Origin of the sequence: Mycobacterium sp. 1482292.6, from assembly GCF_001672995.1 — a bacterium.
GTDB lineage: Bacteria > Actinomycetota > Actinomycetes > Mycobacteriales > Mycobacteriaceae > Mycobacterium > Mycobacterium europaeum_A.
In genome coordinates this window covers 1-57671 of the sequence record NZ_LZKV01000011.1, presented here as the reverse complement: position 1 = coordinate 57671, position 57671 = coordinate 1, and the positions used below count along the sequence as shown (strand labels likewise).

Genomic DNA, 57671 nt, shown 5'->3' with positions numbered 1-57671 from the left:
TGACCGCTAGCCGGCTGGCGCGAGGGCGGGAAGACGTCCGATCCTGTCGAATCGCAGCCTGCGTTCGGCGAGTCGTCGCGCGGGGTCGGTGTCTGCGAGTGCCGTGAGTTCGTTCCGGATGGCGGCGCCGACGCGCTGGCAAAAGGGCCGCGGCTCGGTCGCGGCGTCGGGGTATTCGGCGATGACGTAGTCGACGATCCCGTGTGCCAACAGGTCGGTGGACCGGACGCCTTGTTTGGCCGCCATGGTGGGTGCGTGGTCGATGTCGCGGCACAAGATCGCGCTCGCCCCCTCCGGCGGAAGCGGTGAGAGCCACCCGTGCTGAGCGGCGAGGATGCGATCGGCGGGGACCAGCGCAAGCGCTCCGCCCCCGGTGCCTTGGCCGAGAAGTATTGAGACAGTGGGCACTTCAAGTGAGACCAGCTGGGCGATGCACCTAGCGATTTCACCGGCCAGCCCGCCTTCCTCGGCTTCCCTCGACAGCGCTGCGCCGGCGGTGTCGATCACCGTGACCAATGGCAGGTTTAGGTCCGTGGCAAGGCGCATACCGCGACGGGCCTGCCGCAACGCTCCCGGGCCGAGCGGGGCGCCGGGGGTCTGGGCGTAGCGATCCTGCCCGAGGAGCACGCAGGGCATGTCTCCGAAACGGGTCAGCGCCAGCAGCAGTCCAGGATCGTTCTCGCCCTGTCCGGTGCCGTTGAGTGTCAGCACGCCAGTGACGGCATGGTCGAGGAGCTCGCGAACGCCCGGTCGCTCGGGGCGGCGGGAAGCCGTCACCGACTGCCACGCCGGGATGTCGGCCGGCTCTGCATGCACTGCTACCGGCGAGGTGGTGGTACGGCGGCCGCGTGCGATGATAGCCAGCGCTCCATTCACCATCCCGGCGAGTTCTTCCAGTGGCGCAACCGCGTCCACCAGCCCGCAATGGTAAAGGTTTTCGGCGGTTTGGACGCCGGCGGGAAACGGGTGGCCGTAGAGCGTTTCGTAGACACGCGGGCCGAGAAAGCCGATCAGGGCGCCGGGTTCGGCGAAGGTGACGTGCCCCAGTGACGCCCATGACGCGAACACCCCTCCGGTGGTGGGGTCGCGTAGGTAGACCAGGTACGGCAGGTGCGCGGATTTGTGGGCGACGACGGCGGAGGTGATCTTGACCATCTGCACGAACGCGGTGGTTCCTTCCTGCATCCGGGTACCGCCGGATGTCGGGAACGCCAGCAACGGCAGCCGCTCCGCGGTGGCCCGCCGAATCGCGGTCGTGAGGCGATCGCTGGCCGCTACTCCGATCGAGCCGCCGAGAAAACCGAAGTCGCACAACAACATTGCACAACGGCGACCGAGGATTGTTGCGACGCCGGTGATTACGGCCTCATCGAGCCCCGTCTTGGCCCGCGCACGCGCTAAATCTGCGGCGTACTCGGGGTCGGCCGCCACCTCGATGGGCGGCTGGTCCCAGGATTGCCACGATCCCGGATCGGTGACCAGCGCGACGACGTCGTGCGCACCCAGCCGGCTCATCGTTGCTCGCCCGACATCGTCGCGATCAGGCCATTGTCGGCACCCAGCACCGGCGGAGCGGTGTGTTGCCGGCGGGTCCGTTCGGATCCGTCGGTGTCGAAGAACCGCAACGGCGGGCCCGGTAGGGCAATGACTCCCAACGTGGCGTGCTCGACCTCGATGAGCAGCCCCTGGGAGCGGGTTTGCGCCCACTCATAAACCTCTCGGATACTTCGAATCCGACCGGCGGGCACCCCAACTGCCTCCAGCTTGGCCAGCAGTTCGCCGGTCGGGTAGAGCGCGAACGATGCCTGGACCATCTCGTTCACCCGCTTGCTGTTGGCCACCCGCTGCGGGTTCGACGCCATTCCCGGCGCCGCGGGATCGAAGCCGAATCCCGTGCAGAACCTTCGCCACAGTCCCTCGCTGCCGACCGCGATCTGCACGGCGCCGTCGGCGGTCTCAAAGGCTCCGTACGGGCAGATCGACGGATGATGGTTGCCGGTGGGCTGACCGACCTCGCCGCCGACGGTCCACTTGGTGCCCTGAAACGCGTGCACTCCCACCACGGCGGCGAGCAGCGACGAGCGCACCACCTGGCCGCGCCCGGTGCGTTCGCGCTCCAGCAGCGCGGCGAGGATTCCGAAGGCGCCGTACATGCCCGCCAGCAGGTCAGCGATGGGCACGCCGACCCGCTGAAGGTCATCGGGTCCCGAGCCCGTCACCGACATCAACCCCGCCTCGCCCTGGGCGATCTGGTCATAGCCGGGCCGTGCCGCCTCGGGTCCGTCATGGCCGAAACCGGTGATGGACAACACGACCAGCCGCGGATTGATTTCGGCGAGGTGTTGTAGCGAAAAGCCAAGCCGATCAAGGACGCCGGTACGAAAGTTCTCGATCAGCACGTCGGCTCGGCGAAGCAAGGCGCGCAGTGCGGCCTTGCCGGCGGCGTCTTTGAGATCGAGGGTCACCGACCGTTTGTTGCGGTTCGCGCAGAGAAAGTAGGTGGACTCCCGGTCACCGGTGGCCGGTTCCACGAACGGTGGCCCCCAACCGCGGGTGTCGTCACCACCCATCGGGTTCTCCACCTTGATCACGTCGGCGCCGAGGTCGCCCAGCATCATCGCCGCGTGCGGTCCCGCCAGGGCGCGGGTGAGATCGACGACGAGCAGGCCCGCAAGTGGTCCGGGCGGTTCGGATCGCATAGAGGTTGGGATTGTGGATGCCATGACACCGCCTTGGCCTAGTGACCTAGTGGACTATCCAATTATCGAACCAAACCTGACCTGTGGTGTCAAGCGTTTTGCAAGAGGAAGTGGGACCGAGCCCGCTCAGTCGGGCAGGGCGTGCCTGCGGGTCTCGGGCGCCAGCCGCACCATGGCGATACCGAGGACGAAGACAACGGCGGTGAGGCTGATGGGGATCGTCAGCGAGCCGGTGGCATGGATGCCGTAACCGATGAGGAAGGTGCCGATCGCGGCGAACCATCGGGAGAACGTGGTCGCGAAGGCGAACGCGGTGGCCCGCATCCGCGTGGGATATTGCTCGGGAAGCCAAATCGTGAAGACGGCGAAGTTGGCACCGCCCAAGCCCAGGATCGGCAGGAATACGAAGGCGAGCGCGATCGACTGGAGCGGGTAGGCCACCCCGTAGGTGCCCACGGCGCCGATGACCATCAGCCCGAACAACGCTGCCAACGTCCGGCGGCGCCCATACCGGTCGGCCAGGCGGGGGACGATGAAGCAGCCGATGATCGTGAATGCGGCAACCGTCATCGCGGAGATACCGGCAAGGCGTACCGCGGCGTCCTGCCCGTAGCCGGCATGGTGGGCCAGCGTGGTCATGGCCGTGGGGACGTAGGTGGCTCCGGCCCACAGTCCGATCACGCAGACCGCGAGCAGCAGCAGGTTGCCCAGGGTGCGCGCCCGGTAAGGCGGGGTGAGGATCTCGATGACGGGTTGCCAGAACGAGCGCCGATGCGCGTCGTCGGCGGCCTGTTGCCAGCGCTCCGGCTCGGGCGTTGTACGGCGGATGATGAAAACCGCTAGGGCGGGAATCCCGCCGACGAGGAACATGCCCCGCCAGCCGAGTTGCGGTCCGGCCACCAGGTATAGCGCCGACACCACCAGTACACCCACGTACGCCGCCGAGTGCATGGCACCGCCGAACCGAGCGCGCACCCGCTCAGGCAACACCTCGGCCAACAGCGTCCCGGCCATGGCCCATTCACCACCGACGCCAATGGCCGTGAGGAATCGATAGCCATTCCACTCCCATACGTTGCTCGCGGTGCCGGCGAGGGCGGTGAAGATTCCGTACATGAGGATGGAGGTGGTCATGGCCGGCTTTCGTCCGAAGCGGTCCGCAATCGGTCCCCAAATAGCCGCACATCCCCAGCCCAGCAGGAATATGGCGGCGCTGATTTGCCCGTACCAGCCGACGTTGGCGGGCGTGGCCTCGATGCCCGCGCGCGGGAGCAGGGTGGCCATCGTGGGGGCGAGGACAAGGCCGAAGACGGTCCAGTTGAAGCCGTCCATGGCCCAACCGCCGAACGACCCCCAGAAGGCGCGCTGCTGGGCTTTGGTCAACCGGACGGGCTTGACGTTGTGGCCTGCGGTGCCGGCGTCATTGATGTGGGACCGATTTTGGCTGAGCGTCACGGTGGATCTCGATTCCTGGGTCGCGCTCCGGTGATGAAAACCGGCCTGTCCGGTACCGCCGCGGGGTCGCAGCACCTAGTGGCGTATTGGTCTAGTCAGTAAACCAGTGCGCCGCATCACTGTCAAATGCCCCATGTGGCGACAGCCACACCGGCACAGGCGGGCGCTATGGTTGGTGGAGAGAGTAGGTGAGTGAGTGGTTGAGCAACTTCGCCCCGTGACGCGTCCTCGGCTATACGAAGTCATCGTGGAGCAGCTGTGCGCGTACATGGCCGACAAAGACATGACCCCCGGGGACCGCTTGCCCGCCGAGCGGGATCTTGCTGCCAAACTCGGCGTCAGCAGGGCTTCGCTCAGCCAGGCGTTGGTGGCGCTCGAGGTCCAGGGCGTGCTGTCGGTCCGGCACGGCGATGGCGCCATCCTTGTCCGCCGCCCGACCGAAGAGCGCGCCATCGAGGCGCTGCGAGAACACGCCGACCGGCTTCCCGACGTGATCGAGGCCCGAGAGGCTCTCGAGGTAAAGCTCGCTGCCCTGGCCGCCTCCCGGCGTAGCGAGGCGGACATGGCCGCGATCGACGCGGCGGTCGCGCGGATGCAGGCGGAGATCGATGCGGGCGACAGGGGAGTCGTCGGCGACGAAATGTTCCACGAGGCCATCACCGCCGCGGCGCACTCGTCGCTTCTAGCCAAGCTGATGCGCGAAATCGCCGGCTTCATAAAGGAAACCCGCATCGAGTCGCTGTCGCAGGAGAACCGGCCGCGGGTCTCGCTGGAGGGCCATCGTCGGATCGCCGATGCCGTGCGTCGCCAGGATCCACAAGAGGCCTCCCGGGCGATGGCCGAGCATATTCAGTTGGTTTCCGACGTCGCCCTGCTGCGCGGCTGCGAGTGATCTGCGGCTGTATCGAGGCCAAATCTGCTCGCCGTTTCGGTTGCGCAAAGGTACAGCAGTCTAGCCGCGACGCGAAGGCCGACAGCGCCTGGTTGGCTTTAGTGTTGACTGCCATGGGCGGGCTGAACAAATACGTGAAGCGCTGGCGTACAGCCCTTGTGCTTGCCAGGGCTCCCGGCGATCTTGTCATTGATCGTGCCGACTGCATGAACCTATCCGACTCGCACGTGAGGGAGAGCTCAGATGCCCACTCGGCACACCAGACACCTGCGCCTGCTGGGTACCGACGAGAGCTCGCGAGTATGGTGGCGCCAAAACCGAACGATGGCGAGACCACCAGCGCCGCAGGGTCGTTGGCACCCGGAGGTGACGATGGCGCCCGATCCGGCTCTGCTGCAACGCCTGACGACGCCGAGCGCACCATCGTCGTAGCGCGCCCCAAATCGCACGCCGATGAAGAGCGCACTGTTGTGGTGGATAAGATGCCATCGCTTGGGGATCCGGATCGAACCCTTGCGGCAGCCACATCGACGGAGCCACAACGCATTAACGACGCCGCTCACCCAGGCGCAGGGCCCGCGCGGTACACCAGACGGGTCGACTTCCGATGCTCAGGACGAGCAAACCGTCTACCAGCAACCCGCCGTCCCCGCCAAACGTGACCTCGAATAAGTTGGCGCCGCGAATCCTGGCAGCAGTGATCGAATTCGCCTTTGGCGACCTGGAGCGTGAGCAGCGCCGCGTCGGCGAGCCACTTCGAGGCGAGTTGGCCGGCTTGAATTGACCGGTTGGCGCAGCGCCAGGATCGGCGCTGGCGAATCGTCCGGGCCAACCAGCTCAGGCAGAAAGCTCCTGGCTGATTGACCATTCGAACGCGCTCGCGGTCGACCGCGCACCCTGGGAGGCTTTCGAACGGTTCGGCTCGCCGAGCTGCGCCAGGAGCCGCCCTGCGGCGATCACGACGTCGGCGAATACCGCCGGAGTTAGGTATCGGGGTTGCAGCGCAAACAGCAGGTCCTCGGTGGAGGCGTTGCCGCTTGCTCCCGGCGCGAAAGGACAACCCCCCAGACCACCGAGCGCTCCGTCGACCATGGTGGCGCCTGCTCGGATAGCGGCCAGGGTGTTGGCGACTCCCATGCCCCACGTGTCGTGCCCGTGGAAGACGATCCCGTGATACGGCGCAACGTCGCCAACGAGTTCGACGAGCTGCTGCACGTCGTCGGGCGTGGCCTGGCCGAGCGTGTCACACAGCACCACACTTGCGACGGCCGCCGCGCGCTCGTCGGTGACCAGGTCGAGCACGCGCTGCGGATCGACGGCGCCGCTGTACGGGCAGGTGAACGCGGTGGCCAGGGTCAGCTGTAGCTGGCCACCGGCGGCCGTGACAAGGTCGACGGCCTCCGGAAGGGCAGCCATGCTGTCAGCGGTGGTGCGTCCGACATTGGCACGGTTGTGTTCGTCGCTGACCGACACGCAGTATTGGAAATTGCGTGCGCCCGCCTCGATCGCGCGGGCGATGCCTCGCGGCGTAGCCGTCCACACCCAGCACCGTTGCAGCTCCCCGGGAGTCAGTGACGCGATGACGTCGAGGGTGTTTGCCATGGGTGGCACCAAGTCGGGTCGTGCCATCGCGCCGATCTCGATTGCGTCGATGCCCGAGGCCAAGAGGAGTCGTGCCAACTCGACTTTTCGCTCCGTGTCGAGGGGCTTGCCGGTGAGTTGCAGGCCATCGCGCAGGGTGACGTCACGGAGTTGGACTGAGGGGTTCATCTGGCCACCTCCGGGGTGTCGAGTCCGGCGAGGCGCAGATCGGTGTCCAAAACGCCCAGGATCTCCTCGGTGTGTTCGCCCAGATCCGGTCCGAGGCTTTGTATTTCACGCGGGCCGTCGCCGATGCGCGGCACAATGCCCGGGAATGCGACGTCGGGCAGGATCTCGGTGCCGGTGGATACGGGCATGCGCTGGATCATGCCGCGCGCCAGAAACTGTTCGTCGGCGGCGATGTCGGGCGCGGTGTTGATCGGACCGGCGGGAACGTCGGAGGCGTCCAGCGCGGCGAGCACGTGATCGGCGGGCAGTTGCGCCGTCCACCGGCCGATCACGTCGTCGAGTTCGTCGCGCGCCTCCCAGCGCTGCGCGTTGTTGCTCAGCCGCGCGGCGTCGGCCAGGTCGGGGCGGCCGATCAACCTCATCAATCGCCGGAAGATGGCGTCACCGTTGCCGGCGATGACTACCCATCGGCCGTCGCGGCATAGGTAGGCGTTCGACGGAGCTACACCTTCCAAGCGCCCGCCACACCGGGCGCGGGTGACGCGATAAGCCTCGTATTCGGGGACCAACGATTCCATCATCGAAAAGATCGCTTCGGTCAACGCGACGTCCACGGTGCGGTCGGCAAGGGCCGTGGGTCGTCCGGCGATACGGTCTTTTCGGAGTTGCTGCATCGCCACCAACGCGCCGAATGCGGCATAAAGACCCGCGATCGAGTCGCCGATGGATACGCCGACGCGTGATGGCGGGCGATCCGGTTCGCCGGTGAGGGCGCGCAGCCCCGCCGTCGCCTCGGCGACCGCGGCGAATCCCGGTTGCCGGCTTCGTGGTCCGGTCTGGCCGTAGGCCGAGAGGCGCACGATGATCAGTTCCCGGTTCTGCGCACTCAGTTCGGCCGGGCCGATGCCCCACTTCTCCAGGGTCCCCGGCCGGAAGTTTTCGAGGACGATGTCGCAGGAGCGGGCGAGTTCGCGCACCGCCGCTTGCCCGTGCTCGGTCTTGAGGTCCAACACCACAGACTTTTTGTTGCGGTTGATGGTCCGGAACAACATCGAGGTCGTGCCCGAGTAGAGCCGCCAGGTGCGCAGCTCGTCTCCGGTCTCGGGTCGTTCGATCTTGATCACTTCCGCGCCGAAATCGGCCAGGAGCCGTCCGGCGGTCGGTGCGGCGATGTAGTTGCCGAGCTCGAGGACGCGCACGCCGTCCAGTGGTCCGCCATTGAATCTGTCCATGTTTCACACCTCTCTAACCACTTGGTGCATTAAAACTAACCACATCGTGCATTAAAACCTACATGATGGCGCCACAAGTCTTTCCTAAGGTGACCCAATCCACTACAGTCGGGCGATGTAGCCCTAATCACATTGCAAGCAGCGAACCACTTCGTAGGGCGCGAGTTGGTGAGCACTTGACGACGAGAAAGTCGGGAATGACCAAACCACCAGTCATGTCCATGAGCGGCAGCACCGTCGGCGAACTCCTGGACCGCCTGCCGGTAGGCCCGGTGCACCGCAAGATCGTCGTCGTTGTGGGCCTGGGCCTGTTCTTCGAGATGTACGAGATCTTCTTGTCCAGCACCATGAGTACCGCCCTGCGGCACGACTTCGGCGTACGCGGCACGGTGCTCAAGCTGGTGCTGGCCTCGGCCTTCGTCGGAATGTTCCTCGGTGCAGCGTTTTTCGGGCGACTGGCGGACCGGATCGGACGGCGCAAGGCGTTTCTGCTTGGGCTGGGCTGGTTTTCGGCGTTCTCACTGGCCGGTGCTTTCGCGCCGTCCCCGGCGGTGCTGGTGGTCACCCGGTTCCTGGCCGGCGTGGGCGTCGGTGCCGTGTATCCGGTTGCCGACTCCTATCTTGCCGATGTGCTGCCCAAGGCACGCCGCGGCCGACTGGCCGCGTCGGCTTACACGTGCTCTTACCTCGCCGTGCCGTTCGCCGGGTTTTTGTCGGTTTGGCTGACCGGACACTCGCCGCTCGGTGTCGCGGGCTGGCGTTGGCTGCTGGCCATCGGCGCGACGGGCGCCGCGATCGTCTACGCGCTGAACCGGTGGCTGCCCGAGTCCCCCCGCTGGCTTGCCGACGCGGGACGTTTCGACGAGGCGCAGCGAGCGTTGGCCAAGTTCACCGCTGGATCGAATATGACTGGCGTGCAGAGCACTTCGGATAGCCCACGCGGTATCGTGGCACGGCCCGGCCCTCGTCCGTCCGCGACGACGCTCTTGCGGCATGCCCCGTACATCCGTCGACTGGTGATGCTGGCGCTGTTCCACCTGTTCCAGACCTTCGGATACTACGGGTTCGGCACCCTGTCGGCGCTGGTGCTGGTGCATCGCGGCTACCCCATCACCTCCTCGATGCTGTTCAGCGCGCTGTCGTTCATTGGGTATCCGGTCGGATCGGTGATGGCTATCCCGCTCATGGCGAGGTTCGAGCGCAAATTCCTGCTGGTCGGCTCCATCGTGGCGGTCGCCGCGTTCGGTCTGATGTTCGCGACCCAATCGTCGGTGCTGCTGATCATCCTGTTCGGGTTCTTGACCACCGCGACCAGCAATGTCTTCTCCAACGTCTACCACGTGTACCAGGCGGAGATTTTCCCGACGGCGGTGCGCGCCACCGCGGTCGGTTGGACCTATTCATTGTCCCGGTTGTCCAGCGGCGCATCGCCATTCATTCTCATTCCGGTTCTCGACAGCTACGGCGCTGCCGCGATGTTCACCGTCGTCGCGGTCGCCTTGGCCATCGCCATCATCGCGGTGCTCACCCTGGGCCCGCGCACCTCGCGACGCAGCGTCGATGAGATCAACCCGGTACGCATATTGCCGATCGGCCCGACGGGTAACGGCGCGGTGAGGGCGCACGCGAAGACGACGAATCACCGGGGCGCCAACTCGATGACGGGAATCGGCGCCCATCACCGACACCTGGTGAGGAGAATCGATGATTGACTTCGGGGCGTTACCGCCGGAGATCAATTCGAGCCGGATGTATACCGGCGCGGGCTCGGGACCGATGGTGGCCGCAGCCGCGGCCTGGCATGACCTGGCGGCCGAATTGACCTCGAGCGCGTCCGGCTACTCGTCGGTGGCTGCCGAGCTGACCACCTCGCAGTGGCTGGGCAGGGCATCTCAGCTGATGATGGCCGGTGTCGCCCCCTTCGTCGCGTGGTTAAGTGGTGCCGCCGCATTGGCTGACGAGGCGGGCGCGCAGGCCAGCGCTGCCGCGGCGGCCTATGAGGCCGCTTTCGCGATGACGGTCCCGCCGACCGTGATCGCCGCGAACCGCGCGTTGTTGGCGTTGCTTGTCGCGACGAACTTCTTCGGCCAGCACACCGCGGCGATCGCGGCGACCGAGGCCCAATACGCCGAAATGTGGGCCCAAGACGCCGCCGCCATGTACACCTATGCCGGTTCCGCGACGACGGCTTCGCAATTGGCCCCCTTCACCGAGCCGACCCAGACCACCGAGCAAGCCGGACTGGCCCAACAGCAGGCCGCGGTCGCCCAGGCCGCGGCCACGGCGGCGGGGACTGGAGGACCGTCGGCGGCACAGTCATCGTTCAACGACATGGTCAATACGTTGTCCAGTCAGATAAAAGGGCTTCTGTTCGGCGTCCTGGACGTCACCTTCTGGCCGATGACCTATCTGCAAGGTCTGATCTTCTCCCAGATGAGTGCGCTGTGGCCTGAGCATCTCGCCGTCGGGGCCGCAGCTGGCTTATCCGCATCGCCCGCCCTCACGGCGCCGGCAATGCTCGGTGGTGGTCTGGTCTCGGCAAACCTGGCTACGTCAGACAAGATCGGTTCGCTGTCGGTTCCGACGAGGTGGGCGGCGACAGTTCCCAAAGCAGCAGAAGACTCTCTCGTCCAGGCCATCGGCATAGAGGATGTCAGCGGCTCGTCGAACGGACCGCAGTCACTGCTCCGCCAAATAGCGCCGGCTCGCGGCAGACGTGACCGCGGCGGCTTGCCGCCCCGCGAATACGGATTTCGCCCCCGCTTCACTGCTCGTCCACCATCGGCAGGATAAGGCCATGGCCCTGAACACGATAAGAACATCAAAGTCTTCGGTGGTGATCGTCCGGAGCGGGATCCGACCGTTGTCGATGCCAGAAATCTAGAGGCTCGTTGAGCCGGAAGGTGATTGAGTAAGGAGATCATATGTCCTTTGTTACCGCGCAACCAGAGGCGTTGGCGGCAGCGGCTGGTGCATTGCGGGCGATCGGCGCCGCGGTTGCGGCTCAGAACGCGGCGGCGGCGGCGCCGACGACGGGGGTGATTCCGGCTGCCGCAGACCACGTGTCGATACTGACCGCGGCGCAGTTTGCAGCCCATGCACAACAGTTTCAGCAGGTCAGTGCACAGGCGATGGCGATCCACGAGATGTTCGTCAACACACTGAATGTCAGCTCGGGATCGTATGCGGCCACCGAGGCCGCTAACGCGATCGCAGCTGGTTGAGGGGGCTTGTGATGGTCGACTTTGGGGCGTTACCGCCGGAGATCAACTCGGGGTTAATGTATGCGGGTTCGGGCTCAGCGTCGATGTTGGGGGCGGCTTCTGGGTGGAATGCCATTGCCGCGGAGCTCAATTCGGCGGCCGTAGCCTACGACCGGGTGGTGAAAACGCTGTCCAGCGAGGAGTGGTCGGGGCAGGCCGCGACATCGATGGCGGAGGCCGCCAACCGTTATGTGGAATGGATGAGAATTACCGCCGCAGCCGCTGAGCATGCGGCCAGTCAAGCCATGTCCGCTGTGACGGCCTTCGAAACGGCGCACGCCGCGATCGTGCCGCCGCCGCTGATCGCGGCCAACCGCGTCACTCTGGCGCAGCTGCTGTCCACCAACGTGCTGGGCCAACACACCGTGGCCATAGCAGCTTTAGAAGCCCAGTATGGGGAGATGTGGGCAACCGACGCGGCCACGATGTACAACTATGCGGGCCGATCGGCGAACATCTCGGCGATCAAACCGTTTACCTCGGCACCCCATACGACCAATCCGGCTGGTACGGCCCAACAGGCCGCCTCGGTCACCGCGGCCACTGGTACCTCGGCGGGCACGGCGCACAACACGTTGAACGGCAAGATCACCTCGGCGCTGAACAAGCTGTCCACCGGTTCCAGACTGGCGGACGCCCCGGCGCCCAACCCGCCGGATGATCCGGTGAAAGACGCACTCACCTCGGGCCCGCTGGGATGGCTGGGTGATCTTTTCACCTTCTACGCGCCGTTTTCCACCACCTTCTACAACACCGAAGGCCTGCCCTTCTTCTCCGCCGGCATCGCCAACACCTTCGTTTCGATCGCGAAATCCACAGGCGCGCTTGGCGGTGCTGCTGCACCGGCAGTGGCCCCGCCAGCGGTCGCAGCCCCGCCAGTCGGGCCGGGATTGGCCGGAGCCGCCGCTCCAGTTGCGGGAACGCTGGGCAACGCGGCCTCCGTCGGGCGCTTGTCGGTCCCCCCGGTCTGGGCCGAGACCACCCTGGCGGAGGCACCACACCTCGGGGCGACTCTGCCGCCGGTCAGCAATATCAGGGAGGTCGCGGACGCGCGGCCGGCGAACATCCTTGGCGGCATGCCGCTCGGCGGCGCCGGGGCAGGTGACGGAGGAGCCGGCAGGGCGCCCCGATATGGGGTGCGGCCCACCGTCATCCCGCGTCCCCCGGCCGCCGGCTAGCGACCGTCGCGTAATAGCAATGCCGACTCAATACGGGAGGCGGCCGCCGAGGGTGCGTGTCACCTGGTCGGCCGCGCCAACGACGTTGTCGGCCCACCGCTCGGCGAGTTCAGGCGAGAACCGAAAGCTGGGTCCGCTGATCATCAGCGCACCCAACACTTGACCGCGAGCGTCGAACACCGGCGCCGCGACGCCGGTAGCGCCCTCGTCACGTTCGCCGCTGGTGATCGCAAAGCCCATCCGCCGTGCTTCTTCGACGTTGGCGCGCAACACATCTGGGTCAGTCACGGTCGCGTCGGTGAACCGGGCCAAGTCGGACGCCAGCACTTCCCGCAGCGCATCGTCGTCCCACGCCATCAGCACCCGTCCCGCCGACCCGACGTGTAGCGGGACGATCTTGCCGACATGCATCTCGCGGCGGATCCCATGGCGTGTCTCGGCGATAGCGACACAAACCCGGAACGGGCCTTCTCGCCGGAAGAAGCAGGCCGTCTCTCCGCTGGCGTCGCGCAGCGACTCCAGCGCCGGTGAGACCGCCTCCAGCAGGCCCATGCTGCTTGCGACCGGAGCCGCCCAGTACGCGACCCGGGCCCCGATCCGGAACCGATCGCCAATCCGATCAAGGAATTCCTCGGCCACCAGATTGGCCACCAGTCGCTGCACTGTCGACGTCGGATAACCGGTGCGGGCCCGAATCTCGCTGAGGGTCAATTCGGGCTCAGAGAGCGTGAAGGCGTCCATGATCCCGCGGATCTTCGCCAGAACCAGCAACGGCTTGATGCCCGCGGACAACGGTCGCGACGACGGCGTCCGCGGCGGAATATCCAGATCGTCAGCCTCACTCATTCGTTCATTGTCTCGGTAATGGATCGACTGCACCTGTCGAATGCGGATTTAACGCCGTCGCCACAGGCCAAGCTGCAGCAGCGACGCGACTTGTCTAGTCGAGCGCCCCGTGGCTGCCGGGACAGGTGCACGTCTTCATCCACGGCGAGGCCCAGGCCGTCATGCACAATCTGCGGCTCTACATCCGCAAAGAGGGGGGCGTGGACGCCAAGTGGGCGTCATCGATCTCGGGCTACTGGCGCCGCGGCCGCACCGAAGAGACGTTCCGGCAGTGGAAGAAAGAGCTGGCGCAGGCGGAGTCGGCGAACTCGTCAGCCTGACGGCCGCCTGGCATTGTCTTTTCCATGGCATTCGGCGACTACCAGAACGAGACCTACTCAGCAGCGGGTCGACGGCCTCGGTGCGGGCGATCGCGGGCATCGTCGCCGAACGCCGGTGGCGGGCTACTTCGGCGGCGTCCCGACGTTCATCAAGGACAACATCGACGTCGCCGGGCAGCCTTCGATGCACGGCACCGATGCGTGGGCGCGCCGCAATGCCGTCGCCGACAGCGTGTTCACTCAGCTCTATCTCACCACCGGGCTGACCTCGGTGGGCAAGACGCAGCTGTCCGAATTCGGCTTCAGCGCGTCGGCCGAACACCCTCGCCTGGGCCCGGTCCGCAACCCGTGGGACACCGACTACACCGCCGGAGCGTCGTCGTCGGGATCGGGTGCCTTCGTCGCCGCCGGCGTGGTGCCCATGGCGCACGCCAACGACGGCGGCGGCTCGATCCGAATTCCGGCCGCCTGCAACGGGTTGGTCGGGCTCAAACCGTCGCGCGGGCGGTTGCCCCTGGACGCGACGCTGCGCCGGATGCCGGTGGGCGTCGTCGTCAACGGGGTGGTGTCCCGTTCGGTGCGCGACACCGCGGCCTTCTACCGCGAGGCCGAACGCATCTGGCGCAACCCCAAGCTGGCACCGATCGGCGACGTCACCGGACGACACCGCGATGCGACCCCGCGCGATGTCGACGGCGCCCTTCAGTTGTGGCCATATCTCTGCTTCACGCCTTGACGACGTCAATCGGACCTGCGCAAGACCTCAAATGTGCCAAATAAATATTTGTCGATCGAGTAGGCTCGGTGACGTGAGTACTTCTTCGACGACCAAGAAGGCGGTGAGGTCGCCTGCGAAGCGTGTGCCTCGCAGACTCCCCGGACGCCCGCGCGCACAAGAATCGCCTGCGTCGTTGGAGCAGATATTCGAAGTATCGCTCCGAGCGTTCGCCACCTTGGGCTTCGACGGCGTTGCGCTTCGCACGCTCAACCGTGAACTCGGGGGCAGCCACAATCTACTTAATGGGCGGTTCGGATCCAAGGAAGCGCTGTGGTACGCGACGGTCGACTGGGCTTTTGGGCCGCTTGCCCAGCGCATGCTTACCGCGTTCGATCCCACCTTGTCCGACCCGCTCGAGCAGGTCCGCATTTTCGTGCGCGTGTTCTTGACCTACTCCGCCGACCATCCCGAGCTATTGGGCCTTATGAATATCGAAGGTCGCCAGGACACTGAGCGGCTCACCTACATCTACAGCAAATATATCGAACCCGCGATGAGACCGTGTGAGCGACTCCTTGAACACCTCGCCGCCGAGGGCCGGATACGCAAGGTACCCCCGAGAACATTTCATTTGTTGCTAACCCATGGCGCAGGTGCACCGTTCACCCTTGCGCCGTTGGCTCGCCATTTCTCCCCAGTCGATCCACTCGATCCCAAAGAGGTGCGGGCGCACAGCGAACTGTGTGCGGACTTCTTTGTCGGCGGATTACAAGCGGGGAGTGCCGAAGCCAAGAAACCGCCGCGGAAACGTACCGTACGACAACGGAATTGAGCATCGCCGGCAAAAGGCACTGAAACATGCGCGCGGCCGAGGGCGGGACCGCGGCTTTGTTGATCAGGCCTTTCAGAGGAGGCAAAGCCCTGACCGCTCTCAGCAGGGTCCCAGCCGTCGGAGTCGGCGGTATATGCAAGCCATAGGGACATCAGGCGTCACCGCATCGGCGCTGCAATCGCCGCGGTAATTACCGTCGGCCAACTTGGCGTTGCACGCCGCCAGCAGCTGCTCAACGGCAGCGCGACCGCCAGCAGCTGCTCAACGGCGTCGCGACCAGGCTACGCTCGGACACCCTTCATTGCGCGCGTCCACGATTCGAGCTGATGGAGCATCGTGTCAGCGGCGGCGTCATGCACCGCTGCTGGGGTGAAGACGGAAAAGTTCTCGAAGTCAGTGAAGAGAGAGAACGTCAGCGTTTGGCGCACGTGGGCGAGCTGCAGTTCACTACACACGGTACGCAGCTGTTCGATAGCCCGCGCGCCACCCAGGGAACCGTAGCCGACGAATGCCGCCGCCTTGTTGGCCCATTCCGCGTAGAGATAATCGATTGCGTTCTTCAGTACAGCAGAGGTGGAGTGGTTGTACTCGGGTGTGACGAAAATAAATCCGTCGTATGACGCAATCTTGGCCGCCCAGGCCTTCGTGTGCTCGCCAGCATACTGCCCGACAGAGGGCGGCAGAGGTTCGTCCATATGGGGCAGCGGGTGGTCCCGCAGATCAATGAGCTCATAGGAGGCGTCGGAGCGCGTGGACGCCTTGTGCAGCATCCACTTGGCAACGGACTCGCCGTTTCGATTGGGCCGAGTGCTCCCCAGTATTATCGCAATCTTCAATTCACTCATAGCATCTCCTCATCTCGGCTAACTGACGTGGATCCTCGGCCAAACTCGTGCGCGGCTCCGCCGTGTTCGCGTGATGCCACGAGTCTCGCTCTGTCACAACGTGATAAGGCACCGCGCCTCATCGCGCCTTCGGAAGAGCCTAGGCCGGAAATATGTCAATCGTCAAGATACATCATGTCATCTGTCCGCAACCTCTGTCCGCGGTATGGGCGGTCCGGGCTACCTCGTGGACGAACCATCGCAGAATTAAAATGATGCCCGTCAAGTAAAAATGTGTCGGATGTCATGGGAGCGTGTTAGCATGTCGCCAGACTCAATCGCTGCAGCGACCAAAGGAGCCTCAGTGGCGGATTGCGACGTTCAGGTCCTCATAGTCGGTGGTGGCGCGGCTGGTCTTGCGGCGTCCCTCTCGTTGGCACAACTCGAGGTCGACACCTATCTGGTCAGTAGCCGCGAAACCACCTCGCCGCTGCCCAAAGCGCACATCCTCAACCAGCGCACGATGGAGATATTCCGCGGTCTCGGCGTCGACAGCGAGATTTACGAGAAAGGCACACCGGCTCACCAGATGGTCTATACCGGCTTCTATGTCGGGTTCGCCGGTGACCAGCCGGAATGCGGACACCGGTTATACCGCCTCGAATCGTTCGGCGCTGGCGGCCGCGCCGACGCCTGGCGACTGGCCAGCCCGAGTCTTCCCGCAAACCTGCCGCAGTCACGCCTAGAACCCATTTTGCGAAGACGCGCAGAGAAGGCCTCGCCCGAGCGACTGCACTACGGCCACGAGCTGATCAGCGTCGAACAGGATTCGGAAGCGGTCAGCGCCGCCATCATCGACCATAAGACAGGCGAACAGTACACGGTGCGTGCGCAATATCTGCTTGCATGCGACGGTGGTCGGACAGTCGGCCCAGCTCTCGGAGTCGTCCCTGAGGGCCTCTCCGATCTCGGTCGCATGGTCACAATCCACCTGAGCGTTGATCTATCGCGATGGGCCAGCGATTCTGATGTGCTGCTGCGCTTCCACCGCATGCCCGACACTGGTCGGTTCGTGATTATGGCCCCCATGGGGCCGACACACTGGGGACCCAAATCCGAGGAATGGTGCATCCACCTCACCTACCCGATAGATGATCCTCGCTCCCTAGATGATGCCAAGGTCATGGACGACATGCGTGCCACGCTCGGAGTGGGACATCTCGACTGCACGGTGCATGTCATCACCCGCTGGGTCATCGAAGGCACTGTCGCCGACCGCTTTCGGCTAGGGCGGGTGTTCATTCTTGGCGATGCCGCGCACCGGCACCCCCCCACCGGCGGCCTCGGCCTGAACTCGGCGATTCACGACGCGGACAACCTCGCCTGGAAACTCGCATTTGTTCTGGCTGACAACGCTTCTCCGCGACTACTGGACACCTACGAGGCCGAACGCAAACCGGTTAGCGCCACCAACGTGCAACGCTCGATAGAAAATACGCTGAACCACTTGAGAACTAGCGCTCTGATCGGTATCGAACAGTCCAACTCCCCTGAGGTCAATTGGAGCAATGTCCGTCGGCTCTGGAGCGAAGACCCTGCTGATGCGGCGCACCGACGTCAGGTGATGCAAGCACTGGCCGCACAGACGATGGAATTCAACGAACACAACATCGAATACGGCTACACCTACAGTTCCGATTGCGTCATCAGTGACGGGTCCGCTGCCCCCCAGAATCCAGATCCGATACGGATATACCAGCCAGCTGCGCGCCCGGGCCACCCCCTGCCCCACACCTGGCTGTCGACGCCCGACGGCCAGCGTATAGCTGTGATGGATCTTGTTGCACCGGGCCGCTTCCTGTTGATCGCGGCTCAGGAGGGACACGCCTGGGTGGATGCCGCGAAGGTACTAGCGCAGCGGTGGGCTGTGCCGATCGACGCGGTGCGCATCGGTCATACCGACGGCGACTACCTGGACTTCCGGTCGACATGGACCCAATGGCGCGGACACGGCGAGCGAGGAGCGGTACTTGTGCGTCCAGACAGATTCATCGCTTGGCGCGCACAAGGGCTGGCCGATGACCCCTTTTCCTCGTTGTGTGAAGTTGTTGCATCAATACTGGGCCCGCCGGCGATAGCCGAGACAACCGCTCCCCCTGCACATACCGCACAAAACAAACCATGAAAGGAATACCATGAAGCTGGCCTACACCATCGTCACGATCGCTCTATCTGTTTCGTTCCTCGTGTTCGGAATCGCAAAGCTGTTACGCGTGCCGGCGATGAGGAACCTCGCTGAACATGTGAACTTCTCTGTAAACTCGTACGTGCTGATCGGCATGCTTGAGCTCGCCGCCGCCGCGGGCCTTCTCATCGGCTTCGCGTATCGACCCCTGGGGATTGCCGCGGCAGGAGGTCTGTTCCTTCTGATGCTGGGTGCGATTGTGGTGTTGGTTCGCAATGGAGATAAGCCTAAGGATTGGGCGCCGGCGTTGGTTTTTGGCGTGCTTTCGGCGGCTACCGCGGGACTGGCAATCGCTGCCTGACCGAACGGGACGACGAAGCACATATCGTGGATCGCGATGAACGTCGACAATTTGTCGAAGATCACCGGACGTGCATCTTTGAATGCACGCGTAAGGACAGATGGTCCAGCCATGACGGTCGTGTACTACGTCACAGATGGTGATGAGATCCTGATTTCAACGATGGCCGAGCGGGCCAAAGCTCAAGCGGTACAGCGCAATCCCAATGTCAGTATTTACGTTCTCGATGCGCAGTGACCGCCCACGTACTTACAGGTGTATGGGGATGCCGAGATCGATCGTGACCCTAAGGTGCGTATGGACGTTCAGGTTCGGGTATCGAGCTCATGCCCGGTGAAAAGCTGACAGATGACCAGGTCCGCGCACTGATCAAGAATGGTGCCCGAGCTGAGAACCGTGTTGTGCTCCGGCTTAGGCCCACCTCGACGTTTCACACACCACCCCGGCACGTCTACACGATGGATTACGTTAAAGCTCTGACGCACACCACAAGTCAGAGTCTACCTTGGTGATGACCACCGGACTGGCAATCAACCACGCTGGCGTGACGATAGCCAGCGCGCGCGGCCTGCTCGCCGATTCTGCGTGCAACCGCCTACGTAACCACAGCATCAGTCAGACATTTCACCCCATGCACCGCTGAAACGCCCTACGTGACCTGCTTTCTGTACGAGTTTGTCCTGCTCTTGTGCACTTTTCCGTCTCGGCGACCATTCTCGGCCGCCTACTGCGAGTTCTTGTTGACGAGAAGGTGCCACTGTGCACCTGTGCTCAGGAGGGCTGTTGCATATTCCGTCCATGGGATCACCGGACCGGACGCACCGTGACGCGAATGTGCCTTCGGCGGTACGACCATTATTGGGGGTCGGCGTGATGGGCTTTAGGACGGGTGCCTCACTGCGTCGTTGACTCCGGCGGACTGTCTCATAGTCACTTGTTCATTCCCTTCGCCATCCCAGCCAGTCGCGATGGAGTGATGTCGTTATCGCGCAACAGAGCTGTGATGACGTCACGGATCAACTTCGGAGAAACGTTAGCTCCGAGAAATTCTCGCCCGACCCGGGGACCCCATTGGTAGAGCCCAGAGGCCGTCATCGGTCCCCACCCCGGTTCCACCGAGCTATCGAACATGTCACCGTCGGTGAAATGCTCGACCATCAGCCTGTCGGGATCGCGCCAATAGTCGAAGATTTGACTGCCGAGCCGGTGACGCCCGATGCCCCATGCTCGCTGATAACCGCGGTGCGAGAGGAACTCACCGCCCACCGCCAGCGCGTCCAGATCGGTTACCTGATAAGCGGAATGGCCGTACTCCGCGACTGGCCCAAGGTGTAGCGCCAGGGTGTGGTGATCAGACGGCACTGATCCGCGGTCGCAGCGAATGAACGCGAGCGTAGGTCCTTGCTCCCGCTGCCCCTCAAGGTATTGAAAATCACTGACGATCATCCCCAGGGTGCCCAGATACCAATCCAGCGTACGGGCTAGGTGGGGCGTCCCCAGGACCAGATGGCCGAGACGCTGCACCCTTGCTGGCTCACTGGGTGGGCGTTGAGCGCGATTGACGCGCTCTGGCTTAAGGCCGGTATTCATTTTATGTGGTTGCTGTTCGGGTAGTCCCGGAAGTTCCTCGGAAGGGTAAACCACGCTGACGCGAAACCCACTGGGGTCACACAGACGCACGATCTCGCACTCAACGAGACCGTGCACAGATTCCACCCGATGCTCAGTTTTGCGCGCCAACCGATCGAGGTCTGATCGATCCGCCGCTCTGAACGTCGCTCCTGCGAATCGGGATCGTTGGCCCCTGCGGATCACCACACAGGGCGTTCCGGGGAAGGATCCACGGAGATGGATGGCTGAGTCGTCTTTGTCTGCCACGGTGAATCCGAAGTCTCGCGCGAATGTCTCGGCACGCGCGAGATCGGGTTTCTCGAATTCCAGCCACGCCAGATCGCTGATTTTGATGATCGGATTTGCACTGCGTCCGGCGTGCTCCCCGGAATTCGGTCCTTGTTCGCTGCGCAGCCCAGTATCACTGCCGGCTGCGTGGCGGTGGTGTTTTGTCACTGCAATCCTCTGCATGGTTCGGTCGACATGGGAAGGGCCCTTGACGGCGATCCCGGCCGCACTTGCCGTCAAGGGCGTCACCCGCTTGGCGCGCCCAAACCCATTTCCGGGCGGAGGCGCAGCCAAGTGGTCACCTTTGAGGCGGTGCTGGCGCTAATCATATCCCCTTAATGTGCTTGATAGCACTATTAAATGTGTCGGCTGGCAAGTTGCGCGTATCCACATCTGGCTTCAACGCTCGCAGAAACACGTCGGCGCAGCATTCCGCGTGATCGCGCCCGTCGGGTGGCAACGCCTCGGCAAGGCCGCATTGAAAATCACATCCATGGGGATGGCGGTTCGTTCGGTGAGGCCCGGGTCTCATCTCGGAGGCGCAGTGGTCGCCTGCCGGCAGCTCGGGGCGTCAGGTGGCTCCGCGAAGTGGCGCTTGTGCCGCTCATAGGCTCAGGTCAGCAACGCCTATGTCGTACGCCAATAAATTAATTGACGTATAGCAAATTACTGTTCTATGCTCTTCCGCATGCAGCCGCCTACGGATAGCCCCCCGGCCACCCTCGCCGAAGCCTTCCTCTCGACAATCGACAAGTGTGGCGATGCGCCCGCGGTTCTCGACGCTGATTTGCATGTGGTTCTGTCCTGGCGTGAGTACGGGTTACGGTCGCGGCGAGTCGCCGGTGGTCTCGCCGGACTCGGCATCGGGCGATCAGACTCCGTCGGGCTTCTGCTCACCAACCGTCCGGAGTTTCACATCGCTGACGCGGCCGCTTTGCAGATCGGCGCCACGCCTTTCTCGATGTACAACACGGCTGCGCCCGAACAACTCCTGCATGTCCTAGACGACGCTGGATGCCGGGTCGTTATCACTGAGTCATCTCTACTCCACCGCCTGAACGCAGCGTTGGCTGTGGATCGCTGCCAGGTGGACCATGTCGTCGTCGTCGAACACCAGTCGTGGGTGCAACTGCTCAGCTCGCCAGAACGCAACCAACCACCATCGGCGCGACCGGAGGACCTCGCGACGCTGGTCTATACCTCGGGTACGATCGGCCCACCCAAAGGCGTTGAGCTGACACATCACAACATCCTTACGATGGTTTCTGAAATGGCGCCGCTCATGGGCGCGCAGCCCCAACACCGCTCCATCTCCTATCTCCCAATGGCGCATATCGCCGAACGTGCCTCCACCCATTACCTGCCGATGGTCATGGGATTCACCGTGGTGTGCTGTCCAACTCCTGTCGAGGTGACAGAACTGCTACCTAGGGTTAGGCCGGAACTGTTTTTCTCCCCACCACGACTGTGGGAAAAACTACAGGCGCTAGTCGCTTCGAACGCCTCAGTCGAACCTGATCCGGCAGAGCTTCGCCGCCGACTAGGTCTTGACAATCTCGTTTGCGCCCTCACAGGAGCGGCGCCCTGCCCGCCGGGAGTTGTCGAATTCTTCGGCTCGATCGGGATCACACTGCGAGAGCTCTACGGCCTCTCTGAAACCACCGGTGTGGTGTCCTTCGCCGCAGCCGATGATGCTCGCGCCGGCACCGTAGGGCCGCCGTTGCCCAGCGCTGAGATACACCTGGCTGAAGACAACGAACTACTCGTCCGTGGACCGCTCATCATGGCCGGGTACCGCAATCAGTCACAAGCCACCTCAGAAGCGATCGACGCCGAAGGCTGGCTGCATACTGGCGACCTTGCCGAGCTAACGGCCGACGGACACCTGCGCATCATTGGGCGCAAGAAGGAACTCATCATCAATGCGGCTGGGAAAAACATGTCGCCCAATAACATTGAGGCCCGACTTCGCGAGAGCAGCCCATTGATTGGTCAAGCATGTGTGATGGGCGACGGCCGACCGTACAATGTAGCGCTTCTAGTTCTCGACCCTGCCGTTGCCGCAACATATTCCAGTGAAGCCGCGCTGCTAGCCGAGGTGCAGGGGGGCGTGGACCGCGCAAACGCGCGCCTGGCCCGAGTCGAACAGATTAAGCGCTACGCGGTGCTCGAAGATGAGTGGGTGCCCGATTCTGATGAGCTCACACCGACTATGAAGCTAAAGCGCAGGGCAGTGACTGAGAAGTATGCCGAGCAGATCGATGCCCTCTACGCACAGACGCGTAGAGGCTAGCCGCGGGATGCTAATTGCACAAAAGTACGCCGCCGCAAGGGCCACGCTCACCGCCGTTTTGAGGGCAAAGGAGAAATGATGAAGCTGGTGAGGTACCGGGCCGGCGATACCGTGGCCGCCGGGATCGTCATTGACGAAGCTATCGTGCCCTTACGAGCAATCAACGGCGCCCCGACAGAAGTCACGGCGCTGCTGGCAGCGGGGCCGCAGGTGGTCACCGACATCGCTCGAAAAAGCCTGAGTGTGTCAGAACGGGTGCCGTTGTCCGAAGTGACCTTACGTGCGCCCATCGAACGCCCGTCGAAGTACCTTGCAATTGGCTTCAACTTCCACTCGCACCTCGAGGAGATACAGGCGGCGGCTCAGCAGCCCCAATACGCGGAGGCGATGGCGCGGTTCGCGCACCTGCGCCAGGCTTTCCCCGATCAAAAGATGCCTACCTTCTTCAACAAACAAGTCTCTTGCATCACCGGCCCGTTCGATCCCGTTGTGGCGCCTTCCGATTCGTCGATGCTCGATTACGAGGGCGAGCTAGTGGCGGTCATCGGGCAGCAGTTGCGACGCGCGGATGCTGTGACGGCATTGGCATCAGTCGCCGGCTACACCGTCGGCAACGATGTATCGGTTCGCGATTGGCAGCAGGACACGCCAACAATGTGGCCAGGCAAGAGCTTCGACACGCACGGGCCTCTGGGCCCCTGGATCACCACTGCCGACGAGGTCAGCAACGACGACTTGAGAATTCAGACCTGGGTGGATGACGAGCTGCGTCAAGACGGCTCCACGGCAGAAATGGTGACCGGCGTCGGCGAGATGATTGCTGCGTTGTCGCGGGTTTGCACTCTAGAGCCGGGTGATCTCATAGCAACCGGCACGCCGGGCGGGGTGGGCGTGTTTTCAGGCAAGCTGCTACAGGTGGGCCAACATGTGCGCGTCGAGATCGAAGGTGTCGGCGCGATCAACAACGAGATCATCGACGAGGAATCCGCTTAAGCCTTGCCCCCTCCTCATCGCTTAACTGGTACGGCGGCCGACCGGAGCCCGAAGACGCTGGGAGGCCCTGATTTCTGCCCTCCGTGACGGATCACGGAGAACACTTTGTGCGGTGATTTAGCGGCGCATGTCACCTCAAACGGCGGTCGGGCATGGTCATGCGTCGCCGGCGACGCAGCCATGCACCGTTCGTTGAAAGCGAACGGTCCCAGCGCTTCCGTTCCATGCAGTCGCCCTTGCCTATTGAGATGTCGCCGTAACCCACCCACAGGCGCCTCGCCTCTTGATGGCACGCGGTGCCGGTACCGACAACGCACCGACCGACCGCCGATAAGTTGTGAGAGTCCTAATTGTGGGAAACCCATCGTCTGTGCGTAAGTGACCCATCGGAATCGAGAGGGCCGCGTGATGCCAGGGCGCGGCGTCGCGCCAACATGAGCGAAGTATTACTCGGCGGTCCACCGCTCAGCACCCGAGCCAGCTCCTGGCCGACAAGTGGCGCTCCTGGCACCAGCGGCGTCGGTGCTGATCCCCAACCTGTTCGCTCGATCGTCCACAATCACAGCGATTTGCGTGATGGATCACACGCGAACGGGATCTGCATCAATAGCGAAGACGTTTCGCGTTGGCCCCTTACAAAGCTCATTCGCACCGCGCGACATGGCGCGCGACGTCGACTATCGAGGAGGCAGACATGGAGACTGAGGAGGCCTAGATGGAGACTGTAGCCCTGCCATCAGACGTCGGTCGGTTAACTTATGACCCGCACCGGGTCACCAATCAACCGCCGCCGCTTCGAGGTTACAACTTGGCGTCCTACCCGGCTCTTCGGGAGGCATTGATTCGCGAGGGGGGCGGATGGGGTATCGACGAGGTGACCACGTTCGGTGCAGTTTGTGGCAGCCCCGAGATCCAGCGCTGCAGCGAGTTGGCCGACCGCAACCGGCCAATCTTGCACACCCATGACCAATACGGTCACCGTATCGACGAAGTCGAATACGACCCCAGCTACCACCAGCTGATGGCACTGGCGGTTGCCAACGGCTTGCACGCTGCACCGTGGCGCGACCCCCGGCCTGGCGCTCATGTCGTGCGGGCGGCCAAGACGTCGGTGTGGGCTGGCGACCAGGCCATCTTGTGCCCGATCTGGATGACCTACGTGGCCATTCCCTCGCTGCGCCACGCCCCCGATCTCGCCGCCATCTATGAACCCTTGCTGTCCAGTCGAACCTACGTTCCCGGCCTGGGCGTGCCGTCGGCGAAACGAGGTATCACTGCGGGAATGTCGATGACCGAGAAGCAGGGCGGTTCTGATCTGCGCGCCGTGACCACCGAGGCCGTCCCCAATGGCGACGGCAGCTTTTCCATCACCGGGCACAAGTGGTTCACCTCGGCACCAATGTCGGACATCTTCTTGGTGGTAGCCCAGGCGCCGGGAGGAATCAGTTGTTTTCTGCTACCCCGGGTGCTGCCCGATGGCAGCCGAAACCGGATGTATCTTCAGCGGCTCAAAAACAAACTCGGCAATCACGCCAACGCTTCGAGCGAAGTCGAATACGACCGCGCTACAGCGTGGTTGATTGGGGAAGAAGGCCGCGGGGTCGCCACCATCATGGAAATGGTCAGCGCGGGACGGTTGGAAGTGGCGACGGGAAGTGCCACCCTCATCCGGGTTGCCCTTACCCGCGCCGTCCATCACGCCCAATATCGACATGCCTTCGGGGCTGCTCTCATCGAGCAGCCGCTGATGCGAAATGTGCTCGCTGACCTAGCAGTGGAAGTTGAGGCCGCCACCATGGTGACCATGCGGTTGGCCGGTGCGGCTGACAACGCCATTCGAGGCGATCTGCGCGAGGGCTTGCTCAGACGTATCGGTGTCGCGGCCGTCAAGTACTGGGTGTGCAAGCGCGCTACTCAATGCGTGGGCGAGGCAATGGAATGCCTTGGGGGTAATGGCTATATCGAGGATTCGGGGATGCCCCGGTTGTTCCGCGAGGCACCGCTGGCCGGCATCTGGGAGGGGTCTGCCAATATCACTGCACTGGATACGCTTCGTGCTCTGGACGATCCCAGCTGCATGGATGTGCTCATTGAGGAGCTGGCCGCGGCCTCCGGTGCCGACTCAAGACTCGACGACCACGTCCAAAAGCTGCATTACCAGCTCCTCGATCGCGATGCGCCACAGTACATGTCCCGACTTCTGGCACAGAACATTTGCCTGGCGCTGCAGGGTTCGCTACTGGTGCGACACGGCAATTCTGCGGTCGCCGAGGCTTTTCTCGCGTCGCGGCTAGAACGTTCCTGGGGCGGTGCATTGGGGACGCTGCCCCGAGGATTGGACTTGACGACCATCCTGAAGCGCGTCATGCCGATGGCCGAGGCGAGCTGAGCGCCTCGTCGGCGCGCCAAGCACCGATGCGCAGCGCTAGCCGTGGCAAAACGCCCAGCTGCAGGCGCCTTGGCACGTTCGGTGTACGCCTATTCCCGAGTCGCGCCGACGAGCCGCATGAACTCGATCGCCTCCGCGGGAAGCGCTTTGGCTGGTTTGGCAGACTAACCAGCCGTTCGGAACAACTCGGGCAGGTCGACACTGTGCGCCACCCACCCTCGATCCGCCAAAACACCCCAGCGGCCACAACGCCAGCCACATCGACAAGGCCCAAGTCGCAGTCAAGGCTTCGAACTCGACTACGCCGCCAAATACCCCAAGCCCCGTCGCCAAGATCATCGACCTCGACGGCCTGCTGGAGTACTTTCGCTACCCCGCCGCGCCTGCGATCCACTTGCCGACCACCAACCGATCGAAAGTTCCTTCGCCACCGTATGTTTGCGCACCAAGGTACCCAGGCGTCGGTTCACGCTCAGCCGGATTGACATAGCATAAAAACTGGTCGACGCCGTACAACCCCGCTGGCGAGCCATCAACGCACCACATCTGGACGCCAGCCCCATCTTCCACAAAACGCTTCTCCAACGCCCCATCGACATCGCCATCACAACCGACCACCAACGGGCACCCGTAAGCTGGAACGAAGGTCGTCAAATGCGCTCGCCTCTGGACGAATTGGCACTCCCCGCCTCGCCTTGCCACCATTAGCCTGTTATGGATCACCTCACCTTCGTCTTGGTACACGGTAATTGGCACAACGGCTCGGCCTGGACTGGAGTCGTCGAACGACTCCAGCGGCATGGTCATGTCGCTCACGCCCCGACGGTGGCCGGACACGGCCAACACACCGACAAGCGCGTCAGCATCACAGACTGCGCCCAATCGGTTGCCGAGCACATCGTTGCAAACGATTTGTCAGACGTTGTGCTCGTAGCCCACAGCGGAGGCGGCACGTGGGTCGCTAAAGCGGCAGAACAAGTATCTGACCGTCTGCGGCGTCTGGTGTTTTGCAACGCCTTCGTCCTCTATGACGGCGAAAATCAAGAAGACAACGTCGCCCCATCCATTCGAGGAATGCTGGCCCAACTCGCTGCCGCGACGACCGACAACACGATGGTGCTCCCCTTCGAAATATGGCGCGAGGCGATGATCAACGACGCTGACCTAGCACTTGCGCGAACAACCTACGCACAGCTATCACCTGAGCCCCACCAAATGTTCACCGAGCGGGTCGACCTCAAAACCTTTTGGACCCTGCCCATACCGAAGAGCTATCTGCACTGCACCGATGACGTGATCCTCATGCCGGATCAATGGAGCTGGCACCCCCGGATGAGCAACCGACTCGGCATGTACCGGTACCTGTCAATGCCCGGCAGCCACGAGGTAATGCTCACCAATCCGGTAGGTCTCGCAGACAAACTTATCGAAGCGGGCCGCGACTAACCGATCATTACAACAACCTTGTCGAGCACCAACAGCTTAAACGAACGCCCGAACTCATCGAGCTCAGCGTGGCCTAACGCCCACTGCGGCGCGGCGCCAGAAACCCTGGCGTGTTTCTGCTTGCATGAGTCCAGCAGGTAGAGCTTTGTGGCCCGATGTTGGGTTGCTTCGGCGTAGATAGCGTTACCGTGGAGGCCAATCGGGCACAGCCAGCGACCCCTGTGCCTAACAGCCCCGGGCAATAACGCCGACGTTCACGGTGACCTATTAGACGGTATCTCTGACTTGCACTGTTGCGATCACTACCGCACTGATTAAAAGCAGCGCGGCGGGCGCAGCGTGCCCAATGTCCTTCACGCGCCCATGGGCCGCCATGGCGCCAACCATCAACAGCGCCAGTCCGATCGCCGCTGCGACACCGACCACCGGCGCTGCCAAACCGACGAGTAATCCGATCGCGCCGAGTACCTCAAGCGCGCCAATCACCCACCAAAGGCGCGTGTTGACTCGCAACTGGTCGCGCATCTCTACTGATTGCCGCACGCCGGCGAGCTTCATGGCACCAGATGCGAAATATGCGATCGACAGGATGTCGGTGAGAACAATTCCTATGATGTTCATTCGGTTGAACTGCTCCAATTCCATTCGACGTCCTACCTCATGTGTGCTGGGTGGTGACCGTGCCCACCCGCTTGATCCGGTTTTTAGGCGCCAACGTTGGCAAAACGAAACGGCATCAGCTGAAATCACTCCGTCTGGGTGACGCCGATACGGCTGCCAGTGCAGCGGGTGAAAGACACCTGAAGTTGCTCACGAATTTAGATCGACAGGCTGAACATGCAGCAGGCAATCGCCATTCTGTGGTGGCCACTCCCCCGCGGCATGTCGGACGCTGTGGACGTGAGGCTTGACACCATGTCAGAGGATTACAGCAGATCCCGCGTTCGGGCTGAGCACGCACACCTTTACCGGCCAACAAGATGAGCGGATCCCTTGTGAACGCCATGGAAAGGATTCCACCGATTCACACCGCGTCTAACATCAGCCGAAGCGCGTATTTTTTCCGCATCGACCGCGTATCGGGCTGTCTGGCGCCTGGGCAGGCACGAGATAGATCAACGAGTCATGTTGAACCCTTGGTGGTTTGGTTTTGGGTGGCAGGTGCCGTAACAGCGTTTTGGCGCGGATGACGGCGCGTAGTACCTCCATAGAGGCATCGGCATGGTCGCAAAGAGAGTGACTCCCCATTCGCTGTGGGCTTCGATGACCACGCTTGGGTCGGTGCCAAGTCTGCGCGAGGGCTTGCTCAAACGTATCGGTGTCGCGGCCGTCAAGTACTGGCTGTGAAAGCGCGCTACTGAATGCGTGGGCGAGGCAATGGAATGCCCTGGGGGTAATGGCTATATCGAGGATTCGGGTATGCCCGGTTGTTCCGCGAGGCACCGCTCGCCGGCGTATGGGTCGCTGCAAAGCGGTGGTATTGCTTGCTTACGACGGCTGGTGCTGCGGCCACCATCGTGGCCGTGGCACCCACCCCGTATTAAGGGCCCAACTATCGCTATCGCTTCGGGTCATCGCGCCTCCTGAAAATCGTGAAACTCCCATTGTGTCAACACCAGTAGCGATTAGACGGCTCGCCGTGTGCTCGGGTCTCCGCTGCGTCGACTGTGTGCGTCGCGCCGATTATCTGCGCCGCCGCGCTATGCGGACACACCCTTTGAACGAGGGCGGGACGCAGATCGGTACCGTTGATGCGTTGCCCGCCAGGACAATCCATCAGAAAGGGGGACTGCCAAGCACGTATTGACCGAAGTGGCTGACCATTCGTCCCTGCTCACGTGGATGGTCATCACTTGGTTAAGGGCGCAGCAGTGGCCTGGTACATGCATGGCCGTCTGTGACGTCTAGCACACGGGAGCGGTCAGTATCGAGGAGGCCCCCAGGGCCGAGGAATCAGCGCGGCTGACGGCCTGGGTCACTACGATTGCCCGATGGGTGAAGTTGCCGACGCCATCTAACGCTAACTTTGGCCTGCAGCGCCGATCGTGTGGCCAGCACGACGCCCGGCGCCAAATGGACTAAGACACATGGCTATTGACCAAGCCACCGAAAATGATCGAGCCACCCAGCACCGATCAGACGCCTTCATTACTGTTCGGCGTGCTGGGAAGACTTGATTCCCTGGGCCTTAGCTGAACGAAGGAATCAGCGCTTTGACTGTGGTGGTGCAAACAGGTCGAGCCAGCTGTCGTATTGAACCAGTCGAGCTTTCCGAAGGTGGCCGCCAACAGCAAGGCGCACACCAGCACCAGGACGATGCAGATGAGGCTGTCAACAAACAGCTTCCGGACACCGCCGGCCCGGCGCACCAACCCGGATTCGTTTCGCTGCCAACGGTCCGCACCGACACCGCTACCGTTCGAGAAGCGAAGACATCTCGCTGGGGAACCCTGTTCTGCGGACAAGCTATTGCCGAGCGCCTCGATCGCAACATCGGTTAGCGCTCTTTCCTCGAGTTTCATCACATGCTCCCTGCGCCCAAAGATGACCTCATCCACGGTGGTCCCGCGAACACCGGCGGTGGTGCTGACCGTCTGTCTGAGAAAACGCATCAACTAGGCGAACTACATGCACCAAGCGCTCACAGCCGATGTGACCCCGCGCACACAATGTATTTCGACCTGAAGCGACGCACCGGCCAACGCGGCGGTCATTCTCCAGGTCAGCACCGATTTTGGCGCACTGGTAAGCGGGCGGGGGCCCGAACGCTCAAACCTCGTCGCGCTCACCGGCGCCGACAGCGCCACCGAGCATCCCTGCCGCCACCGGCGCCACCGATCACAGCTACCGCCAGCGACCTCACCGCCAAGCACGACAGGCCGGCGCTAGTCAGCCTGGTCATCGTCGACGACACCCAGCCCGCCAACTGCGTTGGTTCGCCACAGCGCAGCCGGCACCAAGACCAAACTCGTGTTTATCACCACCGCCCACCAGCAGCCCGCCCACACCCTGCTCGCCGCGCTCACCCACGATCTGCCGATACCCAAAACCCCCAGCCCCGACCGAAACCGCGCCGAGCATCTGCTGCGCCAGCGCAACGGCGTCCTGGCGCAGCTGCACGACATTGCCACTACCGCGCAGCAATTGAACGCCATCGCCGAACACAACCGAGTCCGCGGCCGCGACCACGACCGCAATGCCGGCCTCGAGCTCTAACCGCGGTAGGCAGACTGCGCTACATGCCGCCGCCGACGATAACCAACCAGATGGACGACTGGACAGAAGCGGACCTGGCGTGGAAACTGGCTGACGAACTAAGCCCAGCGCTTCCGGCCGCCGAACGCACCTGGCTGTATGCCGTCCTCGGCTCGGGTGATTCCTACACCGCGATCGCGACGCTGATCCGCGCTGCTCTGCCGGTACCCGCGACACTGATCACCGAACTGCTCAAATGGCTTGACGCCTACCAACACAGCGACGACGCGGCCCACCTACAGGAACTGCTGCGCGCAGTCCCACCCACGTGGAGAGCTTGATGCACCCACGTTTGGCATCCCGGCCGCCCCGCGCGCCCATGACACAACAGTAGCAAAACGCTGGACACGAGGTGGCCCAAAGTAGTTGAGAACCAATGGATTTGGTCGGCGAGGTTGGCGACTAGAGCGGTGTTGAAGTAGGCAGTGGCGGTCGGGCAAAACCAGTCGGCGCCTGCCGCCACGCACGACCGATCTCGTCGACCCTGTGTGATTCGACAAGCGGCGTCAGGCCAAGTTCCTTAATCCCCTCATGTCGACCAGTTCGGAGTCGCTTGAGTGAAACCACCACGCGCAGAGCCAAATCAGCGCCGTGTGCGCCTGCCTCCCACAACTGGTAATCGTCAACGAATGAAGTCCGTGCGCAGTACCAGCCCGTCGACCTGCTGCCGGACAGGATCCAGGTCGGCCAGCGATCCACCGAATCGGCGGTGCTCGGTCAAAACGTTGATCGAGTGAACTCCGCCGGCCCCGTACTGAGCCGCAGCGCGGCCGAGTCGAGGACATCGGCGAGCGCTCCCTTACTCGGGCTCTTGCGTTTTACCTCCCCTGTGATCATCAGCCATGAGGAGCGAAAACGCGGCAGCGGATCGAGGTTTGGCGGTGTGTCGGCCACCCTGGCCTCCAACTCAGCGAGCGATGTTCGGCGCCTCCGCGCCTCCAGATCCTCACGGACACCGTCGAGGATTCCGTCCCAAACGCTCATTACGACCTCGCTGCACCGCGGCTTCGTATGGGTTGAGTTTCGCCTGCTCCAGGTTCGTGCCCGAGGTCAGGGACCCAATCTCAGGTGACGTAACAAACCGTGCGTGAGCGTGCAGCACTTTAGTAGCCAACATTTCCCACCTGAAAGAATCTCACTAACAGTTAAGCCCCGATTATTGCCCGATCAGACCTGGTGTTAGACAACACCTCTCAGTCGCCTCGAATCACATGCGCAGATCTGATGGCTTGTTCGTCGCCGAACCCGGCTGGAACGTCGTGCCATCACTTCGGGTGAGCGGTGTTCGTTGCAGAGCGGTCATCCGCTCCGTGAACTCCCTGATCAAATAGCTTTGCCGGTCCAGCGCTTCCTTCACGGCCGCATGCGCGCAGTCGACGATCAGCTTGGCGAGAACCTCAGAACCTTTGTGATAGGCAGCTTCTCCCAGCGACAGGCCGGTCATCGCACCGAGCCCGTCCACTTCAACACTTACCGTCTTACAGCGACTCGTTACTCGCACCGAGATGGACTTGCAGTGCTGATCCATCGCCTGTACCAAGTCGCGCTGCTTGACCACGCGTGAGATCACCGAATCCGCTAGACCACCCGTCACACCACGCGCATCCCCGTGTCGGAGGCACCGTCCGGATCATCGTCGCGCAGCTGCGATTCCGCTTGAACCAGCTCTTCTTCGGTGCTGAGATTCAGATCATGAACGACGGCGGGACTGAAACCGTTGGCAATCAGGCTACGCCGGCGTACGACCTGCATGCGCTTAGCCGAAAGCTCGCACAGCAAAAGAATCTCGCGTGCCAATTGCGCCGGCGGCTTCGAAAGCTCGCGCTGATCGAGCTTCAGTGCGATGGGCAGCCCGCGTTCGGTCGTTCGAACCTGGATCCCTCCGTCGGGGGATCTCAGCGATCCTTCCATAACCGTTGTCCTTGCCAATCCGTCGAAAGACTCTGTCCCGCAGCTTAGTACAATTGCAGGCGACCCGGCAGTAGTCGTCTGTCCGGCAAACGAGTGCGTTGCCTGTGTCAGCCGTTCGCGAGCCGGTGCCAGCCGAAAGGAAGTTGGGGCCACCAATGAGTGGTAATAGCAGGAACGCGCAGCGTGTCTTCGACGCCGGGGTGCTGTCTCTCGGCATCCCGATCGACGGGCTGGAAGTCGAACGCGACATCCAGTACGCCAGCTCAGCTTTCAAACGAGCAACCGAATATGACCCGGACATGTGCGACGCCTGGCTCGGCCGTGCCGCCGCGGGCGAAACGACCGCGGAAGTAATTCACCACCTGCATCGCACAAGCGAGGTGTTAGGACGAGAACAGCGGCGGCTGGGTCTTCCACCCCGCGCACTCTGCGGGCGCTTCGAGACCGGCCTTTACGTGGACTACACCTTGAGCTCTTTGACCGAGGTCAAACTCGCGTACGCCGCGAGCCTCATTCAGGGCAAGGATTACGATGAAGCCGAGCGGGCTCTCAGCGAACTGGCCGCACGGCGAGAAACAATGCCGGACTCGACGACCGACGAAATATGCGCCTACATCCGGGGTATCTTGCACTTCACCACCCAGCGCTGGCCCGATGTATTGACGGCATTGGCCCACTCCGCGTCATTCACCGACCAATACCTGGCGGCGGGCGCACATCTCATGGTGGGCTCGGCGTGCGCCCAGATGGGACTGTTCGGGGAGGGCCTACGCCGGCTCGACCAGGCACTCGAAGGCCCGATTCCGGCGGCTCGCCGGGCCGCCGAGTTCTGCAAGGGTCTCACGTTGCGAGAAATGGGCAATGAACCAGAGGCACGGAAGATCTTCGAGCGTATTTACAGCGAAGAACCGGGATTCGAGGCCAATTACGCAGCCCTGACCGATCCGAAGTACCGACTCGTCATTACATCCAAGGAAGTCATCGAATCCCGCACCGACAAATGGGACCCGGCTAGCGCTCCGACGCAGGCGGACCGTGACGCCGACTCCATAAACGAGCGCGGCAACGTGCATCTGCTCGCGGCGCAGCAGGAACTCGACCGCCAGGTCGGGCTCACCGAGGTGAAGGTGCAAGTCGCGAAGTTGCGGTCGGCGGCGCGACTGGCGAAATTGCGCGAGGACAAAGGCCTTAGTACCGGGTCACGCAGCCTTCATCTGGCGTTCACCGGCCCACCGGGGACCGGCAAGACCACGATCGCTCGCGTCGTTGCTAAAACCTACTGCGGCCTCGGTCTTTTGGAGTCGCTTTCCGTCGTCGAAGCGAAACGACAAGATTTTGTCGGCCAGCACCTCGGAAGCACCGCGATCAAGACGAGCACGTTGATCGACAGCGCCTTGGGTGGGGTGCTCTTCATTGACGAGGCGTACACCTTGATTCAGACCGGATTGTCGGGCGGCGACGCGTTCGGGCGTGAGGCGGTCGACACCCTGCTGGCCCGTATGGAAGACGATCGCGACCGTTTGGTCGTGATCATCGCCGGATACGACGCAGAGATCGACCGCTTCCTCTCCGCCAACGAGGGCCTTTCGTCGCGGTTCACCAAACGCATTCGGTTTCCGTCGTATACCCCCGCGGAGCTGGGTGATATCGGCCGGCTGATCGCGAAATCGCGCGACTCCGAACTGACACCCGCCGCCTACGAAGAGCTCGTGTCCGTGTGCACTCGACTGTGCGCCGAGGAGGCCACCGATCACGACGGCAACTTACGCAAGGGCATCGATTTGGCCGGTAACGGACGCTTTGTGCGTAACGTCATCGAAGCGGCCGAGGAGGAGCGTGCCTACCGTCTCACCGAGGGTCCCGAGGCCGGGCTGCACACCCTCGACGAGGAGGTCCTGATGCGCATCGAAGGAACCGACATGAAGGCGGCGCTGAGCGGCGTTCTGCAAACCTTGAATCTCAAATAAACATCCCGGGAGCTGTTTTGACGTACGAAATTGGCGGTGCTGACGCGGTCGATGAACCCACCAACCCTGCGGTCAACCCGTTGCGCTCACCACCACCGGTGGCCGGGCGTCATGCACTGGTTGATACGAACTTCACCAGCGCCAGACCGGGCGCGCCGACACGGCAGCCGGGCTTAAGCACACCGGGCGGCAACGAACTCGGATTGATTCGTCCTACCAAGCCGGTTCCCCGCCAGGGTTGGCGAAAGATGGTGCACCGCTTAACCGCTGGTAAATTGAACCCGGGCGAGTCCGCGGCCGAATCGCTGTTGCAAGCGCTGACTGATCGCATCAATCAACCGGTACCAGGCTCCTACAGCATCGCTGTGCTTTCCCTCAAAGGTGGTGTCGGTAAGACTACGACTACGTTTGCGTTAGGTGCCACGTTCGCATCATTGCGGGGAGACCGAGTGATCGCCGTCGACGCCAACCCCGACTTCGGAACACTAGCCCGACGCGGCCCGAATCAGAGCCGATCGACCGTGCGCAATCTTCTGTTGGAACCGGAGATCTTGCGGTACCCCGAGATGCGGCGGCATACGTCGCAGAGCACCAGCCGGTTGGAAATTCTTGCTTCCGAGCGCGATCCTGCTATTTCGGAGGCTTTTTCGGAAGGCGACTATCGCGCCGTACACCGAATCCTCGACCGCTTCTACAACATCATCTTGATGGACTGCGGCACAGGCTTGACGCATTCTGCCACACGGGGTGTTCTTGGAGTGGCGGATGCCTTGGTCGTGGTAGCTTCGCCGGCGATCGACTCCGCGCGCAGCGCCCTGGCGACACTTGATTGGCTGCAATACCACGGCTACGCCCATTTGGTGCCCGATGCCAGCGTGGTGCTCAGTTCAGCTCGACCGGGTGCTATGCCGATCAACGTCGAGCAGCTGACTCAACGTTTCCAATCTCAGGTGCGTTCGATATTCGTCGTGCCCTATGACCATCACCTTGCCGCGGGTGGAGAAATTACATTGGAGCTACTGAACCGCAAAACACGAGGCGCGTACATGCAACTCGCTGCCTCGGTCGCCGACGGGTTCCGTCGCCCTACGGCCCACCCGGTTCGATGATCCCGCGGCCGGAGTTCGCCTGACCGTCGCGGTACCGATGCTGTTCCCCTGCACCGCGATCCATGCCGGCATCGGCCACCGGTGTGACAGACGGCACCTCGGCCGCGCCACGTGATTGTCGAGCAGGGGCGCCTGGGTTGTACCGCGCATATCTGGCTTGCAGCGCCTCATAGGACTCCCGCGTCGCATGCGTGCGCGCGGCCGCGGCGGCCTCAGCGTGCGCATGCGCAGTGGCCTGCCCGTCAGCACCATACTGCTCAGGCGGCGACGGCTGATACTGCATCGCATATGCCTGGTACGCCTGAGCGAGGCGTACATACGCTGAATAGTCACGGGCATGGGCCAATTCAGCGGATCTGACAAGTTTGGCCTCGTGGAGCAACGCAACGAGCGCGGCGAGGGCCTGCAGAAAAGTGAGGGCCAGGATGCTGCCCAATGCCCACCTGTGCTCGTCAGCCTGGATCCAGTTGGCAAGCGTGTCAGAAAGACCCGCGACGGCGAGTGTGACGACAATCCAGCCCCGCACGGACTGGCCCGGCAGCAATCCGACCGCCGCCACGATCGCTGCCAACACACTGAGCCGCACCGGGAATCCGAGCAGCTCGCGCGTGCCGAGGCTGACCGCCAAGGCCGTCGGGCCCAGCACCGCGACAGCGGCCCACAAAGATTGACGTAGCCGATTCACTCGTCTTTGAGACGAGTCAGCCCTCAATGGGCTTCCGCCATAGGTATAGCCAGGCGCGCCGTAACCGGCGGATGCCGAATCACTTTGCGGGTCGGTCATGGCCCCTCCCTGCGCGTCCCGTCGATCACCACTAATAGTCAGTCCGACATGCCCAACGACGACTTGATATAACGCATCTCGTCGGGAGTGGCCACCATCGTCACCATCGCTGAGGCTGACCGGGTGCACACCTGGAGGAGGTCGCGATTGTGATCAAGCAGTCGCAAGGTAACATCGGCATCCGTTGATGGCTCGGCGTGCGGTGCTCTGACAACCATCGTCGTCACCCCGTCGCGAACCGCCGGATCTGCGACCCCGTCGAACATTTCGATCCCATAGTCGCGATCCGAGCGGGCACTCATCGAGTCAACGTCGCTGTCGTTGACACTCAGAAGACTAGGGTCACCGACCTGTTGAACCATTCCCCGCCACGCGACGGGCCGGCGGGTCTGAACCCGGACCCAGGCGCCCAACGCCGAGGACCGCAGCACCACTTGTTGAGCCAGATGCAACGTGCCGCAGATCTCCACCCGACTCACACTCGGGCCAAATAGCGCCACGGCAACAGCTCGTCCGTGCTCGTCCGCCCCGACCACCTGACCGCATCCGGACACGGATAACTCGAGGTCCCCAAGCGCCTCAACGCCATTCCGGAAGTACCAGTTCGGCACCGACCGTCGCGGTGACGGCAACGGCAAACTAGAGATCAGCGCGGCATATTGTCTGCCGGCCAAGCGCCCCAGGCCGAGCGGCTGAACCCGGGGCTGTCCTTGGCCATCAAACCGCACCAGGCCACGAACCTTGATCAGGCCATTGCGTTCGTCACGACGCAGCGATATACACACCGTCGTCGAATCACTCGGCACCGCGCACAGCAGTCCGATGGCATCAGTGGCAAGCATTGCAGGTTTAAGAAGGTAGCTGCGCAGTTCCAACCTAGCCGTGCGGCAGGCGCGCCAGGTTTCCTCAATGGCGCTCGGATTGATGCCATGTGACATTTCGCTCGTGGCCTGCATGATTTCGTCGGCCGTCATGATCTGCGCACGCAACCCCGCATCGGACAGCCGGTTGGCAACCCGCCGGGTGGCAGTAGCCGCCGTTCGCACAATGGCTTGCCAGCCACCCCCTCGGTTGCGCACCGCATCGGGACACAATGTCGGGTCCAAACGGACCGTTACCAACACCGAGCGCTGGGCGACCGCCGGCAATGGTCCCAGCACCGCCTCGTAGACCGACCCGATCTGGCCGCGGCGGCGCAATCGTGCACCTTGGCTAATCACATCGATAGAGTCCAGCCTAATATCGAACTGCACCAGGCTATCCGCCAGCAATTGGGCCGAAACCGTCTCGCCAGGCGGCGTGACCGCCGGTTCCAAGACCGTCATTACCGGACTGTTCTCCTGTACGCGCACCACGGAAATCAGGACTTTGCCGTCCCACTGGAAACCGATCCTCGACCCGTCGGATTGTTCCGCGTCGAACGGATCGCTGCCCCCGGCGCTGCGCTTGCGGCGGCGTCGTTCATACCAAAAGCCCAGTCGCTCCGATGCCCAGCGCGGCATCGACCATCCGCGGATTCTCGTCACAAACGCCAACGCCACTGCCGCGCCGGCCGCCACACCGTACCAGCGAGGCCCGTTGAGCGAAGTCTCGACGGCGACGCCAGTGGCGACGAAAAATTCCAGCACCAGCAAGTCGGTAAAGGGCAGCAAGCGTTGCGGCACGATCACCGCCGATACAGATGGACCCGCATGCGTGAGCGGATGCCTCACGAGCCGCCGCTTAATGTCATGGCCGTTCACTGACTAGTCCCCTTCATGCGTGCCAACCGATTTCGGACTCCGGCCGGTTGGCGGGCCATGCAAGTAAGCTGATATCGCCGTCAGGCATTCTGCCGAAACTCTGATGGGGGCCACCATGCCAGCGCAAGTCACTACACGCGCGCAAGTAAATGGATACCGCCTTTTGATTCGGCGGATTGAACACGCACTGATCCGTGCCGACTCACGGATGATCCACGACCCCATGCGCGGACAGATGCGTGCGCTGTTGACGGGGGTGGTCGTGGCCATGGTCGTTTGCGGCGCGGCCGGAGTGCTCGCGTTCTTCAAGCCGGCGCCCGGCTTCGGTGATTCGGCGATAATGATCAGCAAGTCGAACGGGACCTTGTTCATCCGAATCGGCGACCGGCTGCACCCCGCCCTCAACTTGGCGTCAGCACGGTTGATCGCGGGAAAGAGCGATCCGCCACAACAAGTCGATGACAAGTTCCTTAACACCGTCGCATTGGGCCCGGCGGTCGGAATCCTGGGCGCCCCTAGCAGAATCGACGGTGGCGAGAACATGGCGATGTCCTCATGGACGGTATGTGATTCCACCCAAACCCCCTCCGTCTCTGAGCTGGCCGGCGCATCCATGGTCGAGACTACGGTGCTCGCAAACGACCCAGCGTTTGGCGAAGACATCCGGGCCGCTGCACCCGAGCAGACGTTGCTCGCCAAAGCCAACGACACCACATACCTCATATATAACGGCGTACGGGCTGAGATTAACCCCATCGATCCCACTCTGTACAACGCACTGCGCTTGGCCGACGGCGAAGTTCGACCGGCTTCGCCGGGATTTCTCAACGCCTTCCCGTTGGTCGAACCGATCGTGCCGATCGTCATCCCCAACGTCGCGGAGCCAACCACCTATCTGCCGGAGACCTACCGGGTCGGCGCGATTCTGAGAACCGTCGACTCGCGAGGTAGTCAGCTCTACGTGGTGCTGAGAGAAGGGCTACAACCCATCTCCCCCGCGACCGCCGACATCATCCGGTACGGTAACCCCAATTCTCCTGCGGTGTCAGAGCCGATCGGCATATCCCCGGCCATCGTCAGGGACGTGCCAGTTGTTCACAACTTACCTGTCAACCATTACCCGGCAACGGCACCGCGTTTCGTACATACGGACCCGGACCGCGTGGTTTGCATGTCGTGGCAGCGCAATAGTTCGCCGGGCGAGGCAACCACCCGCCTGCTCGTCGGACGCCGCCTACCGCTACCCGGCGGTGCGCAGCCGGTACAGCTGGCCACTGCCGATGGCGGCGGACCCGGGCTTGACAGCGTGTACCTCAAACCCGGTACTGGGGAATACGTTCAAGCCTCCGCCGACGGTCCCGACAGCTCGGCACTGGGCCAATCGTTCTACGTCAACGACCTCGGTGTCCGATTCCATATCCCCGACCAGGCTGCAGCGACAGCGTTGGGCGTCGTCGGAGTCAAACGGCCCGGCAGCACCAACGCAATGCCTCAGGCGGCACCGTGGTCGGTACTGAGGTTACTTCCGCCCGGACCCGAATTATCCCCGCAGGCAGCGCTGATCGCCCACGACGGGATGGCGGCCGATCCTAACGGCCATGCAGTCACACCACCCAAGCACTGATCTCGGACCCCGCGCCTTCATCGGAACCCCTGCACGCCAACGGAGCCATTGTCTAACAAGTCGGAGGCACTGGCTACCAATGAGTCGCGCGCTTTCTCTCCGCAGCGTTCGGTGCAACCAAAAGTGAATCTGTTGAGAGGTTTTGCCTACCATGCAGCTTCGACATCAGATGCGCATCTCGCGAAAGAAAGCGTAGAGCCGGACAATCCAGCAAACCAATGGAAATATCAATCCGATAGCAATGTACTCGAAAACTTCAACCCGACGCCGCATTACCGGAGAGAACTCTCGGCCAGGCGCGATTAGCCCGCACACCACCAAGAGTGCCGTCAAGACGACCAACATAACGGCGGCATTGGTCTGCCAGTCCTTGACGAAAGTGGCCGTCTTGAGGATGACGGCCAACGCGATCACCAAACCAGCTACGATCAGCACCGCCGACTGGACCAGGTCGTGATGGCTGCGCCCCCGTAAACACAGAACCGTTGCTACCACGAAACCGAAAGCCGCCCCCTGCCAGAAGAATTCATCCGCGACGCCAGCAGCGAAATAGCAGCCGACCACAGCGAGTACTGCGGCGGCGCCCACTAACCCGGTCAGATACTCCCTTGCCCGCCGCACCTGCTCGACCATCCCTTCCTCGGTGGGGATGACCTGCTTGCCAACCGCATTGACGCCCTCGACCGCGTTGCCGATTTGCGTCTCGATATCGTCAAGCGGCTCACCAGCCGTCGGAACGCGCGGCACCGGCAGCCCAGACACCAAGATCGTGGCTCGGGGGGCGACGTAGACCACGACGACCGCGACGGTCGCCAAAATCGCTCCCACACTTCGCGGATTCGGGTGCAGCAACAACTGCGCTAGCAGGGCTGGAACACCTAACACCGCAGCCGCGATCACCGCGGTATACAGCGTTCGGCCGCGAACGGAGCCCAGCAGCTGCAACAACGCCACCAACGCCGTCACGGACATAGCCATGGGCAGGGCGTTCACGCCGTAGGCGGCGGGTAACGCATCTAGCGAGCCGCCGAAAATCAACGGGAGCGCTGTCACCGCCAGCCACGCCGCCTTGCATGCGTCACCGGACCGGAACGAAATCACGAATGCGCCAACCGCATAGCCGACCCCAACCAGCAACGCGGACACAGCGGCAGCCGGCGTGCCGGCGAAACCAGCTACAGGGGCGACGCGAGGAAGTAGTAGGGCGGCGGCAGCCGAGAGGACGATGCCGGTGGCGAACCACCCTGACCTCCAAAGTTGCTCAGCGAACCACCGCCAGCGATGGTCGCCCGGACTGGGCATGTCTTCCAGATTGTCAGCCAGCGACGATGACGCGGGTGCGCCCGCCTTGCCTACGACTAGGAGCTCGCCGTCATGGACACCCGCTTCGGCCAACGACCGGCCCGGATCAATATGGTCACCTGTCAGGCGCGTAAAGATCCACTTACCCTCGGAATTATCGATTTTGACATCCACACCGGCTTGAACGAGAAGCTGGTCGTTGGCTAACTCGATTACGTCGTTAACAATTGCCGAAGTGGCCACGCCGGTGGGCACGGCGACGTCGATCAGCAGTCCACCGACCACGACGGTGATCCGGCCGAGGTCATGCTCATCGGTTGACTCAGAATCCAGCTCGGATAATGATGGCGGCAACGTCATCGGGCAGCGCCCCCTTCTGACGAACAATTCAGGGCGACAATACCTTTGAATGACCTTCGGGTGCTCATCGAGTGAACCGGCTCCGCGGGCAGGCATTCACACAGGAGGTGGCTTGGCACGGCAAGGGTTCGTTCGCCGCCTGCGCATCGCGCCGCCGCGAATGCCCGGCGGAGAGGTCCAGCTTCAGTCGCCTCCGGAAGTGCCACGCATCATCCCTGGCAATTTGTTGACCAAGCTGATGCCGGTGATGATGGCTGTCGCGGTCGTCGGGATGATCGCTCTGATGGTCACGGTGGGCGGCCGTGATGTCAGCCGCAATCCGACGTTCCTCATTTTCCCCATGATGATGGTCATGTCCATGGCCGGCATGTTCATGGGCGGCGGTGCTGGCGGCAAACCCGGGAAAGCCGCCGCAGAACTCGACGAGGAACGTAAGGATTTCTTCACCTACTTGGCCGGGCTGCGCAGCGACGCCGAAGAAACCGGTGCAGCCCAGCGCGCCGCTCTGGAGTGGAGCCATCCAGACCCACGAACTCTTATCGAGGTGGCCGGCACACGCCGGATGTGGGAACGCCGCCCCACCGACCACGACTTCTGCCACGTTCGCGTCGGCGTCGGGACTCAGCGGCTGGCCAGCCGTCTGATCGCCCCAGAGACGGGACCACCCGAAGACTTGGAGCCCGTCTCGACAAATGCCTTGCGGCGCTTCGTCAGCACGCACTCGGTGGTCCACGCATTGCCAACGGCTGTTTCGCTCCGTGCTTTTCCCACGATCAGCTTCGATGGTGACCGCCAACTCGGTCAGCAGTTGGTGCGGGCGATGATTCTGGAATTGTGCGCCTTCCACGGCCCAGACCATCTGCAGGTCGCAGTGGTGACGGCCAGCCCGGACAGTCCGAGCTGGAGCTGGGTGAAGTGGCTGCCCCAGGCGCAACACCCGTCGGCGCGTGACGGGTGCGGCACCATGCGGATGCTGTACCCGTCGTTGGAACTATTGGAAAATTCGCTGGCATTCGAGCTCGCCGAGCGGGGACGGTTCAACCGTAACGCTCAACCGAAGCAGGGTGCCAAGCAGTTAGTCGTGGTCATCGACGACGGCTACGTCACCGGTGATGAACGATTGATCACCGACGCCGGGCTGGAGAGCGTCACGGTGCTCGACCTTAATGGCCCTCGCGGAGACCGTCCGTCGGCGCGCACCCTGCAATTGGTGGTGGAAAACGACGACGTGGCCGCACGCACCGCGGCCGGCACCGAACGCTTTGCCACTCCAGACCGCCTGACACTGGCCGAAGCCGAGGCCGCCGCCCGCGTCTTCGGCGGGTACCAGCTCGGCGGTGCTGCCCATCTCGTCAACCTCGACTCGGAGTCCCGCGCCAGCGATCCCGGTTTGATGGCCCTGCTGAAAATTCCCGACGCCGCCGAACTCATCCCCGAGGACGTGTGGCGACAACTAACTCCACGGCGACGCTTAAGGGTTCCCGTCGGTTATACCCCGTCGGGCCAACCGCTCGAACTGGACATCAAAGAGTCCGCCGAGGGCGGCATGGGCCCTCATGGATTGTGCATTGGCGCGACCGGCTCAGGTAAGTCTGAATTCCTGCGCACGCTGGTGTTGGCGATGATCACGTCGCACTCACCGGAAGTGTTGAATCTGGTTCTGGTGGACTTCAAAGGTGGGGCAACGTTTCTCGGGCTGGAGGGCGTCCCACACATCGCCGCAATCATCACCAACCTCGACGAGGAACTCACGCTCGTCGATCGGATGCGCGACGCACTGGCCGGCGAGATGAACCGCCGCCAGGAGTTGCTGCGCTCGGCGGGTAACTTTCCCAACGTGACCGAGTACGAACGCGCCCGGACCAACGGCGCTGAATTGGACCCGTTGCCAGCGTTGTTCATCGTGGTCGACGAGTTCTCCGAGTTGCTGTCCCAAAAGCCAGATTTCGCGGAACTATTCGTAATGATTGGCAGACTCGGCCGATCGCTGCACATACACCTGCTGCTCGCGTCGCAGCGGCTCGAAGAGAGCCGGATGCGCGGGCTGGACTCCCACCTCTCGTACCGGATCGGACTCAAGACCTTCTCGGCAGGTGAATCACGCAGTGTGCTCGGCGTTCCCGACGCCTACCACCTGCCCAGCGTGCCGGGCTCGGCCTTCTTGAAGTGCGACGCGGATGAGCCGATTCGGTTTAATTCTTCCTACGTATCTGGTGACTACGTCAGTCCCCGCATCTCGTCACGAAGCGGGCGGGTATCACTGCTCGGTGCCCAGGCGCCGAAACTGTTCACCGCCACCCCTGTCGAGACGGACCCCGCGGCACCTGCACCGATCGAGGAGGCCGCTGACGTGGCCGAGACCGAAACGTCTTCCGGGCCGACGAAAATCACCCTGCTCGACGTCGTGGTAAGTCGCCTGCGAGGCCACGGGCGCCCGGCACACGAAGTGTGGCTGCCGCCGCTGGAGGCTAGTCCCGCGGTCAACGACCTCTTGCTCTATTCGCCGTGGAATGATCCTCGCAACATCAACGGGCAGTTGTGGCTACCGATAGGGGTAGTCGACCGCCCTTATGACCAACGTCGCGACAGACTGGCGGTTGATCTCTCAGGTGCTCTCGGCAATGTCGCAGTGGTCGGCGGCCCGCAGTCGGGCAAGTCGACAGCGATCCGCACCTTGATCATGGCCGCGGCCGCCACGCACACTCCCGAACAACTGCAGTTTTACTGCCTTGATTTCGGCGGCGGCACCCTGGCCAGCCTGGCGGGCCTTCCGCACGTGGGCAGCGTGGCCGGGCGCATGGACGCCGACCGCATTCGGCGCACCATTGCCGAAATCAGCGGGCTGCTGCGCGAGCGGGAGTTGCGGTTCAGAGACCTCCGGATCGAATCGATGCGAGATTTCCGCCAACGCAAGGCCCAGTTGGCGGCGGCGCATCCCGACATCGCCGCCACAGATCCCTTGAGCCAGGACAAGTTCGGCGACGTAGTACTGGTGGTCGACGGGTGGGCGACAATCAGGAGTGACTTCGAAGCGCTCGAGCCGGCATTGCAGGCCATCGCGATCCAGGGCCTGTCCTACGGTATTCACTTGATCGTCGCGGCCAGCCGCTGGATGGAAATCCGGCCCGCCGTCAAAGACATGCTTGGCAGCCGTGTCGAGCTGCGCATGGGTGACCCGATCGACAGCGACATCGGCCGTAAATGGGCCGAACTAGTTCCGGTTGGCCGACCCGGCCGCGGGATGAACGCGGAGCGATTACACATCTTGATCGGGTTGCCGCGACTGGACTCAAGCTCCGACGTCGAAGACCTACCCACCGGGGCCGCCGCTGCCTGCGAGGCGGTGCGCCAGCTGTACGGCGACCGGCAGGCTCCGCCGGTGCGCATGCTTCCGCATAATGTGGACCGAACCGCTGTCGTCGACTTCGCCCGCCGGGCAGACGCCCTCGGGAAGGCAAAGGTGGCCATCGGCATCAGTGAAGCCGAATTAGCCCCTGTTGTACTGAATTTCGACGTGCAACCGCACTTGGTCGCGCTTGGGGACACCGAATGCGGTAAGACCGGATTATTGCGCAACATCGCCCAGGGCCTGATGGAGAACAGTTCACCGCAAGAGTGCAGGATCGTACTGGTCGACTTCAGGCGCACCTTGCTCGGCGTGGTCGACAACGATTATCTCGGCGGATACGCGACGGCTGCACAATCGTGCGCGGAGCTGATGACCTCGTTGGCGGCATCGTTGAAGGACCGACTGCCGCCCAGCGACATCACCCAACAGCAGCTCAAAGAACGCTCGTGGTGGCAAGGCCCGGATCTCTATGTGTTGATCGACGATTACGACCTGATTCCCGGCGGATCGCTCAATCACCCCCTAGGGGCACTAATCGAATACCTCCCGCAGGCACGGGATATCGGTCTGCGCGTCGTCGTCACTCGACGGATCGGCGGCGCCGCGCGAGCCATGATGGATCCGATCCTCGGCCGACTCAAGGATCTTTCGTGCAACGGCCTGGTAATGAGCGGCACCAAGGACGAGGGCGCGTTGTTCGGCTACAAAGCGCAGCCGATGCCGCCGGGACGCGGGATGTTCATCTCCCGGACGACGAAAAGTGACGTAATCCAACTTTCCTGGATGCCCGACCTATGACAGGTGCCTTGGCGACGGACGTTGGCGTCATGTCTCCCGCGCCTCAACGGGTGCGGTTGTCGTTCTTGAGCAGCCGAACTCAGGTGGATGTATCACTGCCGCTCGATGTGCCAATCGTCGTCCTGCTTCCGCACTTGGTGAAGTTGACGGCGCCGCGCGAGGTCGACGCGTCCGAGGACCCGTCCATCACGGAGGCAAAGAATGACATCTGGGTGCTCAACCGGCACGACGGAGAGACGCCGCTGCCGCCAGACAGCACGTTGCGCGAAGCCGGCGTAGCCGAGGGCGAACTACTGCGGCTGACCGCCAAGCGTGCGTTGACCCCGCCGACGCTCTACGACGACGTGGTTGACGCGGCCGCGCGTCTGAACAAGGCCGCCCATCCCGGATGGGACGGCACTGCGGCGCGTTGGATGGCGTTCGCCGGCGTGTATCTCACTTCCGGTGGTTGGGTTTACCTGCTGCTGTCAAATACGTTCGCGGCCAAGCGCACTCCGTTGGTGGCGTGGTCGGTGACCGTGGCCCTGGCGCTGGTAGGAGCGGCCGCTTTGGCCTACCGCCGCTACGCGCAGCGCGATATCGCAGCGGCGCTTGGGTGGGCGGCGTTGCCGATCGCCGGTGCGGTCACCTGGGTAGCGGTTCACGGGTTAGGCGGCTACGGGTTGGCGGCCGGCTGTGCGGCAATGACGGCACTTTGTGCCGTTCTGCATCTCGCTGTAGGCACTGGCCATTGGGGTTACCTTGTCTTTCAAGTGATCTGCGCCCTAGGTGGAATCGCGCTGGCGCTGTACGCCGCAGGGCTTGGCACCAGCGTGGCTGGTGTCGGCCTGGCACTCGTCGCCACGCTGGCTTGCCTCGCGGTGCCCAGCGCGACCCGCCGTTTCCCTCGGGTCGCGGCGCTGCGGCGCCGTCACGGCCGCAGCGACGTCACGTCCGGGAATCCGTCACGTGGCCACGATGTGTGGGCTCGCGTGCGCTCAGAGACGTTCACCCGGTCGGCGCTCTACGCAGGATTGGCGCTAAGCGCTGGGCTCGGTGCGGTTGTCGTCCTGATATCTGTGCGGCCGGTCCGGTGGTCTGGCGCGATTTTCGCGTTGGCCTGCGCCGCGACGTTGGCACTCCACTCGCAGCGGCCCATCACCGTCGTGGAGCGCGCGGCGTTAGCGGCACCAGCCGTAGCCCTGACGGTATTGAGTTGTCTTCTGGCACAGAACGGTAGCCGCCCGATATCCATCGTCACGTTCGGTGCACTGCTAGTAATGGCTGTGGTGTTTGCGGTGATCGGTGCCACGGCCCGGCCCGGGCGAGCGCCCCAACGGCTCCAGGCGTTGCTTGCTTACCTGCACTACCTGGTCGTCGCCGCGCTGATCCCCCTGGCCTTATGGGTGGTTGACGGTTACGAGCGCTGGGGCTCGGCATGATTCGCGCGGTGGCGGTCTTGACCGTCATCCTGTTCATCGCGGGATCGGCCACGGCACCGGTACCAGCGCTCGCCGTCGAACCTCCGCTGGTACCGCCAGGGCCACCACCCGGCGGGCCCGTCGCTCCGCCGGACCCGACCGAACAGAAAGCCGCCTGTGGCGTCGGTGCAACGTTTCCTGGCAGCGCGTTCCGGCAGCGTCCATATGCCGACACCATGCTCGACTACAGCGCAGCATGGAGGTTTTCGCGCGGCGCCGGGCAGAGGGTCGCAGTGATCGACACGGGTGTGTCACGCCATCCCCGGCTGCGTTCATTAGAAGGCGGCGGAGACTATGTTTCGGCGTCGGACGGCCTGGAGGATTGCGACGCCCACGGCACCGTGGTCGCGGGTCTAATTGCCGCCGCTCCGGATCCCGACGACGCCTTCGCCGGCGTAGCGCCGGACGCCACCATAGTGTCGATCCGCCAGAACAGCAATGTGTATTCGGCGCACGGAGCCGGTTCTGCACAAAACGATCCGAATGCGGTGGCGCCGGGCTATGGAAGCACGCAGACCCTGGCGCTGGCCATCGTCCGCGCCGTGGATCTGCGTGCGACGGTGATCAACCTGTCGGAGACAGCATGCGCGCCGGTGGGCGCCGGCATGAACGACGCCGCACTTGGACAAGCGGTTCGCTACGCGTTCGAGCGGAACGTGGTCGTCGTGGCCGCCGCCGGCAACGTTGACTCACAGGGTCTTTGCAGTGCGCAAAACGAGGTGCGTGACCCCAATCTTCCGCTGACCGACGCGTGGAATTCAGTGCGCACGATCGCGAGCCCGCCGTGGTTTCAGGACTATGTCCTGACCGTCGGCGCGGTGGCGCCGGACGGGAGACCTAGCGATTTCTCACTGCACGGACCATGGGTGGATGTGGCTGCACCGGGCGAGCAGCTGACCTCGCTGAGCCCCAATGCGCCTGGGCTGATGAACGCCTGGCAGGACGCGCAGCGCGGCATGGTGCCGGTTAACGGCACAAGCTTCGCTGCCCCCTTTGTATCCGGCGTCGTCGCCCTCATGCGATCGCGTTTTCCCGAAATGTCGGCCGCAGAGGTCATGGAGCGGATCAAACGCACGGCGCAGACACCGGCGGCCGGGCCAAACGCGGCGACCGGCTATGGAGTTGTCGACCCGATCGCCGCGTTATCACGCGTCGTGCCACCAGCCACCGAGGCACCGGCTCCCTTTGCCGGCCGTGCCATTACCGCTCCGACCCCGCGGGAGGCGGTCGTTAGCCGAGGCCGCGACCTTGTGCTGGGCGTCGTCGCAGCCTGCGCGGCGCTGGCGGTGATCGCCATAGTGGTGATCGGTGGCGCGACCGGCAACCGAAAGTGAATCGAAGCGGCGACAGAATTAGAGGTGTGATGAACAATCGATTCAATGCGGATCAGGCCTCGGCAGGTCCTCACCTACCTTCCTCCGAAGGGTCTTGGGCACAAACGCTTACGTCACACGGTGATGCTGAGGACATCGACCGGCCTGACGCGCACGCCCCCGTGCGCGACGAGTCTCAGGACGAAACATGGGGTTTCGCGGCGGCCGTCGACGAGACTGCGCCGACCGGGTCTGGCGACATCGATGAAATCGAAGGCCGCGCCGCCCGCCTGATGGCCCAAGTGGCAGCCCAGCGGCTGCAAAAGCAGGCACAGCAACCGGAATCGGTCGACGACATGTCGTCGGATGGAAACGAGGAACCTTGGGATGATAACGAATTCGAGTCGATGACCTTGGAGGACGCCACGGAGGACGTCGTCGTCGACGACGATTCGAACAGGCCAAGCTCCACCAGACAAATGGCGTTACCTCCGTGGCAGTCTTTTACCTCTCCGGTGGGCACGGAGTTCGACGCATCGGAAGCCCGCTCACCGGCCGTTAACCGTGACGAGCCGCCGGCAGCCCCGGTGCGGACACCCCTTGGCCCCGTGCCACCACCGCCGCCTGGGTGGCCGCCCGGGCTACCCCTGCCGCAGCGCGATTGGCAAACCCCCCCGGAGTGGCCGCCTGGGTTACCGCCGCTGCCGCCCGGCTGGCAAGCCCCACTGCCGTGGTTGCTTCCGCCCGAGCAGGCGGCGCCGAACCGACAAGGGCACGACGACGCCCCACCGAGTTCAACGGTGCCGAGTGGTCCAATACAGCAGCGACTTACCGAGCACGTTGCGCAGCAATCGTTTCAGGTCCCACCGCCGCTGGACGAAGCCGAGATCGTCAACAAGGTCCGGCACGCGCCGGAGTCGGGGTGGCGAGCGGTGGTGTACAAGGTCACCGGCGGTCGCATCAATCCAGGTCTGTCCCGCAAAGACCGTGAACGGCAGGCGCTGCTCGAGCAGATCCGACAGCCGATCGCCGGTGATTTCCGCATCGCGGTGATATCCCTCAAGGGTGGAGTCGGAAAGACGACAACAACTCTGGGTCTGGGCTCGGCGTTGGCGACAGTGCGTACCGACCGGGTCATTGCTGTCGACGCAAATCCGGACCGGGGCACTCTGGCGGAACGCGTCGCCGACACATCGAACACGTCGACCGTGCGGGATCTTTTGCGGGATCCCAACATCACGCGGTACGCCGACGTTCGCAATCACACCCGAATGGCTTCCAGCCGACTGGAGGTGCTCGCCAGCGAGCAGGACCCTGAAGTGGCGGAGGTGTTCGGCGAGACCGACTACCGCTGCACGATGGACATTCTTCGGCACTACTACAACATCATTCTCACCGACTGCGGCACCGGAATCATGCACTCGGCGATGACCGGAATCCTCGACTTGGCCAATGCGATCGTTCTAGTCACGTCGCCGGCTATCGACGGGGCACGCAGCGCCTCGGCGACGTTGGACTGGCTTGCTCAGCACGGTCACGCCGCGTTGGTGCGCGAAGCCCATGTGGTATTGACCGCACCGAAACCGGGTTCCGCGGCGGTCAAGCTAGACAAGGTAGTTGAACACTTCGCGGCCCGGTGCAGGTCGACGCACGTCATTCCATTCGAACGGCATTTGGCCGCGGGCTCCGATTTCGATTTCGGATTGCTCAAGCCCCAGACCATGCGCGCTTACCTCGAACTGGCCGGCGCTGTGTCAGAAAAGTTCTCGCGGCCCCGCTAGCCTGGCGCTGAAATCGCCTTGGCCCGCGTCCTGGCGGCAAAGCGGGTGGTAAACGCGAAGGCTGCCTCGGCTGTCGGCCCTGACGTTGCGGTCTGCACGACGCCGTCGTCGGCGACCAAGAACGCCGGTCGCTCGATCGCGATCTCGCCTTCGGCGGCCGGAAAGTACACGTGCCAGCCAGCGTCCATGCGGGTCGCCTCCAGCCGATCGAGCGAGTCATCGGCGGTCTCGACTCGGTTTACGCGGCAGTAATCGGCGACCAGTTGCTTGGCGACCTCGGCCCCGATGCGTGCATGGGCGGGAAGCAGCACACCGGCCGCGTCGAGCTGGGCGAGCGCTTCGGCGAAGTCGAATCCAGCGGGAACGCCATCTGGGAACAACCTGTTGAGACATCGCGGTGTGGCCACGAGCGCCTCGGCGGCAGCGATGAATTCCCGAGCCGCCGTCAGTGTCTCGTCGGTGGCCGTCGTCCCCGCGATCGACACCATGTCGGCAACCAGGCGGGCCGCATGGTCGGCGGTGTCCAGGTCGGGCATCGCATCAACGATTTCGTCGACCGGCTCCCATTGCTCTGGCGTCTCGCGGATATCGGCCCTGTACCAATGGTCCCCGTCCCACCAGTAACAAAACGACAGCAGGCCATCGGCGACCCGCTCATCGAGGTACCAATTGTGCACCCAGCGTGGCGCGCCGCGGTATAGCTCAGGAAAATCGATCACACCCCAATACGCCGCCGTCAACAGCACCGAATCATCAGCGCCGCCGGACAATACCGCACGACCGTCGGGCAGGCGGGCCAGCGTGCACCCGCCACGACCACCGCGATAGACACAATAGGTCGGGTTAATGCGTGGTCCGAGCGGCGCATCGGATCCGCCGCACACCGCCGCCAGCGCCGCCATTCGCGACCACAGCTCCGGCAGCGGCGGAATCTCATCGTCGGCTAGTCGCGGCGCCGCACGCCCACCCACCCCGTTACCGGCCTGAGCCTCCGCTGCCTGTGCCGCAGTGCGCACCTGCTGACCCTCGTAGGCAATGTGTGCCATCAGCCACAACGCAACATCGGCACGCGGATAACGCTCCAAATCAACCAGATACGCTTCGCCGGACAGAAGATGCTCCCACGGAATCATCGTGTCCCCGTAGTCGAATCCCGCCTGCACCATCCCGCCGCGGTCGACATGGAGTAGCAACCTCAGCCACGGGCCCTGTTCACCCGCTGTCAACTCGCGATGAGCCCGCGCCCGCTGCATCGCCCCGACCTCGACGGGCACTCCAACCGCACCACCAGGGGTGTCAGCGACCACATCAACGATCTCTTCGTCCCCGGCCACGCTGAACACCGCTCGGAGCGCATCGAAATCAGGCGGTGCGTCCCCGGCTAGAATCAGCGCAATCTCCTCCACCAGCTGCTGCGCATCCTGCGCCGAAGCCTCAGAAGTACCGGAAATACCCTCGGTGGCTAAGGATGTCGGCTCAGACGCAATGGGATCCACCCGGGCTTCCGACGCTTCCGATCCCTGCTCCGTCACACCCTCACCTCGTGATCAACCTGCAGAAAACACACGGCCACGGCAAAAACCTCCACACCTAACCATATAGCTATGGCGGCCGAAATCTGTTGTGCACCAGGCGATAACAGTGCACTGTCCCCTAATAGGGTGTGACACAACCGGATTCCTCATTAAACGGCTCATCTACTGACGCAGTGCGCCAGATCCGAAGCCCACCAATCCACGCGACGCTATCGCGGGGGATCCGCGACCCGCGGAGACGGATGCGAACGTTAAAGTGTTTACGTGGCTCCAAAAGTCGCAACAGCCGAGCCTCGTGAACGAACCATCCGTCACGTGACCAACGATGGTCGTGTCCGTAGGGGTCGTGAACTACTGTGAGCAAGGCCCGACCTTCCCAATGCGCGCCAATGCCGGTGTTCGTCGAATGCCTGATTCCCAGATGTTCATCCCCGGGGAAGGTGCGGGCACCTAACACACCGCCTGACTGAGGCGCATCACACGTTTCGATCATTGCCTTTTTCACCGGATAGGGCGGTCGAGGGTTCGGGTTTGCCCCTGGTGGGGGTTGATTGGATAGCGGAAGGGAGCCCTCTCCGATAACTGACCCACATTGTCTGCTGGTTGAGGTTTTCCGCCCGATCAGCACGGCATCGAGACTTATCCTGTTCTGCGCCCGCTCCTGTTCTGCGCCGCGAATTCGCCGAGGTCATTGACGTTGACCTACGAAAAATCCCAACCCGCGGCCCAAAGGCGGTCAAGACCCGCGGGTCTTGCAACACTGATTCGATGGCGTTATCGACGTCGGTGTCATCGTCGGGAGGACTGTCCTTTGGCACCGTTGGGCCAACGCTCTCCGAATGGCTCAGGGCACCCAGCCGTGCCACTGAATCGGCCGAGCCTGCCGCCGAGATCATGTCCGCCGCAGCGCTGTTGGCAGCAGCGAAAGCCGCTAGCCCGGCAGGAACAACTGACAAGACCACCGCCGAACCCTCCCTGCCTGAACCGCGAAGCCCCGGGCCCGCGACCGAGCTGAGCCAAGGGCACATAGCCTTATCCGTTGACCCAGCGATTCCTCAATCGTGTCCTCACCGAGACGCCACCGCCACGACACGCCTCCTCTTTGGTGAGAGGCTTCAACTCCCACGCCACGACACAGCGGCGAGAATGCCGACTACAGGTAGCTGTGGTCCGGGTGATACCGAACATCTTGATACCAGTGACCACGTCCAGTATGGTGCAGGCGGAGTTATGGTGCGCCGCATTAGGTTTGCAGGCACCGTGGCGTTCTGGGCTTTCGGGGAGTTGAGCACCGGCCGACCCAAGCGGCGGACGTGCTCGAAAAACATGGCGCCGGCAATTCCGCCATCGCTGATGTGTACCGTTTGGGCGCCCGTGTGGGTAGAGAACAACTCGCCGTAGCGATTCCAGGAAGACCAGCTGGTGGAGTCGCTGTCGAGCATGACCACAGTGTCCGCTGCTGCCACCGCGCAGCCATCCCCGCTGACAGCGGTCGCCCGGAGCTGTTGCGCGCCGATGACACGGGCCTCGAGGCCGTACTCGTCGAGTTCGGGAGGCTGAACCCAACAGATCGCCAGGTCAATGCCGCCTTCGGCGACCCGGGCGACTTGGGTATGTGACGGCAGCACCCAGGTGTCGATGTGGACATTCGCTACCGCCGCGGTCCGCTCGAACAAGTTCGCAGGAAGCCAATCGACATAGCCAAGCCGGACGGGATCAGAATCCGATAATCCAATTGCGCGAAGACGCAAGAGATCTGCTTGATCAACGAGGGCACCGGCGCTATCACAACGGTCCGCGGGGATCTTTGGCCATTCCTTTGGCGACTACTAAATCTAGAATCGGTGGGAGCCCGGGACGCAGCTGGCTGAGTCTGGGGCGCCACGTCCAGGTGCGCGAGGATCAGCTGTTCGACGCTGTCAGCCGGAAAGAAGGTTCCCTTCGCGATCTCCCACAGCGCGCTCTTCTCCAACACCACGTCTGCGACCGGGCTTTTGAAGGTGGTGTTCTCGCGTTCGAGGGCTTTGAGGCGTTCAGGCGTCCTCGTCGTTCAACCCGCAAACTAGTTTCGCCACCGATGGTAGGTGCCCTCGGAGACACCCAGTTCGCAGCACACCGCCGCAGTGTCCTTACCCTCGGCCAGCAGCCAATCGGCCGCCAACAGCTTGCGCACAATCTGCTCAGGGCTGGGCCGCTTCCTCGTCGCCATGATCTTGATGAGCCTTCCTGCCCACGTCGTGGGCTGCAAAACTCTCATAAGCAATGCATCAAGCAAACGGGATCAGGCCAAACCGATACTTTGCGATCGAGCATCGAGCTCAAACGTGATGAGAACCCGCCAACAGTTTGGAGTGACCCAGTCACTCACGGCAGCCGGTAAAAGGGGTTGGGAAGCTGAAATGTCCGTTCAGAGAAGCCACCGTTTAGGTCTGATGGCTGGTCGCCGATATTGGCGATGATCAAATAGCCCTGCTGCTCTATTGCCCGCCGCTGCGGGGCCTTGAAATCTGTAGCGGACACAAAGTGCTCCCCAGCCGGTTCCATGATCAACTGTTTGTAGCCGATGTAGCCAACCGTCGCGAGGTTACGTTCTGTGCCGCCACGCTGTGGTTCCGAGCGGCCAGTGATAAGGAAAATGTCCGCGCCGTACGCCTTTGCAGTGTTGAAAATTTCAAGAGAAGATGCGATTGCGGGGTCCTCTCCACGATCGAACCATGCGTTGAGCCCACACGGACCGGCGGGAGGGAAGTCGCACGGCCCGTTGAGGACAATGCCGAAGTCGTCGGCCTTAATCGCAACCCAGTTGGACAATGCGGTCTCATCGATGTCGAATACGACGGCAGGTTTGGCCACCTTGGGCGCTTCTGCGGTTATCCAATCTATCGCCGGCGTCGCGGCGGCTGCAAGGTCCGCTTCGTATGCACCGCTATCATGGTATTGCGTCGCCATGCTTTTCACATCGCCGATATTTCCAAGGTATCGCCAAGACACTTTAGGGTCTGGCTCGGCACGGGCACTGGGCCCGGCTGCAACGAAAGCCACAGCGGCACATAGAACGACATGGTTCAGCGTTCTTTCATGGCTCCATATGATGCCCAAGGGTGATCTGACGCGCATGGTACTGCTCCCATCTCTTTCTGATTCAGAGGGCGCCGTCTGGCAACTATGTCGTGCCGGAGTCCAGTTGACCGCCATTGATGCGCGTTGGGTTCGTAGTAAGTGCGGCAGGGAGGTCTGTACGGCGGCGACTGGGCGGCCAAGTGCGTTTACGCGGAGCGGTGCCCACAAACGGGCGGATCGAGAGGCGGTGGCCCGCAGCGGTGTCTCTGCAGGGCGTCGCGTGCCGGCCGCCGTGCCGAAAACGGCCCGCGAGAAGGTCCTCCGACGGCGGTTGTCGAAACCCACGCCGATCCGTTCACGTGCCTTACTGCGACTGACAAGCGGACCGCTCGTCATCCGTCTATTCCGATGCACGCGCAGTGACCACAGCCTTGGCGTCATCGCTACGAGTTGAGCTCCGCCGATACTATGCGGGCGATGGATGACCACACCGTAGAAGGTGGTGGGCGCTGACTTCTGCGATCCGAGAGTTGTTCGTGTACGGGTGGTTAAAAGCTGTCGGTCCCAGTCGTATCGACGCAAACATGCACGCGGATCCAATCGGAAGCCTCCTGAACTGGCACTGAGCCGTTTATCAGCGATCTATAACGCGCTATAGCAGCGTCCGTTAGATGACATCAGCCGAACGAGGACTGTCGTGTCGAACCACAATGGAAAGAAGCCGCGTAAGACTAGGTCCGATGCGGCCACAGGCCCCGAGCACCCCGCAGAAATGCCTCACCTGACCGCTGGTGCCGTCGCTGTACAGCGGCCTGAAGCCCCCGCCGAGAAAGATATTCGTCGCCCCTTTCATAAGATCGAATGTGCCCTTGAGGCCCTGGCGCACCCCTGCTCCGTTGAGTGCCAGAGCACGCACAAATGCCTTGGGCGACAAGCCGCGCTCACCTTCGATCTCCGCTAACCTGACCAGCGCTGGGCAACTATCCACCCTTAAACCTTCCCTGGCATAACGGATCCATCTTCGAGGAAGTCAAGAAATTCTACTGTTCGCTGAGCGGCGATCGAAGCCTCGCAAGGGTTGTGACGAACGTGGTGTGGGCTTGATGCTGGTTGTGGAACGGCGGTCCCCGGAGCCCTTGGCGAGTCATGATGTGGCCCGCTCATTGCTCTCGTTGGGTCGTGGGTTGCGGTCGCGGTGATCTTGCGCGGAGCGGGGGCGAAGGTGAGGGTTAGGCGGCACTGCGGCCGGCTGTGCATTTACTCACCAAGCCAAACCTCAAGCAGCTCACAACCGAACTCGCATCTCCCTGCGTTCCTGTGGATTTGCCGTGGTCACCGTCGGACGAGCTTGCGCCGCTACGGCGGCGTTGGTTCTCACCGCCATCACGCCGGACGAACACCTGCTCGACGATCTCATGGACGAGCCCACATCACCAATCTCTACACCAGTCGCCACCCAACCCACTACATGGCGCCTGACATCCCCCACGATGGCTTTCTCGCGACTTCCTCATGCGCCACAAAGAATTCATCCGCGACTGACGGCAGAAGCGACTGAAGTCATACACTGAATCTAAGATTCACCACGTATGCACCCAGGTGCGAGGAGGGGATGCCCGTGACGAACCGGCGCGACCGCAACGCCGAGGCCACCAGATCCGACATTTTGACAGCCGGACGCGAAATATTCTCTCAATTCCAGTATTCCGATGTTACCGGTCTGCAGATCTGTGAACATGCAGGCGTCACTCGTGGAGCTCTGCAGCATCACTTCGGAAGCAAGCTGGGATTGTTTATGGCCGTCTTCGAAGGCCTCCAACACGAGGTCTATCTGCTAACAGTAGATGCGATCAAACGAAAAGACGAGCCCTGGCAACGCATTCGAGCCGGCATCACAGCATTTCTAGACGCTTGCACCCAACCCGCGTACCAAATGGTAGTGCTCAAAGAAGGCCCCGCCGCGATCGGCTGGGAACGCTGGCGAGAGCTCGACGCGGACTACTACGGCAACTTGACTCGCGAATTCGCCGCTACGCTGGCTCCGGCCGGAGCTAGCAATTACACATCGACCATGGTGGTGGCCACCATGCGCGGCGCATTGGCTGAAATGTGTTTTACGATCGCAGAATCCGACGATCCCGTCACAGCTCGGCACGAAGCCCTGACTGTCATCGATAAGCTCTTATACAGTTTCCGCCCAACACCGCCCCCCACACCCGCTAATAAGCCGAAGCGCACACGGGCCGACAAAAGACGCGATGCAACCGACAATACCTCGAAGGGGCGGAAACCGGGCGAACGCGCGACGACGCCGCCCCGGCGCGTTAGCTTGAAACGCTTACGCGAGGCGACGAGCTAACCGGTCTGACCAAGCTGTCGATGCCCTAGTCGTGCTGGCTTTTCCGGCCTGTCGAGCGCAGGTCGTGGGGATCCGTTCCCTCACCGTTCACACGGGGTGTTTGCGGCGCGAAGTTTGGCTGGCTATTGCTGTGAAGAGCTGGCTCGGGTGGCCGCCGTCAGTTCGTGGGCTGCTGCAGGCGCGCCACGACCCGTCCGCGGCGGGTCACGTCGATGGTTTCGCCGGCCGCGACGCGGTCGATGTAGTTGCCGAGATCGATTCGCAATTGCCGGATGCCGATGCGATCGGGTATCGCGCCAGTGTGGGTCACCTGCGGCGACTCACAGGCCTTGCTCAGAAGGCAATCGATGATGGCTAGGGCATGGTG

At 62.9% G+C, this 57671-nt stretch carries 44 protein-coding genes and 6 pseudogenes; 28 read left to right on the top strand and 22 right to left on the bottom strand.

Features of this window, described 5'->3' with window-relative positions:
- Positions 1–6: 6 nt before the first annotated feature.
- The 3 genes from A5624_RS00465 to A5624_RS00455 all read right to left on the bottom strand — a co-directional run bounded on the left by A5624_RS00465 (position 7) and on the right by A5624_RS00455 (position 4154).
- A complete protein-coding gene (locus A5624_RS00465; RefSeq protein ID WP_066859797.1) occupies positions 7–1515 on the bottom strand; it encodes a carboxyl transferase domain-containing protein in 1509 nt (502 codons plus the stop codon).
- Positions 1512–2699, bottom strand: coding sequence for a CaiB/BaiF CoA-transferase family protein (locus tag A5624_RS00460; RefSeq protein WP_066859795.1), 1188 nt, complete (start codon positions 2697–2699; stop codon positions 1512–1514). Before A5624_RS00460 ends, A5624_RS00465 begins: the two co-directional genes overlap by 4 nt.
- A gap of 126 nt (positions 2700–2825) precedes the next feature.
- Positions 2826–4154, bottom strand: coding sequence for an MFS transporter (locus A5624_RS00455; RefSeq protein WP_082990444.1), 1329 nt, complete (start codon positions 4152–4154; stop codon positions 2826–2828).
- A 196-nt stretch (positions 4155–4350) separates the two neighbouring features.
- Between A5624_RS00455 and A5624_RS00450 the strand changes: the two genes are divergently transcribed.
- A complete protein-coding gene (locus A5624_RS00450; RefSeq protein ID WP_066859793.1) occupies positions 4351–5046 on the top strand; it encodes a FadR/GntR family transcriptional regulator in 696 nt (231 codons plus the stop codon).
- Between the two features lie 607 nt (positions 5047–5653).
- Positions 5654–5821, top strand: a pseudogene (locus tag A5624_RS28785) (hypothetical protein); the annotation flags it as partial.
- Positions 5822–5883: 62 nt separating this feature from the next.
- Here the strand turns inward: A5624_RS28785 and A5624_RS00445 are convergent.
- On the bottom strand, positions 5884–6816 hold the full coding sequence (locus A5624_RS00445) for a hydroxymethylglutaryl-CoA lyase (RefSeq protein WP_066859791.1): 933 nt from the start codon (positions 6814–6816) through the stop codon (positions 5884–5886).
- On the bottom strand, positions 6813–8048 hold the full coding sequence (locus A5624_RS00440) for a CaiB/BaiF CoA-transferase family protein (protein ID WP_066859788.1): 1236 nt from the start codon (positions 8046–8048) through the stop codon (positions 6813–6815). The genes A5624_RS00445 and A5624_RS00440 overlap by 4 nt, the downstream gene beginning before the upstream one ends.
- A 197-nt stretch (positions 8049–8245) precedes the next feature.
- On the opposite strand from A5624_RS00440, the gene A5624_RS00435 reads away from it, so the two are divergent.
- The 4 genes from A5624_RS00435 (at position 8246) to A5624_RS00420 (ending at position 12489) form a co-directional block, all read left to right on the top strand.
- Positions 8246–9760 carry an MFS transporter gene (locus A5624_RS00435; protein ID WP_232002164.1) on the top strand — a complete coding sequence of 505 codons (1515 nt, stop codon included), beginning with the start codon at positions 8246–8248 and terminating at the stop codon, positions 9758–9760.
- Positions 9753–10841 (top strand): PPE family protein, encoded by a 1089-nt coding sequence (locus tag A5624_RS00430; RefSeq protein ID WP_082990443.1) that lies wholly within the window; start codon positions 9753–9755, stop codon positions 10839–10841. Before A5624_RS00435 ends, A5624_RS00430 begins: the two co-directional genes overlap by 8 nt.
- A gap of 131 nt (positions 10842–10972) precedes the next feature.
- Entirely contained in the window at positions 10973–11272 is a 300-nt protein-coding gene (locus tag A5624_RS00425) for a PE family protein (protein ID WP_066859782.1), read from the top strand.
- Positions 11273–11283: 11 nt separating this feature from the next.
- A complete protein-coding gene (locus A5624_RS00420) occupies positions 11284–12489 on the top strand; it encodes a PPE family protein (RefSeq protein WP_066859780.1) in 1206 nt (401 codons plus the stop codon).
- Positions 12490–12516: 27 nt separating this feature from the next.
- On the opposite strand, the gene A5624_RS00415 is transcribed toward A5624_RS00420, so the two are convergent.
- A complete protein-coding gene (locus tag A5624_RS00415; RefSeq protein WP_066859777.1) occupies positions 12517–13335 on the bottom strand; it encodes an IclR family transcriptional regulator in 819 nt (272 codons plus the stop codon).
- Between the two features lie 98 nt (positions 13336–13433).
- On the opposite strand from A5624_RS00415, the pseudogene A5624_RS00410 reads away from it, so the two are divergent.
- The 3 genes and pseudogenes from A5624_RS00410 to A5624_RS00400 form a co-directional block, all read left to right on the top strand.
- Positions 13434–13655 (top strand): annotated as a pseudogene (locus A5624_RS00410) (SIP domain-containing protein); the annotation flags it as partial.
- Between the two features lie 121 nt (positions 13656–13776).
- Positions 13777–14313, top strand: a pseudogene (locus A5624_RS00405) (amidase family protein); the annotation flags it as partial.
- A gap of 253 nt (positions 14314–14566) precedes the next feature.
- A complete protein-coding gene (locus A5624_RS00400) occupies positions 14567–15205 on the top strand; it encodes a TetR/AcrR family transcriptional regulator (protein ID WP_082990442.1) in 639 nt (212 codons plus the stop codon).
- Between the two features lie 281 nt (positions 15206–15486).
- Here A5624_RS00400 and A5624_RS00395 read toward each other — a convergent pair whose 3' ends face one another.
- Positions 15487–16050, bottom strand: a complete 564-nt coding sequence (locus A5624_RS00395) for an NADPH-dependent FMN reductase (RefSeq protein WP_066859768.1) — start codon at positions 16048–16050, stop codon at positions 15487–15489.
- A 343-nt stretch (positions 16051–16393) separates the two neighbouring features.
- Here A5624_RS00395 and A5624_RS00390 point away from each other — a divergent pair, with 343 nt between their 5' ends.
- From A5624_RS00390 to A5624_RS27860, 3 genes are read left to right on the top strand one after another with little or no spacing between them, the layout of a single operon-like run.
- Complete coding sequence (locus A5624_RS00390; RefSeq protein ID WP_082990441.1) at positions 16394–18214, top strand: FAD-dependent monooxygenase; 1821 nt, start codon at positions 16394–16396, stop codon at positions 18212–18214.
- 10 nt (positions 18215–18224) lie between these two features.
- On the top strand, positions 18225–18575 hold the full coding sequence (locus A5624_RS00385) for a DoxX family protein (RefSeq protein WP_066859762.1): 351 nt from the start codon (positions 18225–18227) through the stop codon (positions 18573–18575).
- A gap of 36 nt (positions 18576–18611) precedes the next feature.
- The gene (locus tag A5624_RS27860) at positions 18612–18812 is read left to right on the top strand and encodes a pyridoxamine 5'-phosphate oxidase family protein (protein WP_156748695.1); all 201 of its coding nucleotides are present in this window, start codon (positions 18612–18614) and stop codon (positions 18810–18812) included.
- 693 nt (positions 18813–19505) lie between these two features.
- Here the strand turns inward: A5624_RS27860 and A5624_RS00375 are convergent.
- Positions 19506–20657 (bottom strand): VOC family protein, encoded by a 1152-nt coding sequence (locus A5624_RS00375; protein ID WP_066859759.1) that lies wholly within the window; start codon positions 20655–20657, stop codon positions 19506–19508.
- 505 nt (positions 20658–21162) lie between these two features.
- On the opposite strand from A5624_RS00375, the gene A5624_RS00370 reads away from it, so the two are divergent.
- The 5 genes and pseudogenes from A5624_RS00370 (at position 21163) to A5624_RS00355 (ending at position 27595) form a co-directional block, all read left to right on the top strand.
- The gene (locus A5624_RS00370; RefSeq protein WP_156748694.1) at positions 21163–22767 is read left to right on the top strand and encodes a long-chain fatty acid--CoA ligase; all 1605 of its coding nucleotides are present in this window, start codon (positions 21163–21165) and stop codon (positions 22765–22767) included.
- Between the two features lie 75 nt (positions 22768–22842).
- Positions 22843–23760, top strand: coding sequence for a fumarylacetoacetate hydrolase family protein (locus tag A5624_RS00365; RefSeq protein ID WP_197518886.1), 918 nt, complete (start codon positions 22843–22845; stop codon positions 23758–23760).
- 715 nt (positions 23761–24475) lie between these two features.
- On the top strand, positions 24476–26149 hold the full coding sequence (locus A5624_RS00360; RefSeq protein ID WP_066859753.1) for an acyl-CoA dehydrogenase family protein: 1674 nt from the start codon (positions 24476–24478) through the stop codon (positions 26147–26149).
- 244 nt (positions 26150–26393) lie between these two features.
- Positions 26394–26857 (top strand): annotated as a pseudogene (locus A5624_RS29375) (hypothetical protein); the annotation flags it as partial.
- A 6-nt stretch (positions 26858–26863) separates the two neighbouring features.
- Complete coding sequence (locus tag A5624_RS00355) at positions 26864–27595, top strand: alpha/beta fold hydrolase (RefSeq protein ID WP_066859751.1); 732 nt, start codon at positions 26864–26866, stop codon at positions 27593–27595.
- 267 nt (positions 27596–27862) lie between these two features.
- Here the strand turns inward: A5624_RS00355 and A5624_RS00350 are convergent, their stop codons facing one another.
- A complete protein-coding gene (locus tag A5624_RS00350) occupies positions 27863–28240 on the bottom strand; it encodes a DoxX family protein (protein WP_082990440.1) in 378 nt (125 codons plus the stop codon).
- 651 nt (positions 28241–28891) lie between these two features.
- On the opposite strand from A5624_RS00350, the pseudogene A5624_RS27855 reads away from it, so the two are divergent.
- Positions 28892–29055: pseudogene (locus tag A5624_RS27855) on the top strand (acyl-CoA dehydrogenase family protein); the annotation flags it as partial.
- A gap of 675 nt (positions 29056–29730) precedes the next feature.
- Here A5624_RS27855 and A5624_RS00345 read toward each other — a convergent pair.
- The gene (locus tag A5624_RS00345; RefSeq protein WP_156748693.1) at positions 29731–30117 is read right to left on the bottom strand and encodes a hypothetical protein; all 387 of its coding nucleotides are present in this window, start codon (positions 30115–30117) and stop codon (positions 29731–29733) included.
- Positions 30118–30565: 448 nt separating this feature from the next.
- On the opposite strand from A5624_RS00345, the gene A5624_RS00340 reads away from it, so the two are divergent.
- Positions 30566–30811: a hypothetical protein gene (locus tag A5624_RS00340; protein WP_156748692.1), complete on the top strand. Its 246-nt coding sequence runs from the start codon at positions 30566–30568 to the stop codon at positions 30809–30811.
- A 23-nt stretch (positions 30812–30834) separates the two neighbouring features.
- Positions 30835–31131: a hypothetical protein gene (locus A5624_RS00335; RefSeq protein WP_156748691.1), complete on the top strand. Its 297-nt coding sequence runs from the start codon at positions 30835–30837 to the stop codon at positions 31129–31131.
- Positions 31132–31472: 341 nt separating this feature from the next.
- On the opposite strand, the gene A5624_RS29370 is transcribed toward A5624_RS00335, so the two are convergent.
- The 4 genes from A5624_RS29370 to A5624_RS00320 form a co-directional block, all read right to left on the bottom strand.
- Positions 31473–31571 (bottom strand): hypothetical protein, encoded by a 99-nt coding sequence (locus tag A5624_RS29370; RefSeq protein WP_369827422.1) that lies wholly within the window; start codon positions 31569–31571, stop codon positions 31473–31475.
- Positions 31568–31834 (bottom strand): hypothetical protein, encoded by a 267-nt coding sequence (locus A5624_RS00330; protein ID WP_066859738.1) that lies wholly within the window; start codon positions 31832–31834, stop codon positions 31568–31570. Before A5624_RS00330 ends, A5624_RS29370 begins: the two co-directional genes overlap by 4 nt.
- A gap of 223 nt (positions 31835–32057) precedes the next feature.
- The gene (locus A5624_RS00325) at positions 32058–32408 is read right to left on the bottom strand and encodes a YbaB/EbfC family nucleoid-associated protein (protein WP_232002163.1); all 351 of its coding nucleotides are present in this window, start codon (positions 32406–32408) and stop codon (positions 32058–32060) included.
- A gap of 32 nt (positions 32409–32440) precedes the next feature.
- Positions 32441–32761, bottom strand: coding sequence for a hypothetical protein (locus A5624_RS00320; protein WP_066859734.1), 321 nt, complete (start codon positions 32759–32761; stop codon positions 32441–32443).
- Between the two features lie 155 nt (positions 32762–32916).
- Here A5624_RS00320 and eccA point away from each other — a divergent pair, with 155 nt between their 5' ends.
- Both eccA and A5624_RS27005 read left to right on the top strand, forming a co-directional pair.
- Positions 32917–34728: a type VII secretion AAA-ATPase EccA gene (gene eccA, locus A5624_RS00315; protein ID WP_066859731.1), complete on the top strand. Its 1812-nt coding sequence runs from the start codon at positions 32917–32919 to the stop codon at positions 34726–34728.
- A 17-nt stretch (positions 34729–34745) separates the two neighbouring features.
- Positions 34746–35837 (top strand): MinD/ParA family protein, encoded by a 1092-nt coding sequence (locus A5624_RS27005; RefSeq protein ID WP_156748690.1) that lies wholly within the window; start codon positions 34746–34748, stop codon positions 35835–35837.
- Here the strand turns inward: A5624_RS27005 and A5624_RS00305 are convergent.
- Positions 35815–36621: a DUF5336 domain-containing protein gene (locus A5624_RS00305; RefSeq protein WP_156748689.1), complete on the bottom strand. Its 807-nt coding sequence runs from the start codon at positions 36619–36621 to the stop codon at positions 35815–35817. The genes A5624_RS27005 and A5624_RS00305 overlap by 23 nt on opposite strands.
- A 38-nt stretch (positions 36622–36659) precedes the next feature.
- Entirely contained in the window at positions 36660–38363 is a 1704-nt protein-coding gene (gene eccE, locus A5624_RS00300; RefSeq protein ID WP_232002162.1) for a type VII secretion protein EccE, read from the bottom strand.
- Positions 38364–38466: 103 nt separating this feature from the next.
- Here eccE and eccB point away from each other — a divergent pair, with 103 nt between their 5' ends.
- Positions 38467–39987: a type VII secretion protein EccB gene (gene eccB, locus A5624_RS00295; protein ID WP_232002161.1), complete on the top strand. Its 1521-nt coding sequence runs from the start codon at positions 38467–38469 to the stop codon at positions 39985–39987.
- 165 nt (positions 39988–40152) lie between these two features.
- Here the strand turns inward: eccB and eccD (A5624_RS00290) are convergent, their stop codons facing one another.
- Positions 40153–41649 carry a type VII secretion integral membrane protein EccD gene (gene eccD / locus A5624_RS00290; RefSeq protein WP_066859720.1) on the bottom strand — a complete coding sequence of 499 codons (1497 nt, stop codon included), beginning with the start codon at positions 41647–41649 and terminating at the stop codon, positions 40153–40155.
- A 112-nt stretch (positions 41650–41761) separates the two neighbouring features.
- Here eccD (A5624_RS00290) and eccCa point away from each other — a divergent pair, with 112 nt between their 5' ends.
- Genes eccCa through A5624_RS29365 form a run of 4 tightly spaced genes read left to right on the top strand, consistent with a single transcriptional unit; the run spans position 41762 to position 50350 of the window.
- Positions 41762–45796, top strand: coding sequence for a type VII secretion protein EccCa (eccCa, locus tag A5624_RS00285; RefSeq protein WP_197508018.1), 4035 nt, complete (start codon positions 41762–41764; stop codon positions 45794–45796).
- Positions 45793–47217, top strand: a complete 1425-nt coding sequence (eccD, locus tag A5624_RS00280; RefSeq protein WP_066859711.1) for a type VII secretion integral membrane protein EccD — start codon at positions 45793–45795, stop codon at positions 47215–47217. Before eccCa ends, eccD (A5624_RS00280) begins: the two co-directional genes overlap by 4 nt.
- Entirely contained in the window at positions 47214–48590 is a 1377-nt protein-coding gene (mycP, locus tag A5624_RS00275; RefSeq protein WP_066859708.1) for a type VII secretion-associated serine protease mycosin, read from the top strand. Before eccD (A5624_RS00280) ends, mycP begins: the two co-directional genes overlap by 4 nt.
- 29 nt (positions 48591–48619) lie before the next feature.
- Positions 48620–50350, top strand: coding sequence for a MinD/ParA family protein (locus A5624_RS29365; protein WP_082990437.1), 1731 nt, complete (start codon positions 48620–48622; stop codon positions 50348–50350).
- Here the strand turns inward: A5624_RS29365 and A5624_RS00260 are convergent.
- The 4 genes and pseudogenes from A5624_RS00260 to A5624_RS00245 form a co-directional block, all read right to left on the bottom strand.
- Positions 50347–51882 carry a hypothetical protein gene (locus A5624_RS00260; protein ID WP_156748688.1) on the bottom strand — a complete coding sequence of 512 codons (1536 nt, stop codon included), beginning with the start codon at positions 51880–51882 and terminating at the stop codon, positions 50347–50349. The genes A5624_RS29365 and A5624_RS00260 overlap by 4 nt on opposite strands.
- A 1118-nt stretch (positions 51883–53000) precedes the next feature.
- Positions 53001–53636, bottom strand: a complete 636-nt coding sequence (locus tag A5624_RS28410; protein WP_197518884.1) for a hypothetical protein — start codon at positions 53634–53636, stop codon at positions 53001–53003.
- Between the two features lie 185 nt (positions 53637–53821).
- A pseudogene (locus A5624_RS28775) lies at positions 53822–54094 on the bottom strand (transposase); the annotation flags it as partial.
- 155 nt (positions 54095–54249) lie between these two features.
- The gene (locus tag A5624_RS00245; RefSeq protein WP_232002159.1) at positions 54250–54834 is read right to left on the bottom strand and encodes an HAD family acid phosphatase; all 585 of its coding nucleotides are present in this window, start codon (positions 54832–54834) and stop codon (positions 54250–54252) included.
- A gap of 1723 nt (positions 54835–56557) precedes the next feature.
- Here A5624_RS00245 and A5624_RS26995 point away from each other — a divergent pair.
- Positions 56558–57304 (top strand): TetR/AcrR family transcriptional regulator, encoded by a 747-nt coding sequence (locus tag A5624_RS26995; protein WP_082990435.1) that lies wholly within the window; start codon positions 56558–56560, stop codon positions 57302–57304.
- Between the two features lie 157 nt (positions 57305–57461).
- Here A5624_RS26995 and A5624_RS28405 read toward each other — a convergent pair.
- A partial coding sequence (locus tag A5624_RS28405) for a type II toxin-antitoxin system Phd/YefM family antitoxin (protein ID WP_197507997.1) occupies positions 57462–57671 on the bottom strand: 210 nt, incomplete at its 5' end.

What these genes read in the sequence shown, in the direction of transcription:
- A5624_RS00330 (WP_066859738.1), bottom strand. Translation starts at nt 31,834, where the DNA reads ATGAGCGTTTGGGACGGAATCCTCGACGGTGTCCGTGAGGATCTGGAG.
- A5624_RS00420 (WP_066859780.1), top strand. Translation starts at nt 11,284, where the DNA reads ATGGTCGACTTTGGGGCGTTACCGCCGGAGATCAACTCGGGGTTAATG.
- eccD (WP_066859711.1), top strand. Translation starts at nt 45,793, where the DNA reads ATGACAGGTGCCTTGGCGACGGACGTTGGCGTCATGTCTCCCGCGCCT.
- eccB (WP_232002161.1), top strand. Translation starts at nt 38,467, where the DNA reads ATGGGGGCCACCATGCCAGCGCAAGTCACTACACGCGCGCAAGTAAAT.
- A5624_RS00360 (WP_066859753.1), top strand. Translation starts at nt 24,476, where the DNA reads ATGGAGACTGTAGCCCTGCCATCAGACGTCGGTCGGTTAACTTATGAC.
- A5624_RS27860 (WP_156748695.1), top strand. Translation starts at nt 18,612, where the DNA reads ATGAACGTCGACAATTTGTCGAAGATCACCGGACGTGCATCTTTGAAT.
- A5624_RS00375 (WP_066859759.1), bottom strand. Translation starts at nt 20,657, where the DNA reads ATGCAGAGGATTGCAGTGACAAAACACCACCGCCACGCAGCCGGCAGT.
- A5624_RS26995 (WP_082990435.1), top strand. Translation starts at nt 56,558, where the DNA reads ATGCCCGTGACGAACCGGCGCGACCGCAACGCCGAGGCCACCAGATCC.
- A5624_RS00385 (WP_066859762.1), top strand. Translation starts at nt 18,225, where the DNA reads ATGAAGCTGGCCTACACCATCGTCACGATCGCTCTATCTGTTTCGTTC.
- A5624_RS00435 (WP_232002164.1), top strand. Translation starts at nt 8,246, where the DNA reads ATGACCAAACCACCAGTCATGTCCATGAGCGGCAGCACCGTCGGCGAA.
- eccA (WP_066859731.1), top strand. Translation starts at nt 32,917, where the DNA reads ATGAGTGGTAATAGCAGGAACGCGCAGCGTGTCTTCGACGCCGGGGTG.
- A5624_RS00305 (WP_156748689.1), bottom strand. Translation starts at nt 36,621, where the DNA reads ATGACCGACCCGCAAAGTGATTCGGCATCCGCCGGTTACGGCGCGCCT.
- mycP (WP_066859708.1), top strand. Translation starts at nt 47,214, where the DNA reads ATGATTCGCGCGGTGGCGGTCTTGACCGTCATCCTGTTCATCGCGGGA.
- A5624_RS29365 (WP_082990437.1), top strand. Translation starts at nt 48,620, where the DNA reads ATGAACAATCGATTCAATGCGGATCAGGCCTCGGCAGGTCCTCACCTA.
- A5624_RS00365 (WP_197518886.1), top strand. Translation starts at nt 22,843, where the DNA reads ATGATGAAGCTGGTGAGGTACCGGGCCGGCGATACCGTGGCCGCCGGG.
- A5624_RS00335 (WP_156748691.1), top strand. Translation starts at nt 30,835, where the DNA reads ATGCCGCCGCCGACGATAACCAACCAGATGGACGACTGGACAGAAGCG.
- A5624_RS00415 (WP_066859777.1), bottom strand. Translation starts at nt 13,335, where the DNA reads ATGAGTGAGGCTGACGATCTGGATATTCCGCCGCGGACGCCGTCGTCG.
- A5624_RS00355 (WP_066859751.1), top strand. Translation starts at nt 26,864, where the DNA reads ATGGATCACCTCACCTTCGTCTTGGTACACGGTAATTGGCACAACGGC.
- A5624_RS00460 (WP_066859795.1), bottom strand. Translation starts at nt 2,699, where the DNA reads ATGCGATCCGAACCGCCCGGACCACTTGCGGGCCTGCTCGTCGTCGAT.
- A5624_RS00245 (WP_232002159.1), bottom strand. Translation starts at nt 54,834, where the DNA reads ATGGCGACGCAATACCATGATAGCGGTGCATACGAAGCGGACCTTGCA.
- A5624_RS00445 (WP_066859791.1), bottom strand. Translation starts at nt 6,816, where the DNA reads ATGAACCCCTCAGTCCAACTCCGTGACGTCACCCTGCGCGATGGCCTG.
- A5624_RS00370 (WP_156748694.1), top strand. Translation starts at nt 21,163, where the DNA reads ATGCAGCCGCCTACGGATAGCCCCCCGGCCACCCTCGCCGAAGCCTTC.
- A5624_RS00320 (WP_066859734.1), bottom strand. Translation starts at nt 32,761, where the DNA reads ATGGAAGGATCGCTGAGATCCCCCGACGGAGGGATCCAGGTTCGAACG.
- A5624_RS00430 (WP_082990443.1), top strand. Translation starts at nt 9,753, where the DNA reads ATGATTGACTTCGGGGCGTTACCGCCGGAGATCAATTCGAGCCGGATG.
- eccD (WP_066859720.1), bottom strand. Translation starts at nt 41,649, where the DNA reads ATGACGTTGCCGCCATCATTATCCGAGCTGGATTCTGAGTCAACCGAT.
- A5624_RS00465 (WP_066859797.1), bottom strand. Translation starts at nt 1,515, where the DNA reads ATGAGCCGGCTGGGTGCGCACGACGTCGTCGCGCTGGTCACCGATCCG.
- A5624_RS00350 (WP_082990440.1), bottom strand. Translation starts at nt 28,240, where the DNA reads ATGGAATTGGAGCAGTTCAACCGAATGAACATCATAGGAATTGTTCTC.
- A5624_RS00440 (WP_066859788.1), bottom strand. Translation starts at nt 8,048, where the DNA reads ATGGACAGATTCAATGGCGGACCACTGGACGGCGTGCGCGTCCTCGAG.
- A5624_RS00395 (WP_066859768.1), bottom strand. Translation starts at nt 16,050, where the DNA reads ATGAGTGAATTGAAGATTGCGATAATACTGGGGAGCACTCGGCCCAAT.
- A5624_RS00425 (WP_066859782.1), top strand. Translation starts at nt 10,973, where the DNA reads ATGTCCTTTGTTACCGCGCAACCAGAGGCGTTGGCGGCAGCGGCTGGT.
- A5624_RS00345 (WP_156748693.1), bottom strand. Translation starts at nt 30,117, where the DNA reads ATGAAACTCGAGGAAAGAGCGCTAACCGATGTTGCGATCGAGGCGCTC.